The 56,346-nt window shown below is 69.7% G+C and carries 45 protein-coding genes and 1 tRNA gene (2 of these 46 running past the window's edge); 15 read left to right on the forward strand and 31 right to left on the reverse strand.

Annotated elements, in window-relative coordinates:
- Positions 1-2,057: the 5' portion of a cyanophycin synthetase gene (gene cphA, locus Q9R47_RS11360; protein ID WP_311233304.1), read on the reverse strand. 529 nt of this gene lie to the left of the window's left edge; the window shows 2,057 of its 2,586 coding nt (coding positions 1-2,057); it begins with the start codon at positions 2,055-2,057; the stop codon falls past the left edge of the window.
- A 66-nt stretch (positions 2,058-2,123) separates the two neighbouring features.
- Entirely contained in the window at positions 2,124-4,352 is a 2,229-nt protein-coding gene (cphA, locus tag Q9R47_RS11365) for a cyanophycin synthetase (RefSeq protein ID WP_311233305.1), read from the reverse strand.
- Positions 4,353-4,612: 260 nt separating this feature from the next.
- Here cphA (Q9R47_RS11365) and Q9R47_RS11370 point away from each other — a divergent pair, with 260 nt between their 5' ends.
- The 3 genes from Q9R47_RS11370 to Q9R47_RS11380 all read left to right on the forward strand — a co-directional run bounded on the left by Q9R47_RS11370 (position 4,613) and on the right by Q9R47_RS11380 (position 8,141).
- The gene (locus Q9R47_RS11370; protein ID WP_311233306.1) at positions 4,613-6,940 is read left to right on the forward strand and encodes an ABC transporter ATP-binding protein; all 2,328 of its coding nucleotides are present in this window, start codon (positions 4,613-4,615) and stop codon (positions 6,938-6,940) included.
- Between the two features lie 76 nt (positions 6,941-7,016).
- Positions 7,017-7,511, forward strand: coding sequence for a DUF1854 domain-containing protein (locus tag Q9R47_RS11375; RefSeq protein ID WP_311233307.1), 495 nt, complete (start codon positions 7,017-7,019; stop codon positions 7,509-7,511).
- 192 nt (positions 7,512-7,703) lie between these two features.
- Positions 7,704-8,141 carry a hypothetical protein gene (locus Q9R47_RS11380; RefSeq protein WP_311233308.1) on the forward strand — a complete coding sequence of 146 codons (438 nt, stop codon included), beginning with the start codon at positions 7,704-7,706 and terminating at the stop codon, positions 8,139-8,141.
- A 24-nt stretch (positions 8,142-8,165) separates the two neighbouring features.
- On the opposite strand, the gene Q9R47_RS11385 is transcribed toward Q9R47_RS11380, so the two are convergent.
- The 5 genes from Q9R47_RS11385 to Q9R47_RS11405 all read right to left on the reverse strand — a co-directional run bounded on the left by Q9R47_RS11385 (position 8,166) and on the right by Q9R47_RS11405 (position 13,318).
- Positions 8,166-8,621: an EF-hand domain-containing protein gene (locus Q9R47_RS11385; RefSeq protein ID WP_311233309.1), complete on the reverse strand. Its 456-nt coding sequence runs from the start codon at positions 8,619-8,621 to the stop codon at positions 8,166-8,168.
- Complete coding sequence (locus tag Q9R47_RS11390) at positions 8,621-9,565, reverse strand: 5'-nucleotidase (RefSeq protein ID WP_311233310.1); 945 nt, start codon at positions 9,563-9,565, stop codon at positions 8,621-8,623. The genes Q9R47_RS11385 and Q9R47_RS11390 overlap by 1 nt, the downstream gene beginning before the upstream one ends.
- Before the next feature lie 171 nt (positions 9,566-9,736).
- Entirely contained in the window at positions 9,737-10,909 is a 1,173-nt protein-coding gene (locus Q9R47_RS11395; protein ID WP_311233311.1) for an alpha/beta fold hydrolase, read from the reverse strand.
- Positions 10,910-11,020: 111 nt separating this feature from the next.
- Entirely contained in the window at positions 11,021-12,256 is a 1,236-nt protein-coding gene (gspF, locus tag Q9R47_RS11400; RefSeq protein ID WP_311233312.1) for a type II secretion system inner membrane protein GspF, read from the reverse strand.
- Between the two features lie 87 nt (positions 12,257-12,343).
- Positions 12,344-13,318, reverse strand: coding sequence for an LLM class flavin-dependent oxidoreductase (locus tag Q9R47_RS11405; RefSeq protein WP_404977133.1), 975 nt, complete (start codon positions 13,316-13,318; stop codon positions 12,344-12,346).
- Positions 13,319-13,629: 311 nt separating this feature from the next.
- Between Q9R47_RS11405 and Q9R47_RS11410 the strand changes: the two genes are divergently transcribed.
- Complete coding sequence (locus Q9R47_RS11410) at positions 13,630-14,199, forward strand: CZB domain-containing protein (protein ID WP_311233314.1); 570 nt, start codon at positions 13,630-13,632, stop codon at positions 14,197-14,199.
- 13 nt (positions 14,200-14,212) lie between these two features.
- Here the strand turns inward: Q9R47_RS11410 and Q9R47_RS11415 are convergent, their stop codons facing one another.
- The 3 genes from Q9R47_RS11415 to Q9R47_RS11425 all read right to left on the reverse strand — a co-directional run bounded on the left by Q9R47_RS11415 (position 14,213) and on the right by Q9R47_RS11425 (position 17,210).
- A complete protein-coding gene (locus tag Q9R47_RS11415) occupies positions 14,213-14,659 on the reverse strand; it encodes a DUF4174 domain-containing protein (RefSeq protein WP_311233315.1) in 447 nt (148 codons plus the stop codon).
- 274 nt (positions 14,660-14,933) lie between these two features.
- Complete coding sequence (locus Q9R47_RS11420; RefSeq protein WP_311233316.1) at positions 14,934-15,788, reverse strand: DNA adenine methylase; 855 nt, start codon at positions 15,786-15,788, stop codon at positions 14,934-14,936.
- 33 nt (positions 15,789-15,821) lie between these two features.
- Positions 15,822-17,210 carry a hypothetical protein gene (locus Q9R47_RS11425; protein WP_311233317.1) on the reverse strand — a complete coding sequence of 463 codons (1,389 nt, stop codon included), beginning with the start codon at positions 17,208-17,210 and terminating at the stop codon, positions 15,822-15,824.
- Positions 17,211-17,791: 581 nt separating this feature from the next.
- Between Q9R47_RS11425 and Q9R47_RS11430 the strand changes: the two genes are divergently transcribed.
- The 4 genes from Q9R47_RS11430 to Q9R47_RS11445 all read left to right on the forward strand — a co-directional run bounded on the left by Q9R47_RS11430 (position 17,792) and on the right by Q9R47_RS11445 (position 23,062).
- Entirely contained in the window at positions 17,792-19,339 is a 1,548-nt protein-coding gene (locus tag Q9R47_RS11430; RefSeq protein ID WP_311233318.1) for a DegQ family serine endoprotease, read from the forward strand.
- 194 nt (positions 19,340-19,533) lie between these two features.
- Positions 19,534-20,193, forward strand: coding sequence for a response regulator transcription factor (locus tag Q9R47_RS11435; RefSeq protein ID WP_311233319.1), 660 nt, complete (start codon positions 19,534-19,536; stop codon positions 20,191-20,193).
- Positions 20,194-20,258: 65 nt separating this feature from the next.
- Positions 20,259-21,656, forward strand: coding sequence for an ATP-binding protein (locus Q9R47_RS11440; RefSeq protein WP_311233429.1), 1,398 nt, complete (start codon positions 20,259-20,261; stop codon positions 21,654-21,656).
- Complete coding sequence (locus Q9R47_RS11445) at positions 21,653-23,062, forward strand: phospholipase D-like domain-containing protein (protein ID WP_311233320.1); 1,410 nt, start codon at positions 21,653-21,655, stop codon at positions 23,060-23,062. Before Q9R47_RS11440 ends, Q9R47_RS11445 begins: the two co-directional genes overlap by 4 nt.
- 10 nt (positions 23,063-23,072) lie before the next feature.
- On the opposite strand, the gene Q9R47_RS11450 is transcribed toward Q9R47_RS11445, so the two are convergent.
- Entirely contained in the window at positions 23,073-24,398 is a 1,326-nt protein-coding gene (locus tag Q9R47_RS11450; RefSeq protein ID WP_311233321.1) for a putative Na+/H+ antiporter, read from the reverse strand.
- Positions 24,399-24,599: 201 nt separating this feature from the next.
- Positions 24,600-25,634: an alpha/beta hydrolase gene (locus tag Q9R47_RS11455; RefSeq protein WP_311233322.1), complete on the reverse strand. Its 1,035-nt coding sequence runs from the start codon at positions 25,632-25,634 to the stop codon at positions 24,600-24,602.
- Between the two features lie 273 nt (positions 25,635-25,907).
- On the opposite strand from Q9R47_RS11455, the gene Q9R47_RS11460 reads away from it, so the two are divergent.
- Positions 25,908-26,168, forward strand: coding sequence for a hypothetical protein (locus Q9R47_RS11460; protein WP_404977134.1), 261 nt, complete (start codon positions 25,908-25,910; stop codon positions 26,166-26,168).
- Between the two features lie 100 nt (positions 26,169-26,268).
- On the opposite strand, the gene Q9R47_RS11465 is transcribed toward Q9R47_RS11460, so the two are convergent.
- Positions 26,269-26,343: transfer RNA gene (locus Q9R47_RS11465), tRNA-Arg, on the reverse strand.
- Positions 26,344-26,457: 114 nt separating this feature from the next.
- On the opposite strand from Q9R47_RS11465, the gene Q9R47_RS11470 reads away from it, so the two are divergent.
- Both Q9R47_RS11470 and Q9R47_RS11475 read left to right on the forward strand, forming a co-directional pair.
- Positions 26,458-26,748, forward strand: a complete 291-nt coding sequence (locus tag Q9R47_RS11470; protein ID WP_311233324.1) for a hypothetical protein — start codon at positions 26,458-26,460, stop codon at positions 26,746-26,748.
- A gap of 131 nt (positions 26,749-26,879) precedes the next feature.
- Positions 26,880-27,452: a guanylate cyclase gene (locus Q9R47_RS11475; protein WP_311233325.1), complete on the forward strand. Its 573-nt coding sequence runs from the start codon at positions 26,880-26,882 to the stop codon at positions 27,450-27,452.
- Between the two features lie 65 nt (positions 27,453-27,517).
- On the opposite strand, the gene Q9R47_RS11480 is transcribed toward Q9R47_RS11475, so the two are convergent.
- The 5 genes from Q9R47_RS11480 to Q9R47_RS11500 are packed head-to-tail and all read right to left on the reverse strand — an operon-like array spanning position 27,518 to position 36,666.
- On the reverse strand, positions 27,518-32,005 hold the full coding sequence (locus tag Q9R47_RS11480) for a translocation/assembly module TamB domain-containing protein (RefSeq protein ID WP_311233326.1): 4,488 nt from the start codon (positions 32,003-32,005) through the stop codon (positions 27,518-27,520).
- Between the two features lie 30 nt (positions 32,006-32,035).
- Positions 32,036-33,925: a BamA/TamA family outer membrane protein gene (locus Q9R47_RS11485; RefSeq protein ID WP_311233327.1), complete on the reverse strand. Its 1,890-nt coding sequence runs from the start codon at positions 33,923-33,925 to the stop codon at positions 32,036-32,038.
- A gap of 5 nt (positions 33,926-33,930) precedes the next feature.
- Positions 33,931-35,118 (reverse strand): VWA domain-containing protein, encoded by a 1,188-nt coding sequence (locus Q9R47_RS11490; protein ID WP_311233328.1) that lies wholly within the window; start codon positions 35,116-35,118, stop codon positions 33,931-33,933.
- 44 nt (positions 35,119-35,162) lie between these two features.
- On the reverse strand, positions 35,163-35,795 hold the full coding sequence (locus Q9R47_RS11495; RefSeq protein ID WP_311233329.1) for a GNAT family protein: 633 nt from the start codon (positions 35,793-35,795) through the stop codon (positions 35,163-35,165).
- A gap of 16 nt (positions 35,796-35,811) precedes the next feature.
- Positions 35,812-36,666 (reverse strand): MoxR family ATPase, encoded by an 855-nt coding sequence (locus Q9R47_RS11500; RefSeq protein ID WP_311233330.1) that lies wholly within the window; start codon positions 36,664-36,666, stop codon positions 35,812-35,814.
- 115 nt (positions 36,667-36,781) lie between these two features.
- Between Q9R47_RS11500 and Q9R47_RS11505 the strand changes: the two genes are divergently transcribed.
- Positions 36,782-37,453, forward strand: a complete 672-nt coding sequence (locus tag Q9R47_RS11505) for a c-type cytochrome (RefSeq protein WP_311233331.1) — start codon at positions 36,782-36,784, stop codon at positions 37,451-37,453.
- A 114-nt stretch (positions 37,454-37,567) separates the two neighbouring features.
- Here Q9R47_RS11505 and Q9R47_RS11510 read toward each other — a convergent pair whose 3' ends face one another.
- The 13 genes from Q9R47_RS11510 to Q9R47_RS11570 form a co-directional block, all read right to left on the reverse strand.
- Positions 37,568-40,126: a hypothetical protein gene (locus Q9R47_RS11510; protein WP_311233332.1), complete on the reverse strand. Its 2,559-nt coding sequence runs from the start codon at positions 40,124-40,126 to the stop codon at positions 37,568-37,570.
- Positions 40,127-40,130: 4 nt separating this feature from the next.
- On the reverse strand, positions 40,131-42,008 hold the full coding sequence (locus Q9R47_RS11515) for a hypothetical protein (RefSeq protein WP_311233333.1): 1,878 nt from the start codon (positions 42,006-42,008) through the stop codon (positions 40,131-40,133).
- Between the two features lie 49 nt (positions 42,009-42,057).
- The gene (locus tag Q9R47_RS11520) at positions 42,058-43,080 is read right to left on the reverse strand and encodes a polyprenyl synthetase family protein (protein ID WP_311233334.1); all 1,023 of its coding nucleotides are present in this window, start codon (positions 43,078-43,080) and stop codon (positions 42,058-42,060) included.
- Positions 43,077-44,453, reverse strand: coding sequence for a hypothetical protein (locus tag Q9R47_RS11525; RefSeq protein ID WP_311233335.1), 1,377 nt, complete (start codon positions 44,451-44,453; stop codon positions 43,077-43,079). Before Q9R47_RS11525 ends, Q9R47_RS11520 begins: the two co-directional genes overlap by 4 nt.
- 36 nt (positions 44,454-44,489) lie before the next feature.
- On the reverse strand, positions 44,490-44,888 hold the full coding sequence (locus Q9R47_RS11530; protein WP_311233336.1) for a hypothetical protein: 399 nt from the start codon (positions 44,886-44,888) through the stop codon (positions 44,490-44,492).
- Positions 44,889-44,900: 12 nt separating this feature from the next.
- Positions 44,901-45,827, reverse strand: coding sequence for a hypothetical protein (locus tag Q9R47_RS11535; RefSeq protein ID WP_311233337.1), 927 nt, complete (start codon positions 45,825-45,827; stop codon positions 44,901-44,903).
- The gene (locus Q9R47_RS11540) at positions 45,820-46,467 is read right to left on the reverse strand and encodes a C39 family peptidase (RefSeq protein WP_311233338.1); all 648 of its coding nucleotides are present in this window, start codon (positions 46,465-46,467) and stop codon (positions 45,820-45,822) included. Before Q9R47_RS11540 ends, Q9R47_RS11535 begins: the two co-directional genes overlap by 8 nt.
- Positions 46,449-47,087, reverse strand: a complete 639-nt coding sequence (locus Q9R47_RS11545; protein WP_311233339.1) for a hypothetical protein — start codon at positions 47,085-47,087, stop codon at positions 46,449-46,451. The genes Q9R47_RS11540 and Q9R47_RS11545 overlap by 19 nt, the downstream gene beginning before the upstream one ends.
- A 480-nt stretch (positions 47,088-47,567) precedes the next feature.
- Positions 47,568-50,093, reverse strand: coding sequence for an EAL domain-containing protein (locus Q9R47_RS11550; RefSeq protein WP_311233340.1), 2,526 nt, complete (start codon positions 50,091-50,093; stop codon positions 47,568-47,570).
- A 126-nt stretch (positions 50,094-50,219) separates the two neighbouring features.
- A complete protein-coding gene (locus tag Q9R47_RS11555; protein WP_311233430.1) occupies positions 50,220-50,654 on the reverse strand; it encodes a DUF1841 family protein in 435 nt (144 codons plus the stop codon).
- 74 nt (positions 50,655-50,728) lie between these two features.
- Positions 50,729-52,456: a hypothetical protein gene (locus Q9R47_RS11560; RefSeq protein ID WP_311233341.1), complete on the reverse strand. Its 1,728-nt coding sequence runs from the start codon at positions 52,454-52,456 to the stop codon at positions 50,729-50,731.
- A gap of 10 nt (positions 52,457-52,466) precedes the next feature.
- Positions 52,467-52,958, reverse strand: a complete 492-nt coding sequence (locus tag Q9R47_RS11565) for a type III secretion system chaperone (RefSeq protein WP_311233342.1) — start codon at positions 52,956-52,958, stop codon at positions 52,467-52,469.
- A 146-nt stretch (positions 52,959-53,104) separates the two neighbouring features.
- Entirely contained in the window at positions 53,105-53,929 is an 825-nt protein-coding gene (locus tag Q9R47_RS11570) for an IclR family transcriptional regulator (protein WP_311233343.1), read from the reverse strand.
- Positions 53,930-54,053: 124 nt separating this feature from the next.
- Here Q9R47_RS11570 and Q9R47_RS11575 point away from each other — a divergent pair, with 124 nt between their 5' ends.
- The 3 genes in view from Q9R47_RS11575 to pcaF are tightly spaced (at most 32 nt apart) and all read left to right on the forward strand, a layout consistent with a single transcriptional unit that may run on beyond the window.
- Positions 54,054-54,755 (forward strand): 3-oxoacid CoA-transferase subunit A, encoded by a 702-nt coding sequence (locus Q9R47_RS11575; protein WP_311233344.1) that lies wholly within the window; start codon positions 54,054-54,056, stop codon positions 54,753-54,755.
- A 29-nt stretch (positions 54,756-54,784) separates the two neighbouring features.
- Positions 54,785-55,435 (forward strand): 3-oxoacid CoA-transferase subunit B, encoded by a 651-nt coding sequence (locus tag Q9R47_RS11580; protein ID WP_311233345.1) that lies wholly within the window; start codon positions 54,785-54,787, stop codon positions 55,433-55,435.
- A 32-nt stretch (positions 55,436-55,467) separates the two neighbouring features.
- On the forward strand, positions 55,468-56,346 hold the 5' portion of the coding sequence (gene pcaF / locus Q9R47_RS11585) for a 3-oxoadipyl-CoA thiolase (protein WP_311233346.1). 333 nt of this gene lie beyond the right edge of the window; the window shows 879 of its 1,212 coding nt (coding positions 1-879); it begins with the start codon at positions 55,468-55,470; its stop codon lies beyond the right edge, outside the window.

Here is a 56,346-nt window from a genome sequence, read left to right on the forward strand (position 1 = left end):
CAGGCGGCCGCCACGGCGGCCATCACGTTCTCGACCTGGAAGCCGATCCTGCCGCCCTGCGTGATCGGCACGTCGCGCAGGTGCACCATCTCGCGCCAGGAGCCTTCGGCCGCGACGATGGAGTCGCCGTCCACGTACACCGAGCGGTGGCCCTGCGCACGGTGCGTGGCCATCACGGGGTGGTGGCGGTCGCCCGCGAAGTAGATCACCTTGCCGGGGCTCGCGGCGGCCATGGCCGCGACGATCGGGTCGGCGGCGTTCAGCACCGCATAGCCCTCGGGCGACACGTTCTGCACGATCACGCGCTTGAGCACGGCGAGCTCTTCCACCGTGTTGATGTAGTTCATGCCCAGATGGTCGCCCGCGCCGATGTTGGTCACCACGGCCACCGAGCAGCGGTCGAAGCCCAGGCCTTCGCGCAGGATGCCGCCGCGCGCGGTCTCGAACACGGCCGCGTCCACTTCGGGGTGCAGCAGCACGTTGCGCGCGCTGCGCGGGCCGGAGCAGTCGCCGCTGTCGATCTGGCGGCCGTTCACGTACACGCCGTCGGTATTCGTCATGCCCACGCGCAGGCCCTGGGCGGAGAACAGGTGCGCGATGAGGCGCGCGGTGGTCGTCTTGCCGTTGGTGCCGGTGACGGCGACGGTGGGAATGCGCCCGTCCTGGCCGTGCGCGAAGAGCTTGTCGACCATCGCCTGGCCAACGTTGCGCGGCTTGCCGTAGCTCGGCGAGAGGTGCATGCGCAGGCCGGGGGCGGCGTTCACCTCGACGAAGCCGCCGCCCTGCTCTTCCAGCGGGCGCAGCACGGTCTCGGCCACCATGTCCACGCCGCAGATGTGCAGGCCGACCATCTGGGCCGCGGCCACGGCGCGCGCGGCCACGTCGGGGTGCACGTCGTCGGTCACGTCGGTGGCGGTGCCGCCGGTGGAGAGGTTGGCGTTGTTGCGCAGGATCACGCGCTGGCCCTTGGCCGGCACGGAGTCGGGCGTGAGGCCCTGGGCGGCGAGCCGCGCCACGGCGATGTCGTCCAGCCGGATCTTGGTGAGCGAGGTGGCATGGCCCTCGCCGCGGCGCGGGTCGAGGTTCACCAGATAGACCAGTTCGCGCACGGTGCGCTCGCCGTCGCCCAGCACCTGGGGCGGCTCGCGCCGCGCGGCGGCCACGAGCTGGTCGCCCACCACCAGCAGCCGGAAGTCGTGCCCCGGCAGGAAGCGCTCGACCATCACCGTGCCGTATTCAGCGGCGGTGCGGAAGGCTTCCTCCAGCTGGGCGCGCTCGGTGATGTTCACCGTCACGCCCTTGCCCTGGTTGCCGTCCTGGGGCTTCACCACCACGGGCAGGCCCACCTTGAGCGCGACCTCCCAGGCCTCGTCGATGGTCTCCACCGGCTGGCCCAGCGGCACCGGCACGCCGGCCGCGTGCAGCAGGCGCTTGGTCAGGTCCTTGTCCTGCGCGATGGATTCGGCCACGGCGCTGGTCGAATCGACCTCGGCGGCCTGGATGCGCCGCTGCTTCGATCCCCAGCCGAACTGCACCAGGCTGCCGCGCGTGAGGCGGCGGTACGGAATGCCGCGCGCCACGGCGGCATCGACGATCGAGGCCGTGCTCGGGCCCAGGCGCTCGTCCTCGTCGAGCTCGCGCAGCCGGGCGATGGCCGCATCGGCGTCGAACGGGCCGTGGCTCACGGCGGCCTCGATCAGCGCCTGCGCATCGGCGAACGCCTGGCGGCCCACGGCCTCTTCGGTGTATTCCACCACCACCTGGTAGACGCCCGGGTCGGACGTGGCCGAGGTGCGGCTGAAGCTCACCGGGCAGCCGGCCTGCGCCTGCAGCGCGAGCGCCGCGGACTGCAGCACGTGGGCCAGCGAGATGTCGCTGTCGCCGCCCTCGGGGTGCAGCACCCCCACGGCCGGGAACAGGGCCCGCAGGCGGGCTTCGAAGCCGGCGATCTGGCCCATCGCGCGCTCGTGCTCGCCGCAGGCCACGACGGCCTCGATGGATGTGTGGCGGCTCCAGAGATTGGGGCCGCGCAGGGCCCGGATGCGGGATACGTCCATGGGGAAAATGCTCTCTTGGGTGCTCTGGTTCGGGAGGTGGGGCGGGTGCGGCGGGCCTCGGCGCGCTCAGGCGCCGGCGGCCGCCGGGGTGGCGGGCGCGGCGCAGGGCGGCTCGGGCTCGAAGGTCTTGATGCCGGCGCCGATGAGGTCAGGCGCGATGTCCAGCGCCCAGGCCGTGGCCACGATCGCCAGCAGCGTGTCGGCATCCGCCTGCACCGCGTTGCGGCCGAAGGTCAGGTCGGCCAGCGGGGCCAGCACGTGCTCGGCCGTGCCCGTGGCCAGCACCACGCGGCCGTTCTTCACGAAGACCGCGCGGCCGGCGTCCTCGGCGCGGTGCTCCGCGATGGCCGGCAGGCTGCCGTCCTGCGCATAGAGCACCACCGCGCCGTCGCAGAGCGGCGCCAGTTCCAGCACCTGCGGCTCGGCGGCGTTCAGCACGGCCGCGCCGCCCGGCAGCACCACGTCCACCTGGGTGCGCAGCACCTTGTACATCTGCTCCTGTTCGTGCACGTCGAACTCGGCCAGGGCCTCGCGGCCATTCATGTCCGTCACCACGCCGACCTGGCAGCGGTCGTAGGCGAGGCCGTGGCGCAGGATGGTGCGCGCGTCGTTCTCGATCACCGCGGCCTGCACCATCTGGTTCATCAGCAGGCGGTGCGCGGCCTCCCAGTGGGCGCTGTCGCCCGTCTCGACGCAGCGGCGGTCGAGGTACAGGCCCTCGCGGCAGGCGATGCCCGTGTGGCGTCCGCCCAGGTGCATGAGCCAGGCCACCACGCGCGCGATGGTGGCGGTGCCGCGAGTGCCCGCCACGCCGACGATCGGCACGCGGCCGATGGTGCCCTCGGGCACGTCGTCGGCCGCGGGGAAGAGGTGCTCGGCGATCGCCTGGCCCACGGGGCGCGGCGCGCCCACGGCGGGCTTCAGGTGCATCAGCAGGCCGGGGCCGGCGTTCACCTCGACGATGGCGCCGCCCTGTTCCTGCAGCGGGCGCGAGATGTCCTGCGCCACCATGTCGATGCCGGCGATGTCCAGTCCCACCACGCGGGCGGCCAGCTGGGCGATGTAGGCGACCTCGGGGTGCACGTCGTCCGTGCAGTCCACGGCCACGTTGCCGTTGCGCTGCACCACGATCTGGCGGCCGGCGGCGGGCACCGAGTCGGCGTCCAGTTCCTGGCGCTTGAGTTCGAGCTGCACCTTCGCGTCGGTCGCCACGTCGATGATCTCGAGCGGGTATTCCTCTTCGTAGCCGCGGCGCGGGTCGGAGTTGAGCTGGCTGTCGATCAGCTCGCGCACGGTGGAGCGGCCGTTGCCGGTGATGCCCACCACCTCGCCGCGCGCCGCCGCCACCACCTTGCCGCCCACCACCAGCAGGCGGTGTTCGTCGCCGGGAATGAAGCGTTCCACGATCACGTCGCTGCCCTCGGGGTAGGCCACGTGGTAGGCGGCCTCGATGTCCTCGCGGCGGCGCAGGTCCAGCGTCACGCCGCGGCCGTGGTTGCCGTCCGAGGGCTTCACCACCACGGGCAGGCCGATGTCCTGGGCGGCTTCCCAGGCCTCTTCGGGGCTGTTCACGATCTGGCCTTCCGGCACCGGCACGCCGCAGGACTGCAGCAGGCTCTTGGTGAGGTCCTTGTCGCTCGCGATGCCTTCGGCGATGGCGCTGGTGAACTCGCTCTCGGCCGTCCAGATGCGGCGCTGCGAGGCGCCGTAGCCCAGCTGCACGAGGTTGCCGTCGTTCAAGCGGATGTGGGGAATGCCGCGGTCGGTCGCGGCGGTGACGATGCAGGCGGTGCTGGGGCCGAGGTACTGGTCGTCCACCTCGGTGCGCACGCGCGACACCGCGGCCGCCACGTCGAAGGGCTCGTCGTTGATCGCCGCCATGATGAGGCGGTGGCCCTGCTCCAGCGCCACGCGCGCCACGCGTTCGTCGCGGGCGCGGAACACCATGCGGTAGACGCCGCGCTGGCTGGTGCTGCGCGTCTGGCCGAAGCCCGTGGGCATGCCCGAGAGGTTGAGCAGCTCGATCACGATGTGCTCGAGCACGTGGCCGCACCAGGTGCCGCCCTCCAGCCGCTGCAGGAAGCCCCCGCGCTCGCCCACCCCGCAGTGGTGCTCGATGAGCGCCGGCAGCCAGCGCGTGAGGCGCTCGTTGAAGCCGGGCAGGGCGTTGGACGGATGGTCCTCCAGCGCGCCGAGGTCCAGCCAGACCTCGAGCACCGGGCGGTACGTCCAGATGTTGGGGCCGCGCAGGTAGTTGATGCGCAGCAGTCGGATGTCGGGGAATGTCGTCGCCATGGGGTCGCAGCGTAAAGGAAACGGAGGCCGGCCGGAACGTCCGGGGGACGTCGGTCGCCGAGGGAAGGGGTATCCGGGCCATTGTGCGCCAGCCCGGGCGCGCCGTCGGCTCAACCCATGGCGGCAGCCGGGAGTGTCAGCGCCGGCCGGGCCGGCCGCGTTAGGAAGGAATGCCGTCCGGCGGCCCGGCGCTTCGGGGACAATGTCCGCCGGACAACCGGCAGGTCCCCCAGCCACCCGGGACGGAACCACGCAACACAATGAACAATGACCATCCTGTGGACGCCTTCGGTGTCTTGACGGGCCCCGCGGGGGCCGAACTGCAAGCGGAACTCGCTTCCGGTGAAAACGTAACAGCTGCGCTCGGGGTTGACCTGAGCGCCACCATGCGTTTCGCGCCGGGCCTGCTGGCGCTCACCGACCGGCGGCTGATCGCCCGCGATCCCGAAGGCGCGCTGCGGCAGTGGCCGCTGGAGCCCGGCCTGTCGGTGCGGCTGCTGGACCACGGCGGCGTCGGCACGCTGGAGCTCCACGACACCCGCCAGCGCCTGGCCGTGTGGCGCTTCACCCTGGGCGCCCATGCGCAGGCGCTGCGGCTGGTGCAGAAGTTCGAGCAGCAGATCGCCTGGCTCGGGCGGCCGCCCGCGCCGCCCGGGGCGGCGGAGGCACCGGAGGCGGAGGAGCCGCGCTGCGAGACCTGCCAGGCCGTGCTGCCCCCCGACAGCGAGGAATGCCCCGCCTGCGCCCGCGCGCCCGTCCAGCCCCCGTCCACCTGGGTGCTGCTGCGCCTGTGGCGCTTCGCGCGGCCCTACCGCAAGCAACTGGCCGGGGGCTTCGCGCTCACGCTGGCTTCCACCGCCGCGACGCTGGTGCCGCCCTACCTGACCATCCCGCTGATGGACGACATCCTCATCCCCTACCAGAACGGGCAGGAGATCCCCGTGCATCTGGTGGCGCTCTACCTGGGCGGGCTGCTGCTGTCGGCGCTGCTGGCCTGGGGGCTGGGCTGGGCCCGCACCTACATCCTGGCGCTCGTCTCCGAACGCATCGGCGCCGACCTGCGCACCACGACGTATGAGCACCTGCTCAAGCTCTCGCTCGACTACTTCGGGGGCAAGCGCACGGGCGACCTGATGGCGCGCATCGGCTCGGAAACGGATCGCATCAACGTTTTCCTTTCGCTGCACGCGCTCGACTTCATCACCGACGTGCTGATGATCCTGATGACGGCGGGCATCCTGTTCTCCATCAATCCCTGGCTGGCCCTGGTCACGCTGGTGCCGCTGCCGTTCATCGCCTGGCTGATCCACAACGTGCGCGACCGGCTGCGCACCGGCTTCGAGAAGATCGACCGCGTCTGGTCCGAAGTCACCAACGTGCTGGCCGACACCATCCCCGGCATCCGCGTGGTCAAGGCCTTTGCCCAGGAAAAGCGCGAGGCCCAGCGCTTCCGCGACGCGAACCAGCACAACCTGGAGGTGAACGACCGGCTCAACCGCACCTGGTCGCTGTTCACGCCCACGGTGTCGCTCATGACCGAGATCGGGCTTCTGGTGGTCTGGGGCTTCGGCATCTGGCTGGTGGCGCACAACCAGATCACGGTGGGCGTGCTGGCGGCCTTCATCGCCTACATCGGCCGCTTCTACACCCGGCTCGACTCGATGAGCCGCATCGTTTCCGTCACGCAGAAAGCCGCGGCGGGCGCCAAGCGCATCTTCGACATCCTCGACCACGTGAGCAACGTGCCGGACCCGGTGCTGCCGGTGAAGATGGACCACGTGCGCGGCGCCATCGCCATGCGCAACCTGGGCTTCCGCTACGGCAGCCGCTCCGTCATCAAGGGGCTGAACCTGGACATCCGCCCCGGCGAGATGATCGGGCTCGTGGGCCACAGCGGCTCGGGCAAGAGCACGCTGGTGAACCTCATCAGCCGCTTCTACGACGCGACCGAGGGCTCCATCCAGGTGGACGGCGTGGACGTGCGCCGCCTGAGCGTGGCCGACTACCGCCGCCACATCGGCCTGGTGCTGCAGGAGCCCTTCCTGTTCTTCGGCACCATTGCCGAGAACATCGCCTACGGCAAGCCCGACGCCTCGCGCGAGGAGATCGTCGCGGCCGCGCGCGCGGCCCATGCGCACGAATTCATCCTGCGCCTGCCGCACGGCTACGACTCGCTGGTGGGCGAGCGCGGCCAGGGCCTCTCGGGCGGGGAGCGCCAGCGCATCAGCATCGCGCGGGCGCTGCTGATCGACCCGCGCATCCTGATCCTCGACGAGGCGACCTCGGCCGTCGATACGGAAACCGAGAAGGAGATCCAGAAGGCGCTCGACAACCTCGTGCAGGGCCGCACCACCATCGCCATCGCCCACCGGCTCTCCACGCTGCGCAAGGCCGACCGCCTGGTGGTGATGGACCGCGGCGAGATCGTCGAGGTCGGCCCGCACGACGAACTCATGGAGAAGCAGGGCGCCTACTGGCGCCTCTACGAAGCCCAGGCCCGCCGCGCCGAGGAAGACGCCCAGGCGTCCGGCCTCGTGGTGGTGGACAGCTCGCTGCTGCATCCCTCCCATCCGGCGGGGGCGTCATGACCACGAGCCTGATCCGGCCCGCCGCCTTCCCGTCTTCCGCCCCCTTCGCTGCCGGCGCCGCGCGCGCCTCCGACCGATGACCTCCACCTCTGCCGCCCCCGCTTTCCCCACCTTCGGCCTGCAGCGCGACGCCCACGGACGGCTGGTGCTCACGCTGGCCGACGGCACGGTGCACGAGGCCGTCACCCCGGTGCGGGCCTTCCCGATCGCGGCGCCCGGCGAGGGGCTCTCCCTCGTGGGCCAGCACGGCCACGAACTGCTCTGGATCGACCGGCTGGACCGCATCGAGCCCGCCCTGCGCGCACTGATCGAAGACGAGCTGGCCACGCGGGAGTTCGTGCCCACCATCACGCGCATCGAAGCGGTGTCGAGCTTCACCACGCCCAGCACCTGGACGCTGGAGACCGACCGGGGGCCCGCGAAGCTGGTGCTCAAGGGCGAGGAGGACATCCGCCGCCTGGGCAGCCGCAGCGCGCTGCTGATCGCGTCGGCCGACGGCGTGCAGTTCCGCGTACCCGACGTGGCCGCGCTCGACCGGGCCTCCCGCCGGTTGCTGGAGCGGTTCCTCTGAGGGACCAGGCCCCGGCACGGGTCGAAGGCAGCCTGCCAGGGGGCGGCGGGGCTAGATACGGCAGGGGAAAACCCTTAAATTCGCCGAAAGGCGAAAAAAGGCCTTAATTCCCCCTTTTTTTTGCCGTTATGGATGTACGAGACGGGAGTAACTCCGCCCGCTCGTTCCTCGCCAACCCTACGGAAGCCTGCCATGCAAATGCCACCTGTCGACCGATCGCCGAACTGGCGTCCTCAGGGCGCCGATTTGTATTCCACCGGCGCCTCCGGCGCGGTGCCGGTCAGGCCCGTCAGCGGGGTGATGCCGGTGGAATCCGCCGACCGCCTGGGCGAGGGCGTCACGCTCCGCGAGCCGGACAAGCCGTCCGACAAGGACCTGTCCAACCGCGACTGGACCGAGGTCGAGAAGAAGGCCAAGGAAGAGGCCGAGAAGGCCAAGGAGCCGCCGCCCGAGCCCATCTACAAGCAGTTGCTGGAGTTCATCCAGTCGATGTGGCGCGCCAGCGGCTCGGCCGTGGAGATGGCGCAGGAGCTCAACAAGAACAACCCGCAGGACCAGATGGCCCGCGACCAGAAGAACCAGCCGCTCACCTATTCGGATCCGAAGATCAAGCGCACGGGCGGGGCCTGATCCCACGGCCGAGTACACCCCGGATCACCGGCGTACCGGTGCGGATGCGGAAGCCTCCGCCGCGGCCGCCGCAGCCCTGGTACGGTCGCGCTCCGCGCGGTACTTGACGGCGTAGGCGCGCACTTCGTCGAGCGTCACATAGCCGTCGTGGTTGGTGTCGGCGTCGTCGAAGGCGGCTGCCACCTTCGGCACGATGGCCACTTCCTTGCGGCTCAGCTTGCCGTCGCCGTTGAAATCCAGCATGTGGAATTCGCGGATCGCCTTGAGTTCGCCCTTGCTGAGCGGCTGGCTGGCCGCCGGCTCCGCCGGGGCCGCAGCGGCCGGCGGTGCCTTGGCGGCGGCTTTCGGCGACGCCTCCGTGGCGGAAGCGGGAGAAGACAGGGCCGCCCACGCGGCGGCGGTGGCGGCCAGGCCGAGCACCAGGGCGGACAGGTGCCGGTGCAGGGCGGCGGCGGGATGCGGTCGGGTACGGATGCGCATCAGGGTGGGATGGCGGCGGCGGCCGGAGGTTCCTCGCCCTGCAGCAGATTCGCGATGCCCGCGCTCACGTGGCCGGCGGGCACATGCCGCGCGGCCGAAGCCACATGGCTGCGCTGGTCGTCGAAGAAGAAGTCCGGCTCGAATTCGCGCAGGAACGGGCCCTTCTCCAGCCCGCCGAGGAACATCGCCTCGTCCACCGTGATGCCCCAGTCCAGCAGCGTGCGCACGGCACGTTCGTGCGCCGGGGCGCTGCGCGCCGTGACCAGCGCGGTGCGGATGCGCATCGTCTCGGACGCATCGGCCTGCTGCTGCAGCCGGTGCAGCGCGGCGAGCAGCGGCTTGAACGGGCCGCCGGCCAGCGGCAGGGCCGCCTTGGTCACCTCGTGCTCGTGGAAGGCCGGCAGGCCGCCCTGCTGGTAGATGCGTTCGGCCTCGTCGGAGAACAGCACCGCGTCGCCGTCGAACGCGATGCGCACCTCGTGCGGATAGCGGTCGCCCGCGGGCGTGGAATCGGTCATCACCCGCGCCGCGGGGAAGCCCATGTTCAGCGCCTGCTGCACGTCCTTCTCGTTGGCCGAGAGGAACAGGTGCGCGCCCAGCGGCCGCAGGTAGGCGAACGGGTCGCGCCCGCGCGTGAACACGCCGCGCTCGACGTGCATGCCCGCCGCGTGCGCCGAGGCGAACACCCGCATCCCGCTGGCCGGGTCGTTGCGCGACAGCACGACCACCTCCACGCGCTGCGCCTGCGCGGTGTTGAAGCCGAGCAGCTTGCGCACCAGCGGGAAGGCGATGCCGGCGCGCGCCGGCTGCTGCACCAGCTCCAGCTGGCGGCGCATGTAGGCGGCCTCGTCGCCGGATTCGAACAGGCGGTTCTCTTCCTCGAAGTCGAAGAGGGCGCGGGAGGAGATCGCGACGACGAGCTTGTCGTCCAGGGTGGCGGGCATCGGGCGTCAGGAAGGAAGCTGCGGCGCCCGCCATGGTACGCGCTGTACGCGCGGATGAGAGCAGCTCACGGAACCCAGCGAAGCGGTTCTGGCGAGGCGCCGCATCGCAGGCAGTACGGAGTAGTACGACAAGATGCGGCAACGACGCCAGAAGGGTTCTGTGAGCTGCTCTTACTGGCCGCAGGTGGACGGCACGGCCTTGCCCGCCAGCAGGTTGCGCACGAAGGGCAGCGAGTCCTGCAGCGAGGCGTTCACCGTGCCGCTGTGGTCCATGTCGGGGTAGACGTGCGCGTCGATGCGCGAGCCGGCCTGGCAGGCGTCGCGCACCAGGGCCTGCTGCATGGCGGTGGGCACGTCCACGTCCTTGCCTCCGATGCCCATGAACACCGGCTGGTCGAGCTTGAGCGTGGCATAGGCGGTGACCGGGGCGACGAGCTCGAACAGGCGCTTCTGGCCGCCCGGCTGGTAGGTGTTGCGCTCGGTGCGGCCCTCGCTCACCAGCCGCGAGAACAGCGGCGTCACGCAGGTGTCCGCCGAGGCTTCGAGGGCCGGCAAGGCGGCGGGCAGGAACACCGTGGAAGGATCGAACCCCGGCTGCACCAGCCTCGCCGTCACCACCGTGTACATCGCATAGGCGACCTGCGGCGCGATGCGGTCCGAATAGCCCTGGTCCGGGGACGCGCTGCTCACCAGGTACGGCGTGCCCGTGGCCACCGTGCCCAGCACCTTCACGTCCGGCGCATAGCTGGAGGCGAGGCCGGCCGTGCCGAAGGCCGCGCCGCCGCCCTGCGACTGGCCCACCAGCACCACCTGGTTGGCGACGCCCGGCAGCGTGAGCGCCGCGCGCACCGCGTCCAGCGTGCTGTAGGCCTGGGCGCGGGTGTGCAGGTACGGGTGCGGGCCGGGCGTGCCCAGCCCCTGGTAGTCGGTCGCGACCACCACGAAGCCTTCGCGCAGCCAGGCGCCGAGATACGCCGTGTCGCGTGCCGAGCGCGGATTGGCCGAGGGCGCGCACGCATCGCCGACCCCCGTGGTGCCATGGGCCCAGGCCACCACCGGCCATCCACCGGCAGGCCGCGGCGTCTTGGGGAAGAACACCGCGCCGGACACCTGCACCGTGCCCTTGCCGGTGACGCCGTCGGTGGATTGGTAGAGGATGCGGAACTGCTCGCCGGCATCCGGGAGGGTGGCCGCGCCGTCCAGCGCCGACTGGCTCACCAGCCGGCCCGGTACATCGGTGCCGAGGCCGCCGGAGCCGCCGCAGCCCGCCAGGGCCATCGCGGCCGCCAGGGCCAGGGGTACCGCGGCGCGGTGGAGGAACGAGGAACCGGTGATCAGGGGCATGGCCACTCCAGACAGGTAGAAGAAGCCTCCCATCCTGTCGAAGCGCCGTCTTTTGCGGTGTAAGTTCGGCGACAGGTGGCGCGGCCGGGCCACGGCTCCGGTGCCGCCGGCCTACTTCACGAACTGGTTGAGCTGGATGATGGGCATCAGCACGGCCAGCACGATGAGCATCACGATTCCGCCCATGGCCACGATGAGCAGGGGCTCCAGGATGGTGGCCAGCTGCATCGCGCGGCGCTGCACTTCGGCCGAGAGCTGCGTGGCCGCGCGCTGCAGCATCAGCGGCAGTTGCCCCGTCTGCTCGCCCAGGCGCGCGAACATCGACACCAGGCCAGGGAAGCGTTTTTTCTGCGCCAGCGCGGAGGCGAGCGGCGCGCCCTCGCGCACCAGTACCAGGGCATCCAGCGCATCGGCGCGCATCGCGCGGTTGTCCAGCGTTTCGGCGGCGGCCTGCAGCGCCTTCAGGATCGGCACGCCCGCGCCCGCGAGGATCGACAGCGTGCCCGTGAAGCGCGCCGCGTTGTAGCCGCGGGAGAGCCGGCCCACCACGGGCAGCCCCAGCCAGGCGGCATCGAAACGCTCGCGCAACTGCGGCCGCGCCAGCGCCGAACGGCCGGCCACGACCGCCATCACCAGCACCCCGAGCCCCGCCCAGCCGTAGTCGCGCACCGCGTCGGACAGCGCCAGCATCGCCACCGTGAGGAACGGCAGCGCGCGCTTGCTGCCCGCGAACACAGCGGCCACCTGCGGCACCACGTAGCCCACCAGGAAGAGCACGATCACGATGGCGATCACCGTCACGATCGCCGGGTAGAGCGAGGCGCCGATCAGCTTGGCGCGCAGCGCCTGGCGCTCTTCCAGGTCATCGGCCAGCCGCTCCAGCACCAGGCCCAGGTGGCCGCTGGATTCGCCCGCGCCGATCACCGCGCAGTAGATGGACGAGAACTCGCGCGGATGCGCCGACAGCGCGCGCGCGAACGTCGAGCCCGCATTCACCTCGGCCCGCAGCGTCGCGACCAGGTGGCGCTGGCGATCGTCGTCCGATTCGTCCGCGAGTGCGGTGAGCGCCCGCTCCAGCGGCAGCCCCGAGGAGACCAGCCCCGAGAGCTGGCGCGTCCACACCGCGAGCGCGGTCGTGCCGAACACGGGCCGCGTGAACAGCCGCTGCCCCGTTGGCACGCCGCCGCCGGCCGCCGCGCCCTGGCCGGCGCCGAGCGCCTCCACCGCCAGCGGCACCAGCGCCTGTGCGCGCAGCAGGCTGCGGGCGGCCTTGGCGTTGTCGGCTTCGAGGGTGCCTTTGCGGGTCTGCCCCTGGGCGTCCAGGGCTTCGAAAGAAAACGCGGGCATGCGGGAATCGTCGGAGGAGGGGCGGTCGATCGGAGGGGGCGCACCCCGCCAGGGCCGCGCCGGCCACGATGGTAGCCGCTGCCGGTGTCAGACCGTCGCGTGCGCCTGCGCGGTGATCTCCAGCGAACGCAGCCGCAGCGCCGGATCGAACACATCGCTCACCAGCATGAATTCGTCGGCGCGCGTGGCCTCGGCGAGTGCGCGCAGGCCGTCCCGCACCGTCTCCGGCCCGCCCACCACGCCCGCAGCCAGGAAGTCGCCGATCGCCGCGCGCTCCTGCGGCGACAGCAGGGCCCCGTAGCCTTCCACCGGCGGCTGCAGCAGGCCGCGCCGCCCGGTCAGGATGCCCAGCACCCGCTGGTAGGTGCTGCTCGCGAGGTATTCGGCCTCGGCATCGGATTCGGCCGCGATCACCGGCACGCCGATCGCCACGTAGGGCCGCGCAAGCGCTGCCGACGGCCGGAACAGCCGGCGGTACAGGTCGATCGCCTGGTGCAGCAGCCGCGGCGCGAAATGCGAGGCGAAGGCGTACGGCAGCCCCCGCTCGGCCGCGAGCTGCGCGGAGAACAGGCTGGAGCCCAGCAGCCAGATGGGCACCTGCGTGCCGGCACCCGGCACGGCCGTGATGCGCTGGCCCGGCTGGGCGGGGCCCAGCAGCCGCTGCAGCTCGGACACGTCGCGCGGGAAGTCTTCTTCGGTCTCGACGCGGTCGCGGCGCAACGCGCGCATCGTCGGCCCGTCGGTGCCGGGTGCGCGGCCCAGGCCCAGGTCGATGCGGCCCGGGTACAGCTCGCCCAGCGTGCCGAAGGCCTCGGCCACCACCAGCGGCGCATGGTTGGGCAGCATGATGCCGCCCGAGCCCACGCGGATCGTCCGCGTGCCCCCCGCGATGTGCCCCACCAGCACGGCCGTGGCCGAACTCGCGATGCCCGGCATGTTGTGGTGCTCGGCCACCCAGTAGCGCTGGAAGCCCAGCGACTCCACATGCTGCGCCGTGCGCAGCGCCAGCGCCAGCGCATCCGCCACGCTGCCGCCCTCGCGCACCGCCACCAGGTCCAGCATCGACAGCGCCGGCCGTCCGCCGGAACCGGCCGTGCCCGGCGAAGGGGCCACCGGCACGGAAGAGGAGGGTGGCGGGGGAGCGGTGATCGTCGTGGAGGTCATGCGATCCATTGTGCGGCGACGCCAAAACCGCTGTGGCCATGCGGTCAAGCACCCTTACGACCAGCGCATGTTCGATTGATTTATCAAATTTTGAGAATCAATGATGGCATTTAGAATATCGCCAACGCGACAGTACGGTGTCTTTCTTCCAGTGCGCGCCGTCGAGTCGTCGTGCTGCCCTTCTTTCCGTTCCAACCCTGTCTGCCACCATGGGATTCTTCAGCCGGCTGTTCCAGCCCCGGACCGACGGGCGTCCCGTGCAGGACGACTGGACTTCGCTCCCCCACGACAGCCGGGCCAGCGAGCTGGTCCTGTTGAGCGACGAGGCCGCCAGGCTCCTGGCCGAGGTCGACATCGACGCCGCCATCGCCGGCCAGGCACGCTGGCTGCCGTGGCTGGAGCAGGTGCTGCTGCACGGCGCCCGCGACGAGCGCCTGCGCCCCGACGCCATCCGCGACGAGACCCGCTCCGAACTCGGCCAGTGGCTCCACGGCACCGGCCGCATCGCCCTCGGGCACCTGCCCGCCTTCGACATGATGGCGCGCCGCCACCGCTACTTCCACCAGCAGGCGGCCGACGTCGTGCGGTACGCCGAGGCCGGCGACGAACGCCTGGCGCAGCAGGCCTTCAAGAGCTGCCGGCACGCCTCGCGGCAGGTCGTCATGCTGCTGCAGGAACTCAAGCGGGGCCTCGCGCGGGGCGTTAAGGTGGGAGGGCCGGTATCCAGCACCGGCACGGACACGGGCCCGGACGCCGTGCCTGGACTGCGCAGGGGCTGACCACCCTGCCGCCCTACCGCTGCTGCTGCTGCTGCCGCCGCATCGGCATGCGGTCGATCTCGTCGAACACCGCCTGCAGATCGACGCCGGCGCCTTCTTCCCGCATCTTGACGCCCCCATCCTTGCCAACAAGGATGAACGTGGCCGGCCCCCGGGCGTCCAGCTGCAGCGCCCGCAGCATCGCCGCGGTGCGCCCGGGCCCGAGCGGCTCCCCATTGCGGCGGCCCTGGCCCGCCACGACGGTGAAGAGCGCCATGTCGCGCTCCCGGAATGCCTCGCGCGCCGCGGTTTCCTTCAGGGCCGCGCGCACCTTGGCGAGCAGGGGATCGCTGTCCTGCGGCACCACGACGACGATGGGGCGGGTCTCCCAGCGCTCGGCGTCGAGGGGGTTGGTGGTGTCGGCGCCGACGCCGGTGGCACCGGCGGGGAGGGCGAGGCAGAGGGCGGCGAGGGTGGACACAGTGCGCAAGAAATGGTGGGTTCGGCGTTGGAAGGTCAACAGGCAAGTGAGCTCATGTTATCTCGAAAAGGAGCAGCTTGCTGTTCTATTTCAACTAGACCAACCAAGCTTAAATGTATGCGGATTCTAAGAATTTTCGATGCCTGTAATTATTTATTTGAGTCAATGTTCAATAGATAGACCCTAAACATACTGGCTGGAGATTTTTTGGCTGCTCTAGTAAAAAGCTGTGCAGTATAAAATGTTGTTTTTCATATCGGGTTAATTGATGTGGTTAAATAATGCAGTAATTAAGGTGTGATGGGACTTCTACGCTGTTACTGGCGACCAAAAGTTCAATTCCTGTGCGTTTTGTTTGCACTGAATAGTTGAGGCTGCTAGCATATTTTCTGTACTTTTTATAAAGATTTCTTATTTCTGGCGTATCGTCGTAAGTCACTATCCAGGGCCTTTTGACGTTGAATACTGCTTTGGCTAAGTCAACGTGATCCTGGTGTTGATAGAAGTTCGTGTAAAGTTCTGGACCTTTTTTATAGTAGGGGGGGTCTAAGTTTACTAGTGTGTGCTGACTTGTGGTGGGAATGATATTTTCAACAAAAGCGACAGCATCCAAGCAGTGGAGATCTATTACTTCGTTGTGTAATGCGATGCGCTTGATTTTTCGTATCAAGTCCTTTCTGTTAAAGCGGCAATCTATTTTAAAGTTGCCGTCTTGATTTAGGCCGCCTATTACTCCTCCCCGCAAAATACCTGATCTATTCGTTCGATTGAGAAATAGAGTGGAAAAGCCTTTTGCCAAAACGTCCTTGCGGTCTGCGTTGATAAATATGGCGCGCTGTTTTTGCCATTCCTCTACATTGACTGGATGATCCTGGATTAGTTGGCATAATTCTTCTGTGTGGTGGAGTACGCTGTACCAAAAAGAATATATTGCCGTGTCAATGTCGTTGAGGTAGATTTTTGATACATAGCCATTTAAAAGCAGAGTCATGGCGATGCCTGCGCCTCCGGCGAAAGGCTCTGCATATTCTCCGGAAAAAAGGTTGTTTCTTCCGAGTATCTCAATTATCGTTGGTGTTAACTGACTTTTACCGCCAGGATAACGTAGTGGCGTGTCTGTAATTGGCATGGATCAGTTTCGCTAAATTCCTTGTTTCTGGTTCTACACACGATCAAGCATGTGTTGAACAATGTGCTCAATGTTATCCCAGTATCTAAAAACATAGCTCGGAGTAGGCGTGGCCCCGCCATGGATATAATATCCCAATGTGTCTGGGGCGTACTCGCTATCCTTACCATTTGCAGCGATGACGCGTAATATTTTCAATTGCCTATCCTTCAATCCTTCGCTGGCTAATTCTTTGGATAGTTGTTTAAGTTTTTCGTCTAGTTTTATCTCTGGGGTAACGCCTTTAGAAATCAAATAAAGGCTGGTTGACTTTTCAAGTATAGATCGCAATAGTGATGTGGCCGCAAATGTAAATTGTACTGCATCAATCTCTTTTAATTCGCGATAAAGACGTTTTAGAATTTTGTCGCTGGTTTTTGATTTAAATTTTGATGAAATTACTTTTCTTCGGCGATCAGGGTGAACTGATTCATGTGTAGTTTTGCTATCAGAGTGAAATTTTTCTTCTTGTTGGTTTTGGTGACCATTTTTGTCATTTTCTTCGCCGTCTTTTTCTGAATTATTGCTATCTGTTCCTCTGCTTGGCGAATTAGTGCCTGGCATATGGGACTCATGCACGTGTGAGATCGCCGCTAATCCTTGTTGGCCTAGCTTGCTTGCATAAGTGCGTCTATCTGTAGCAGAAGTTCTAGAGTTAACTCCTGACTTCGGGTCTAAAGAGTCATTGAGAAACCGCGTTAATGCGCGTTCAAATTCATGATCTGGGACGTTGATCAAAATGCTGTTTCTGTCTGCCAAGCCAATGGCATGACGTACGACAGGTGTAGACAAGAAACGCGTAAGTGTGGTGAGGCTTAGGCTTGAAATATCCCCGGGTTTGAGGAGTTTTCTGTCTTTCGCGTATTCAACCAAGAGTAAGGCTTGTACGTTGGGATCTCGGCCGTTAGTTCTTAGGTTAAACCGTGCTATTTGGTCAGTTGTCCAGCCTTTTGTGCCTACTCCGTCTTGTTCGCCTCTGTGACGCAGTGCAAACCAGCGTGTTGCGGATTCCCTAGAATCGAAAATGACCGCTTGGACCCTCGATACACTTTTCTCCATATTCCGTGCGAGTCCCGAGAAATAGCGCCTGTCAGCCTCTGTCCCGGCCTTTTCGGGGTCAAGTAGTAATTTGAGTGAGCAGATTCTTCGGTTGCCTTCAACTACTATGTAGCTGCTCCTACTTTTTTCATGCTTTATCAGGGCAATAGGCTCCAAGGGGCTGAGACTGCCTGCCTCTGAAATATCTTTGGCCAAATTTCGAACGTATTCTTTATTGATGAGATGTCTTATTATTGAGGGCTGGTCTGGCAGGCTTTCATGGCGAGGATTTTCTGGATCCAAGTGGATTCTGTTGATTGAAACTGTTTTTATTTCTAATGACATTTTCCCTCCGGTAATATTGAATATGTCTGTTATGTAAATTGGGCGACTGCAATTAATTTAATAACTAATATTCATCGGCGTTAGTAAAATTTTCCTCTATTTTATCTATCACATCAGTCAGACGTGCGATTAATAGTGTGCCCGAGCCTACTCTAACACCTTGCTAGAGCCAAGACTCTTACGTGCAATGACTGGGGCACGGCTCAACGTGGATGCCCATCTATTCCCACGATTGTCTGATGAAACTGAACATCACCTCGTCATCTTATGACTGCGCCGATCGGCTTGAGGACTGGTATCTGCTCATGGCGGCTGACGTCCATCTTCGTTGCTATGTGCTTGACTCTCTAGTCTCGTGATACTTGGTCAGGTGCCAGCCGCCTCTCCAACGCGATGGAGCACAGCTTTCGGATGTTCAAAGTTACAAGGTTGCGCTGGCGTGTCTCCCCGGGCCGTCATCCATCCTCTTCGGACATGGGCATCCCTCTCCAGTAAGGTTCACCTAAGGCTCCTCTAAGCCCCCTCTAAGTCTCGTTCCACACACTCCGGTCCATGCCACAACCCTCCCTGAAAGGCTTGCCATGAACCAGATCCTCTCCACTCCCCGCCGCCTCACCCTCGCCCTCGTCGTGGCGGGCGCCATGGGGGCGACGGGCGCGGGGCTCGTCACCAATCTGCATACGAGCCACGCGGCGCTGCCGCCCGCGGCCCCGGTGGCTGCGGCCCCTGCAGGCTATGCCGGCGTGACGGCGCCGGACTTCGCGCAGATCACGGCGCAGAACGGCCCGGCGGTGGTGAACATCAGCGTCACCGGCACGACCAAGACCTCGTACAACGGCGGCGGCAACGACGATGACGACGACGAGACGCCGTCCGCGCAGCGCCAGCCGCACGGTCCGCAGGGCATGGACGCGAACGATCCGTTCTTCGAGTTCTTCCGCCGCTTCGGCATGCCGGGCATGCCCGGTGCGGGCGGCGGCCGCATGCCGCAGCGCGAGGTACCGATGCGCGGCGAGGGCTCGGGCTTCATCGTGAGCCCGGACGGCATCATCCTGACGAATGCCCACGTGGTGAAGGACGCCAGCACGGTGACCGTGAAGCTGACGGACCGGCGCGAGTTCCGCGCCAAGGTGCTGGGCTCCGACCCCAAGACGGACATCGCCGTGCTGAAGATCGACGCGAAGGACCTGCCCGTTGTGCACCTGGGCGATACGAAGAAACTCGCGGTGGGCGAATGGGTGCTGGCCATCGGCTCGCCGTTCGGCTTCGAGAACAGCGTGACGGCGGGCGTGGTGAGCGCCAAGGGCCGTGCGCTGCCGGACGACAGCTTCGTGCCCTTCATCCAGACCGACGTGGCGGTGAACCCCGGCAACTCCGGCGGCCCGCTGTTCAATTCGCGCGGCGAGGTGGTGGGGATCAATTCGCAGATCTACAGCCGCTCGGGCGGCTACCAGGGCGTGTCGTTCGCGATCCCGATCGAGGTGGCGGAGCGGGTGAAGGAGCAGATCCTGTCCACGGGCAAGGCCAGCCATGCGCGGCTGGGCGTGTCGGTGCAGGAAGTGAACCAGGCGTTCGCCGATTCGTTCCAGCTCGACAAGCCCGAGGGCGCGCTGGTGGCGGGCGTGGAGCCCGGCGGCCCCGCCGACAAGGCCGGGCTGAAGTCGGGCGACGTGATCCTGCGCATCAACGGCCAGCCGATCGTGGCCTCGGGCGATCTGCCGGCCTTCGTCGGCCAGTCCGCGCCCGGCACCACGGCGCGCATGGAAGTGTGGCGCCACGGCAAGCAGGAAGAACTGACCGCGACGCTGGGCGATGCGAACGACAAGCCGGCCAAGGTGGCGAGCGCCGACAAGGCGGTGGGCAAGGGCCAGCTCGGCCTGTCGCTGCGGCCGCTGCAGCCGGAGGAACGCCGCGAGGCCGGCGTGAGCGGCGGCCTGCTGGTGGAGGAGGCGCGCGGTCCGGCCGCCGTGGCGGGGGTGGCCCCGGGCGACGTGCTGCTGTCGATCAACGGCACGCCGGCGCAGAGCATCGAGCAGGTGCGCGCCGCGATGGCGAAGGCGGGAAAATCGGTGGCGCTGCTCATCGAGCGGGACGGCAACAAGATCTTCGTGCCGGTGCCGCTGGGCTGACGCGGCCTTCGCCCGATCCGGCCTGCCGGGGCCGGACGGCCGCCCATGCCCCTGCGCTCCGGCCGGTTCCTACGCGGGGAGGGCGGTGCTGCCGCTATCCTTGGAGCATGCTGCCGAGCCCGCCGGCCCCCTGGAGCGGCACCTCGACCGAACCGCATCGCCCCCCACTTCCCACACGTTCCGGAGACCGAACCATGCGACTGCTGCTGGTGGAAGACGACACGATGATCGGCGAGTCCGTGTACGACCTGTTGCGCGCCGAGCACCATGCGGTGGACTGGGTGCGCGACGGAGACATGGCGGACACGGCGCTGCGCACGCAGACCTACGACGTGGTGCTGCTGGACCTGGGCCTGCCGCGGCGCGACGGCCTGGAAGTGCTGCGCGACCTGCGCGCGCGCAAGGACCGCACGCCGGTGCTGGTGGCCACGGCGCGCGACGCGGTCGCCGAGCGCGTGCAGGGCCTCGATGCCGGCGCCGACGACTACGTGCTCAAGCCCTACGAGCTGGACGAGCTGCTGGCGCGCATCCGGGCGCTGGCGCGGCGCGCGGCCGGCCGGGCCGAGCCGGTCTACGAGCACAAGGGCGTGAGCATCGATCCGGCCACGCGCGAGGTGGCGGTGAACGGCGAGCCGGTGGTGCTGTCCGCGCGCGAATGGGCGGTGCTGGAGCCGCTCATCGCGCGCCCGGGCCGCGTGCTCTCGCGCGCGCAACTCGAAGAAAAGCTCTACAGCTGGAAGGACGAGATCAGCAGCAATGCGGTCGAGGTCTACATCCACGGCCTGCGCAAGAAGCTCGGCGCGGAACTGGTGCTGAACGTGCGCGGCGTGGGCTACATGGTGCCCAAGGCATGAGCCGGCCGGCCGCCGGTGAAACCGACGGAGGGGGCCCGGCGCGCGGTCGCCCGCAGGGCCGCTGGATGGACCGCCTGGCCGCGCGGGCGCCGCATTCGCTGCGCGCGCGGCTGCTGTGCTTTCTGCTCGTGGCGATCGTCTGCGCGGCGCTGCTGCAGTTCGCGCTGGCCTACCGCTCGGCACTGGCCGAGGCGGACCAGATTTTCGACTACCACATGCAGCAGACGGCGATGGCGCTGCGGCCGGGCGTGCCGTCGATGCCCGAGCGGGCGCAGGAGGAACCGGCGCAGGAGGACGAGAGCACCGAATTCGTGGTGCAGATCTGGTCGGCCGACGGGTTGCGGGTGTTCGAGTCGTCCGTGGGCGCGGCGCTGCCGCAGCGCGCGGTGCTGGGTTTCTCGAACGTGCATGCGCGGGGCACGGTGTACCGGGTGTTCTCCGTGCAGACGCGCACGCAGGTGATCCAGGTCGCGCAGGACATGGCGGCGCGGCGCGCGATGGCGCGCGACCTGGCGCTGCGCACGGCCGGGCCCATCGCGCTGCTCGCGCCGCTGCTGGCGCTGGCCGTGTGGTGGGCGGTGAGCGGCTCGCTCGCGCCCGTGGAACGCGTGCGCCGGCAACTGTCGAAACGCCAGGCCGACGACCTGTCGCCCGTGAACGCGGGTGCGCTGCCCGACGAGGTGCGGCCGATGGTGGACGAGCTGAACCTGCTGTTCGAGCGCGTGCGGCAGGCCTTCGAGGCGCAGCAGCATTTCGTGGCGGATGCGGCGCACGAGCTGCGCTCGCCGCTCGCGGCGCTCAAGCTGCAACTGCAGGGCCTGCAGCGCGCCGGTACCGAAGAGGCGCGCGCGGTGGCGGCCGGGCGGCTTGCGGCCGGCATCGACCGCGCCACGCGCCTCGTGGAGCAATTGCTGGCGCTGGCGCGGCAGGAGGCCAGCGCCGCCGCGGGCGCGCCGCCGGAGCGCGTGGCCCTGGCCGATCTGGCCCGGCAGGCGGTGGCCGATGCGGTCGCCGCCGCGCAGCAGAAGGACATCGACCTGGGCCTCGCCACCGCGGACGCCGCGCCGGTGCGGGGCTATGCGGAGGCGCTGCGCATCCTGCTGCGCAACCTCGTGGACAACGCCGTCAAGTACACACCGCCCGGCGGCGTGGTGGACGTGCACGTGCGCGCGGTGGACGGCGGCGCGGAACTGGTGGTGGAGGACAGCGGCCCCGGCATCGCCGAGGACGACCGCGAGCGCGTGCTCGGGCGCTTCTACCGCGCGCCCGCGCCCGAAGGCGCGGCGCCCGTGGCCGGCAGCGGACTGGGCCTGGCGATCGTGCAATCGATCGCTCGGCTGCACGGTGCGTCGTTGGTGCTGGACGCATCGCCGCGGCTGGGCGGGCTGCGGATCGCGCTGCGGTTCGGTGCGCCGCCGGAAGCGGCCGAGGGCGCGGGCCGGGACGGTGGAGGCGGCGCTTGACGCGGTTCGCGCTGCTGTCGGGCCTGGGCCATGCGGCCTTCGTGGCCGTGGGCCTGCTGATCTATGTGATGGCGACGCGCATCGGCCGGCAGCGCCGGCATCCCTCGGCGGCGATGGGCTGGGTGCTGGCGATCGTGGCGTTCCCGTACGCGGCGGTGCCGCTCTTCCTGATGTTCGGTTCGCGCAAGTTCATGCGACCGCAGCGCCGCGCGGCGGGCATGCTCGCGGCCGGACCGGCCCTGCCGCCACCGCCCGCCGACGTGCCGGGCCCCGCCTGGGCCACGCGGTTGCTGGCGGGCATGGAACTGGCACCGCCCGTGCGCAACGCGCGCACCGTGTTCCACGCCCAGGGAGCGCAGGCGTTCGATGGCCTGCTGGCCACGGTGGCTTCGGCGCGCCACAGCCTGGACGTGTGCACCTTCGTGTTCGGCGATGACGAGGTGGGCCGGCGCGTGGCCGAGGCCCTGCGGGCCGCCGCGCGCCGCGGCGTGGCCGTGCGGCTGCTGCTGGACGCCGTCGGCAGCCTGGGCATGCCCGCCCACCTGCGGCGCGCGCTGAGAGAAGGCGGCGTGCAGGTGCGCCGCTTCATGCCGCTGCTGCACAACCCGCTGCGCGGCCACACCAACCTGCGCAACCACCGCAAGCTGGTGGTGGCCGATGGCGAGCGGCTGTGGAGCGGCGGCCGCAACCTGGCCTGCGAATACTTCCTCGACCGCCCGGGCCTGCCCGCGTGGATCGACCTGAGCTACGAGATCGAAGGCCCGATCGCGCTGCAGGCCGCGGCGCAGTTCGCCGCCGACTGGCAGGCCGCGAGTGGCCGCATCGCCCGCGCCGTGCTGCCGCGCCCGCTGCAGCCCGGTCCGGCGGCAGGCGTTCCCGCGCAGTGGGTACCGAGCGGCCCCGACCATGCGGACGACACCGTGCACGCATTGCTGGTGGCGGCGGCCTACCACGCCGAGGCGCGCATCGTGGCGGTGACGCCGTATTTCGTGCCGGACGATGCGCTGCTCGACGCCTGGTGCCTGGCCTGCCGGCGCGGCGTGCAGGTACGGCTGCTGGTGCCCGAGCGCTCCAACCACCGTCTCGCCGATTGGGCGCGCGCCCGTGCGTTGCGCGAGCTCGCCCAGGCAGGGGCCGAGGTCTGGCTGGCACCGGGCATGGTGCATGCGAAGGCGGTGGTGATCGACGACGTGCTGGCGCTGTCGGGGTCGCTCAACCTCGATGCGCGCAGCCTGTTCCTCAACTACGAAGTGATGACGGCCTTCTACGGCCCGGAGGAAGTGCGGTGGCTCGCCGGCTGGTGCGGTGCGCAGATCGCGATCGCGCGGCGCTTCGAGGCGCGCCCTCCCTCGTGGCCGCGCGACATCGCCGAGGGCGTGGTGCGGGCCGTGGGGTTTCAGTTGTAGGGCAACCCGGCTAGAGCGCCAGGAACGCGGCCGCCGCCACCGCCGTGGGCACGCCCGCCCCGAGCAGCAGGCCGAGTGCCCCTACGCTGCCGCCCGCGAAGCCCGGCTTGAGCAGCGCCACGCCGGCAGGGTTCGGTGCATTGGCGATCACCGTGAGCCCGCCGCCGGCCACGGCCCCGGCCACCAGCATGTACTGGGCCTGGGGCGCGATGCCGTCGATGAGCGAGCCCAGGTAGGTGAGCGCGGCGTTGTCCGTCAAGGCCGTGAGGCCCAGCGCCCCGAAGAACAGCGCGAGCGGCTCCAGCGCGGACACGATCGGCTGCAGCCACCAGCGCTGCATGCCACCCAGCACCACCAGCCCGGCGAGGAAGAACGCCACCAGCAGCGCTTCTTTCAGGATCAGCCGGCTCTGGTGCCGGGCATAGGCCTGCGTGAAACCGAGGAACAGCAGGAACAGGCCCAGGAAGATCACGGGATGGTGGGCCGACAGCACCACGCCGGCCAGCAGCGCGATATGCACGGCGGCGACGATGGCCGGAACGGGGCCGACGTGGGGTGCGTGCGGCGCGTGGTGGGGATGACCGTGGCCGTGGCTATGGCTGTCGGACTGGTCAGGCTCTGCGGGGGCGGTCGGGGCGTGGATCTGCGCGAGGTGCGGCCGCAGCATCCAGGCCGCGAGCGTGGCGTTGCACAGCACCGCCAGCGCGGCCTTCCACCCGAAGTGCGTGAACATGAACGCGCTGTCCCACTGCCAAGTGGCGGCCACCATCAGCACCGGCGGTGCGGCATAGGCGGTGAGCGTGCCGCCGATCGACACGTTCACGAGCAGCACGCCCAGGGCGAAATATTTCGCGCGCTCGGGGATCGCCCGGCGGAATGCCACGGGGGCCAGCAAAAGCGCCGCAAGCGTCATCGCCGCCGGCTCGGTGATGAGCGAGCCCAGCAGCGGCACCACCGACAGTCCCAGCCACGCCAGGGCGACGGGCTGCGCCACGGGCAATCGCCGCGCGATGGCTCCGATCGTGCGGTCCACCGCATCCAGGATCGGGCGCGATGCGGCCACCACCATCACGACGAAGACGAACAGCGGCTCGGTGTAGTTGCGCGATTCCGCGTAGGCGAGCGCAGCGCCGCCGCCCTGCAGCAGCGCGAGCGCCGCGATGAGCACGATGGCCCAGAAACCGAAGACCACTTCCACCTCGCCGAGCAGGTGGAAGAGGCCGGAATGGCGCGGGAACCGGCGCGAGAGCCGGTCGAATTGCGAGGCGGAGAAGGTGTGCAGCAGCGCGATCGCGAAGAGCGAGGCGGCAACGTATTGGGCGACAGGAGTGTCCATGGGCGTCAAGAGGTCGTTAAAAGGCCGCGTGGCGGCCCGACCAGCGCGACGACCTGCCATCCCGTCCGTCAACGCGCATGCGCCGGCCCAGACAGGGGCACCCATTGAAAGCCGATTTTACCTGCCCGCTGCGGGCTCTCGGAGCCGCACCGCCGCGGCGTTCCACTCAGCGATGCGGGCAGGGTGGCGGGGAGTTTTCCGTCAGGCGCGCAGGGCCGTGCGCAGGCGCTCGCCCGCGTAGGCCTGGGCCTGGCGCGCCTTCTCCAGCACCGCGGCGGCGCCGAAGAACTCGTGCGCCACGCCTTCGTAGTCGCGGCGCTCCACCGGCACGCCGGCATCGCGCAGCGCGTCTTCCAGTTTCGCGCCGTCGCTGCGCAGCGGATCGATGCGCGCATTGATGATGGTCACGGGCGGCAGGCCGGCCAGCGGCGCATCGACGAGCGACAGGCGCGGATCGGCCAGATCGTCTTCCGAGCGCACCAGATGGTCCACGAACCATTTCACCATGGCGCGGTTCAGCGGCTTGGCGATGGCGTTTTCCAGGTACGACTCGGTATTCAGGCTGGTCTGCGCGACCGGGTACACGCTCAGCACGTGCCGCGGCGGGGGCAGGCCCGCGTCGCGCGCGGCGACGGCCGTGGCCACGGCGAGGTTGCCGCCGGCGCTCTCGCCCGCCAGCGCGAGCCGCTCCGGATCGCCGCCCAGCGTGGATGCATTCGCGGCGACCCAGCGGTAGGCGGCGAGTGCGTCGTCCCATGCGGCGGGGAAGCGGTGTTCCGGTGCCTGCCGGTAATCGACCGAGACGACGATCGCATTCGCCTCCCGCGCCAGGCCGCGCGCGCCGCTGTCGTAGACCTCCTTGTTGGCGATCACCCAGCCGCCGCCGTGGAAGTACAGCACCACGGGCAGCGGGCCGGCAGTACCTTCGGGCGTGTAGACCGTGGCCGGCAGCGGGCCGGTCGCGCCGTCGACGGTGGTCTGCGTGGCGTGCACGCCCGGCACCAGTTGCGCCGGGTCGGTGGGGCGGCCCTGTTCGCGCAGCAGATGGTTCACCGCGTCGGCCACGGTGGGCTGGCGTCGGGCCTCGGCCACCTCGAGCTTCTCGATGGCCTTGGGGCCCAGTGCCTCGTGCGCGCGGGCCAGTGCCAGCTGGTCGTCGTCGGCGCGCACGGCGGCAACGGCGTTCGAGAGCGCGTTGATGATCGGGTTCGGCTTGCCTTGGTCGTCGTCGCTCATGGTGTTCCTTGGGAAAGAAGAGGGGGGATTGGTGAGGGGCGGCGAGTTGATCAGCGCGTCAGCCCGGCCGTGCCACCCAATGTAGGCAACGCGACCGTGGCGGCGTGTGGGACAGGCGCCCGGTGCCGCGTGGGCAGAGCTGCGGCCGGTACGCCTTCACTGACCGGGCAGTCCGCCACTGCCAGCGGCTCGGGTTGCCGGCTGACACGGCCGAGCCGCTGGCGCGGCGATGCTGCAGGCCTGAATCCACCATTCCAGGAGATCCACATGTCCATGAACAAGACCCTCGTCGCCCTCGCCGCCGCTGCCGCCGTGCTGGCTACCCCGTTCGCCCATGCCCAGGTCGGCAAGGCCGCGTCGGAAGCCGCCGATTCCGCCGAGCACAAGATCGACCAGAAGCGCGCCGAGAACGACGCCAAGCACAGCGGCCCCGTGGGCAAGGCCGTCAACAACGTGAAGGCCGACTACCACAAGAACCGCGCGCACCATTCCAAGGAAAAGGCCAAGGAGTCGCTGAAGAAGTCGACCGATTGAGGTGGCGGAGCGCCGCCCAGCTGCGCAGTCGCGATGTCGACCGCGCATGTGAAGAAGCCCGCATTGCGCGGGCTTTTTCGTGGGTGGCAGCGGGGGCCAGTGGTCCCCTCAGCAGGAATCGAACCTGCATCTAGCGCTTAGGAGGCACTCGTTCTATCCATTGAACTATGAGGAGACGCGAGCGCGGATTGTAAGGCCCGGCGGCAAGTGTCCCCGCAGTGCGCAGGCGCCTGCCCCAGCCGTTGCGCCGGGGTTTGTGGGCTGTTCGGATATACAGTATGCTCCGCGCATGCCGTTCGATTCCCTCCTTCTCGCCCTGGCCGGCGCCATGGCCGTGTGGCTGTCGCAGGCGCGCGGGGCGCCGTGGCGGCGGTGGGCCTGCGTGCTCGGGCTGGTGAGCGTGCCGTTCTGGTTCTGGGCGGGGTGGCGCGCGGGGCAGTGGGAGATGCTTGCCGTGTCGGCACTGCATGCGCTGGCCTGGCTGCGCGGCGTGTGGGTGTACTGGCTGGCGCCACGGCCGGAGCTGGATGCGCCCGCGGGGCTGGGCACCATCCAGCTCGCGCCCGGTCCGCGCCGCTGACGTCGCGCCGCTGAAGTTGGCTGCTCTCTTCCCGTTGCTGTCTTCGGGCTCGGCCCTCTGGTTCCCGTAGGGCGCGGTGTCCGCTGGGCCGATGGTTTTTCAATCGTACCCAGCCCTACAATAGCTCGACCATGTCCACTCCCCACGAGCTGACGCCCCCGCAACTGCTGGCCATCCTGCGCGGCCGCGGGCTGGGTGCTGGCATCGCTGCGCTGAACGCGGGCGTGAGGCACCGCTACACGGGCGTCTACCGCATGGCGGGCTCCTGCCTCTACAACGTCCAGTTGCACGACAAGCTCGGCCAGGCGCGGCCCGAGGCGCTGGCGGTGGTCGAGCTGGCCGACAGCTTCTGCCAGTTCGTGCTGCGCGACGGCGAACTGATGATGCAGAACACCCTGCACGAGGAGTTCCTCGGCAACCATCGATACCGCGGCGTGCTGCTGGCCTACCACGGCGTGCCGATCGGCGACAACGCGGGCGGGCTGTGGGGCACGCTGTGCCATTTCGACTTCGAGGAGCGCGGGCTGTCCGAGGGGCAGTACGAATTGCTCAAGGCGGCAGGCCACATGCTCTACCCGTTCGTGCGCCAGCTGCGCGGCAGCGAGGGCGCGGCAGCGCAGCAGGCGCTGCCAGTGCATGCACCTGCGACTGTGACTGCGCCTGTGCCAGCGCCATCCCCGCCGCCCCCGTCCGCCGTTTCCTGACCGTCCGGCCGGCGCCGGTACCGATACCGGACCCGGAGGCGGCGCACCGGGCGCCGCCCGGCCGGTCAGTCGTAGCGCAGCGTGTAGATGAGGTCCACCGCGCTCTGCGCGCCCGTCTGCCCGCGCAGCGTGAGCCGCTGGGTCAGGTCGTAGAAGATGTAGAGCGTGCCCAGGGCGCCCGAGAGGCTGCGCTCGTAGGTCACGTACAGGTCCTTCGACAGCCGTTTGCCGAACGTGAGCGCGGCGCCCGAGGCGTCCTCCCCGCTGGCGCCGGAGTTGGCCCCGCGGAAGCCGATCTCGTCGAGGCCCAGGCGGTTGGCGAAGTTGCCCGCGCTGTTGTTGCCGCCGCCGCCCAGGAGCGCGAGCGCGGCCTGCTGCAGCAGCGCGGCTTCGGCGCCGCCCGCGGCGGTGCTGCGGCCCAGCACCACCCAGGAGAGCTTTTCGGCATCGGGCAGGTCGGGGTCGGAGTAGAGCGCCACGCGCGGTGCCTTGGCGGTGCCGGTGACCTGCACGCCCGCGCGCACGCTGATGTTCGGCCGGATGGCCAGCACGTCGAGCGCGGGGTTGTCGTAGGGGCCGTTGAAGCGCGCGAGGCCGGTCTCGATGTTGAGCGCCTGGCCCCAGGCACGGTAGCGGCCCTCCACGGTGCGCACCTCGCCGGTGATGCGCGGCGGGCCCCCGGCCACGGCGGGGCCGCGGATGTCGAGCTCGCCGGACAGGCGCGTGGTGACGCCATGGCCCTGCAGCGCGAAATCGTCGCCCAGGTTGAAGGTGATCGCGATGTCGGGCGGCCGCGCGGCCTCCACGCGGCCGGCCTTGGCGCCCTCGCGCTGCGCGGCCTCGGCCTTGGCGCGGTCGGTGGCGGCGGAGCGCACCACCACGTCGCTGCCCAGGCTCGGCGCACCGGCCTCGGCCAGGATGATGGTGGCGCGGTCGGCGGTGAGCTTGCCGCGCAGCGACAGCTGGCCCTGGCGCAGCTGGGCGCGCACGTCGCCCGAGACGCTGACCTGGCGGTCGGCGCGCACCAGCACCTGCAGAGCGCGCGCCTGCGCGGTGAAGTCCATCGTGATGCCCGAGCCGCCGGACGCGGCCTCCTGGCCCATGCCGGCCCACGACAGGCTGCCGGTGCCGCTCAGGGTGCCGCCGTCCTTCGGGGCCGATGTGCGGTTGCCGCTGAAGCCTGCGATGCGGGCGCTGCTGCCCTGGCCGCCGCTCACGCGGAATTCGGTGATGTCGATCCGGTCGCCGCGCAGCGTGGCGCGCAGGCGGCCGTTCTGCAGATCGACGCCGTCCAGCAGCGAGCGCACGGCCAGCTGGTCCGCGGCGAGCGTGCCGCTCCAGCTGGGCGCGGCGCGCGTGCCGGCGAGCGTGACATCGGCATCGAGCGTGCCCTGCACGCGCCATCCCGGCGGCGCCAGCGTGGACCACACGCCGATGTTCGGCAAGCGGGCGCGCGCCGTGCCTGCGAGGGGTGCGTCGGCCGGCAATTGCCAGCCCCCGTCCACCCGCGCCAGGCGCGTGGAGACTTCGGCCTGCACCTGGCCGGCGCGTTCGCTGTCCCACTGCAGGCGGGCGCGCACGGTGTCGCCTTCGGCCTGCAGGCGCAGTTCGGCGGTGCGCACGCCCGCGGCGATGCCGGGGCCCTGCGGCGTTTCGGTGGCGTCGGCCTTGGCGGCGGTGGCCCGGCCCATGCCCATGTCGGTACCCGTGCCCGTGCCGGCGCTGGGGCCGCTGCTGCGCACCACGGTGGTGGCCGGCGCGCTGCCGGCGAGCAGGCGCAGGTCGCCCGACGTGCGGCGCACGCTGGCGGAGGCGCGCAGGGTGTCGCCCGCATCCACGTCCCAGTCGCCGTCGAAGACGAGATCGCCCTGCAGGCCCAGGCGGTCGAGCGCATCGCTGCCCTCGGCCAGCGCGCGGGCCCAGGCCATCGGCAGGCCCTGCAGCTGGCCGCGCGTGCGCAGCTGCACGGCGCCGGCCTCGGTGCGCGCGAAGCGGGCGGGCTCCCAGCGCAGGGTGGCTTCGCCGGGCGCGGGCGCGGAGATGCGCGCCTGGCCGGCCGATGTTTCCACCAGCAGGGTGGGCGCGGTGCGGGCGGTGATGGTGAGCGGTTGCGCGAACTGCACGGTCCAGGGGCCGGGGCGCTGGCCGTCGCGGGCCTGGGCGCGCAGTTCGTCGATCTGGGCGCGCCACTGGCCGGCGCCGGCCGCGCCGCCGGAGCCGCGCAGGCGCAAGTCCAGGCGGCGCTCGTCCATGCGCGCTTCGCCGTCGAGCGACAGCGTAGCGCGCGGCACGGAGCCCGCCACCTCGGCGCGCACGGCCGTGAGCCGCACGGTGGAGGGGCCCGCGCCCGTGCCCGGCCGCGGCGGCAGCGCGACTTCCCAGCGCGGTGCGGCAAGGCGGGCCTGCAGCTCGAACGGGCCGGCGGCCGTGGCGGGGGCGCCCTGGGGTTTGGCGATGAGACCGGCCGTCTGCAACTGCCCCAGCAGGGACTGCCAGCCGCCGTTCCAGCGCGCATCGAGGCGCGCCTCGCCCTGCAGCGCCGCGCCGCCCAGGGCGGTGCGCAGGCCGGGGAGGGATTCGATCCATTGCTGCATGCGCTGCGCATCGGCCACGCGCACGTCGAGCGTGCCGGTACCCGCGCGCGGCGCGATGCGGCCGTCGACCTGTGCCGTTGCGCCCGGCAGGGTGGCCTGGAACTGGCCCTGGGCGGACTGCGCCGCCGTGTCGATGCGCAACTGGCGTGCACTGGCCTGCACCTGGAGTGCATCGAGCTGCAGCTGCGCGAGGGTGATCAGGGACCCCTGCCAGGTGCCTTCGGTGGCGAGCCGGTCGATGCGCAGCGGAGCGCCAGCGGCCTGTGCGGCGCGGGCCCGTGGGCGGGCGCCGCGGGCAGCCGTGCTGCCGGTGGAACGGATGTCGGCGGAGAAGCGCACCAGAGGGGCAGGCGCGGGGGCGGCGTCCGGGCCGGCGGCATTGGCGGCATCGGTGGCGGCGTTGCCGGCCGGCGCGCGCGCGGCACCGTCGCTGCGCGCGCGGGCGCGGCCGGACAGCGGCGCGGCGTCCAGCGTGCTGAGCACCGCGTCGGGCCGCACGTTGCGCAGTTCCAGGTCGCCCTCCAGCGCTTGCGTGGCGGGCGTGAAGGCGCCTTCGAGTTCGAGGGTGCCGCCGCCGACGCGCACGGTGGCGGCGGGCACCGTCCAGCGTGCGCCGTCGAAGTCCGCGCGCGCATCGACGGATTCGACCGGCAGCCGGCGTTGGTCCCACGGGCCGGGCAGGGCGTTCTCCAGTTGCGCGGACAGCGCCCAGCCGGTGGCGGGCTGGGCGGGAGCGGATGTGCCCGCAGCGGGGGCGGATGCCGGAGCCGCAGGCGGCGTGGCGGGCTGCTGTTGCTGCTGCTGCGCCACCGCGGTTACCGGGGCGGGCGAGGCCTCGATGCGCCCGCTCAGGCGCGTCGCGGGGGCCTGGGGCCAGAGCGCGGAGACGTCCAGGCCCTGTACGTCGGCCCGGGCCTGCAGCAGCGGCTGTGGCGCCCAGGGCGCGATGCGGGCCTGCACCTGTGCCTGCATGGGCTTCGCGTCGGCGGGCGCAGCGCCGGGGGCGGCGGCACTGGCACGGGGTGCGGTGCGGCGCGCGGCGGCGGAGCGGGCGGGCGCGGAGGGCGGGGCCGATGCGGCGGCCGACGCAGCGGTCGAAGGTACCGAAGCTGCCGAAGCCGCTGAAGCCGCTGAACGCGGTGCCGCGACGCCCTCCACGGCAACCGCCTGCAGGCGGCCCGTCAGGTCCAGGCGCGCGGCGGCGGTGGCGAGGTTGCCGCGCACTTCGGCGCGGGCGGTGGCTTCCAGGTCCGCGCCGCCGCCCGGGGCCGGCGTGCGCACGACGCCGTCGGCGGTGAGTTCCAGCGCCATGGGCGCCAGCGCCTGCAGCGTGGCGCTGGCCGAGTAGCGGCCCTGGGCGAGTTCGAGGTTGTCGAGCGTGGCGCTGTGCTGTTCGCCGTCGAAGCGGTAGCGGCCGGCCACGTTGCGCACGGTGACGGGGCTGGGGCCCGCCCAGGTGATCTCGTCCACGCGCAGGGGGATGTCGATGCGCAGCGGCAGCACCAGCTGTTCCAGCGGCTGGATGGGCTGGTCCGGCCCGGGCTCCGCCGCGGGGTGCGGCGTGGCGATGACGCGGGCGGCATGCACCTCGCCCAGCGTGAGTTCGCGGTGCAGCAGCGGCGGCAGGCTCCAGCCGATGCGCGCGTCCTGCACTTCCACCGTGAGGGTCGGGCTGCTCCAGCGCAGCCAGCCGATCTGCCCGCCGGCCCGCACGGAGCCGGACACGTCGCGGGTTTCGAGGGACTGGCCGGCGGGCAGGTAGCGGGCCGCCTGCGTGAGCGCCGTGGCCAGGGAGTTGCCGGTGCCGCTCCACCACCAGGCCGCGGCGAGCACTGCGATCACCAGCGCGAGCAGTGCGGCCAGCGTCCAGAGCACGGCGCGCAGGGCACGCCGCCGGCGGGGGCGGGGCTTGGGGGCCGCGGCGGCGGCGTAGGGGTTCGGTGTCTGGTGCGTGGCCATCGGGTCGCGGAAAAATCGGTCGGGTGCCGGTCAGAAGCTGAAGCCCAGGCGCAGGTGCAGCCGCAGGGCCTTGGCCTGCACGCCGTAGGCGACGTCGGCCTGCAGGGGCCCCACGGGGCTGCGCCAGCGCAGGCCGGCGCCCACGCCCACGCGGGGATCGAAGTCGCCCCAGCGGTCGGCCACGGCGCCGGCATCCACGAAGACGGCGCTCTCGAAATCGGTGCGGTTGCCGCGCAGCTCGATCGGGCGCTGCCACTCCACGCTGCCCACGGCCAGGTAGCGGCCGCCGTAGAGCGTGTCGTTCTCGGTGCGTGCGCCGATCTTGCGGTAGCCGTAGCCGCGCACGGTGGTGTCGCCGCCCGTGAGGAACAGCTGCGTGACGGGGATGTCCGCGCCCTGGCGTGCGATCACCGCGCCGCCTTCCGCGCGCAGCGAGAGCCGGCTCGTGCGCACCACACCCTCACCCATGTCCACGCGGCCCATGGGCACGAACGACTGCCAGCGCACGCGCGTGCGCACGAACGGCTCGCGCTCGGGCCGCAGCGTGGTGCCCACGCCGAGTTCGGCCGCGATCCCATAGCCGCGCGTGGGGGAGGTGTCGTTGTTGAAGTAGCGGCCCGTCCAGCCGTAGTTGGCGGTGATGGCGTTGCTGGAAGGGGGGGCCGACGGGCCGCGGCTCTTGGAGTCGTCGTACTGCAGGAAGTAGCTGCGGTCGATGTGCCCCTCGCTCTTGGTGCGGCCGCCGCGCAGGCGCACGCTGTCGGTGTCGTAGCTGCCGGTCTCCTCGCGCTGCAGCTGCGCGCCGCCGAACCAGCGCCAGCCGTCTTCGTTGGGCAGATCCGTCCATTCGGTGGACAGCAGCCGGGTCTTCTGGTCGATGGTGACCTTGCTCACCGCGCGCCAGCCGATGCCGGGCAGGCGGTTGTGGATGTGGTCGAGGCTCAGGCGCGCGCCGGTGTCGGTGGAGATGCCCACGCCGAACACCACCTTCTGCAGCGGCGCCTCGCGCACCTGCGCCGTGACGGGCGCGGCCTGCGGATCGGTGCCGTCGGTGTCGAGCGTGAGGAATACCGCGTCGTAGTAGCCGCTGCTGGCGAGGCGGGCCTGGGCGTCGAGCAGCGCGGTCTCGGAATATTCGGAGCCCGTCGGCAGGCGCGCGATGCGGCGCGCGCCGTCGGGGTCGTAGCGGTGGGCGCCCTGCACGCGCAGCGCGCCGAAGCGGTAGGGCGGCCCGGGCGCGTAGGTGACGCCGAGCTTGGCCTCGCTGCGGTCGGCGTCGATCTCGGCGCGGCTCGTGTCGATGCGCGCGGTGGGATAGCGGAGCGTCTGCAGCTGGCGCAGGCCGGAGGCCTTGGCGCCGTCCCAGGCGTCCTGCGTGAAGGGCTCGCCGGGCGACAGCGACCAGGAGCGCTGGATGCGTTCCTTGCGGCGCGCGAACTCCGGGGAATCGGCCTCCGGGCCGGTGAAGGCGATGTCGGCGCTCGCGACGCGTGTCTGCGGGCCGGGCTCGACGTCCACGGTGATGGCGCGCGGCGCGGGCCCGCCGGGCGTCTCTTTCAGCGCGATGGTGAGCGTGGGGCTGAAATAGCCCATGGTGCCGAGCAGTTCGCGGGCATTGGCGTCGGCCGCGCCGAGCAGGCGCGAGAGTTCGCTCGCCTGCAGGCCAGGCAGCCTGCGGAAGCGCTGCAGCTCCATGTGCCGCGTGAGCAGGTCGCGCACGGCATCGGGGCCCTGCACTTCGAGCGTGAAGGCCTCGGCCCCTTCGCCGGCAACGCCGGCGTCGGATGCGAGGGTGGAGGTGTTGTCGTCGCTGTCCGCCTTGTCGCGGGCGCCGGGCAGCAGGCTGCAGCCCTGGAGCGCCACGAGACTCAGAAGCAGCAACGCCGGCCAACGGGCCGGCGCTGTGGTCAGGCTGGGCATGCGGCTTATTTTGACAGCAGCCGCATGGTCTCCTCGAGCCCTTTGAGGGACAGCGGGTACATCCGACCCCCCATCAACTGTAGGATGAGGTCGATACTTTGCCGGTACTGCCAAACGCCCTGGGGTTCGGGGTTGATCCAGGCGTGTTTCGGGAAGGCGTGGGTGAGCCGCTTCAGCCACTCCGCGCCGGGCTCCTCGTTGTGGTATTCGACGCTGCCGCCGGGCTGCACGATCTCGTAGGGGCTCATGGTCGCATCGCCCACGAAGATCAGCTTGTAGTCGCGGTTGTACTTGCGGATGATGTCCCAGGTGGGGAACTTCTCCGCGAAGCGGCGCCGGTTGTTCTTCCACATGTAGTCGTAGACGCAGTTGTGGAAGTAGTAGAACTCCAGGTGCTTGAACTCGCTCTTGACGGCGGAGAACAGCTCCTCGACCCGCTGGATGTGTTCGTCCATGGTGCCGCCCACGTCCATGAGCAGCAGCACCTTCACGTTGTTGTGGCGCTCGGGCACCATCTTGATGTCCAGCCAGCCGGCGTTGGCGGCGGTGCTGCGGATCGTGCCGTCCAGGTCCAGCTCGAGTTCGTTGCCTTCGCGCGCGAAGCGCCGCAGCCGGCGCAGGGCGACCTTGATGTTGCGGGTGCCCAGCTCCTGGGTGTCGTCGTAGTCGCGGTAGGCGCGCTGCTCCCACACCTTCACGGCGCTCTTGTTCTTGCCGGCCCCGCCGATGCGCACGCCCTGCGGGTTGTAGCCGCCGTGGCCGTAGGGGCTGGTGCCGCCGGTGCCGATCCACTTGCTGCCGCCCTCGTGGCGCTCCTTCTGCTCCTCCAGGCGCTTCTTCAGCGTCTCCATGAGCTCGTCCCAGCCCATCTTCTCGATGGCGGCCTTCTGCTCGGGCGTGAGCTCGCGCTCCAGGATCTGGCGCAGCCAGTCGGCGGGCACTTCCTTGCGGAAGTCGGTGACCATCTCCACGCCCTTGAAGTAGGCGCCGAAGGCACGGTCGAACTTGTCGAAGTGCTTCTCGTCCTTGACGAGCACGGTGCGCGCGAGGTGGTAGAAGTCGTCGAGGCTCCAGCCGTCCTCGGATTTCGGACCGACGACGCCCGCCTCCAGCGCCTCCAGCAGGGCGAGGTATTCCTTCACCGACACCGGCAGCTGGCCGGCGCGCAGCGCGTAGAAGAAGTCGATCAGCATGCCGGTGCGTCCTTCGTTGCTTTCGTGCGTGCGTGCGTGCCGCGTCAGGCCGCCGCGGCGCCCGCGCCCGTGCCCGCCGCCGTCGCCGGGTGGCGCTCCAGCAGGTAGCGCAGATGGGCCTTCGTCTCGGGCCATTCGCCGGCGCGCAGGCTGTACATCACCGTGTCGCGGATGGTGCCGTCGCGGCGCAGCGCGTGGCCGCGGAGCACGCCGTCCTTCTTCGCGCCCAGGCGCTCGATGGCGCGCTGCGAGGCGAAGTTGAAGTTGTCGGTGCGCCAGCCCACGACGTGGCAGCCCAGCGTGTCGAACGCATGGCCCATCATGAGCAGCTTGGCGGTGGTGTTCACGTGGGTGCGCTGCACGCGACGCGCGTACCACGTCCAGCCGATCTCCACGCGCTTCACGGCGGGCAGGATGTCGTGGTAGCTGGTGGTGCCCAGCACCTCGCCGCTGGCCGCGTCCACCACCGCGAAGGCGAAGCGGTGGCCCTGGGCGCGGCCCTCCAGCGCGGCTTCGATGTAGGCGCGGGTGTTCGCGGGCTCGGGCACGGAGGTGACGCGCAGCGTCCAGAGCTGGCCGTCGGCCGCCGCGGCGGCCAGACCCGCTTCGTGGGTGAGCGCGAGCGGCTCCAGGCGGATGCCGCGATCCTGCAGGATGACGGGTTCGACGAAGGCCATGGCGCCAGCCTCCGGTTCAGCGGTTGCGCTGGTTCATGAACACCAGCTTCTCGAACAGGCTCACGTCCTGTTCGTTCTTCAGCAGCGCGCCCACGAGCGGCGGGATGGAGACCTTGTCGTCCGCGCTCTGCAGGGCGGAGAGCGGGATGTCCTCCGCCACCAGCAGCTTGAGCCAGTCGATCAGCTCGCTGGTGGAAGGCTTCTTCTTGAGGCCGGGCAGGTTGCGCACGTCGTAGAAGGTCTTCATCGCCGCCGTGAGCAGTTCGCTCTTGAGCGTGGGGAAGTGCACGGCCACGATCTGGCGCATGGTGTCCGCATCGGGGAAGCGGATGTAGTGGAAGAAGCAGCGGCGCAGGAAGGCGTCGGGCAGCTCCTTCTCGTTGTTCGAGGTGATGAACACCAGCGGGCGGTGCTTCGCGCGGATCAGCTCGCGCGTCTCGTAGCAGTAGAACTCCATGCGGTCGAGCTCGCGCAGCAGGTCGTTCGGGAATTCGATGTCGGCCTTGTCGATCTCGTCGATCAGCAGTGCCACCGGCCGGTCGGCCGTGAAGGCCTGCCAGAGCACGCCCTGCACGATGTAGTTGCGGATGTCCTTGACGCGCTCGCTGCTGCCTTCGTCGCCGAGCTGGCTGTCGCGCAGCCGGCTCACCGCGTCGTACTCGTAGAGGCCCTGCTGCGCCTTGGTGGTGGACTTGACGTGCCACTGCAGCAGCGGCAGCCCGAGGGTGCGGGCCACCTCTTCGGCCAGCAGCGTCTTGCCGGTGCCCGGCTCGCCCTTGACCAGCAGGGGGCGCTGCAGGGTGATGGCCGCGTTGACGGCCAGCTTCAGATCCGGCGTGGCGACATAACTTTCGGAGCCTTGGAATTTCATGGGCGTTGCGCGTGGGCGGTGAGGGTAATCGTTGATAAATGGCCGGAACGGGCGCTGTCTATAATCATCTTGGCCCCCCGAGCACCGACAAACTCCATTGGATTGTGCGCGCAAAATGAACAAGAAGCTGTCCACGATATTCGCCGCCGCTGTCGCTTGCGTGACCTTCGGCGCCCACGCCCAGGAGGCCAAGGGAGACGCGAAGGCCGGGGCGGGCAAGATCGCCATGTGCATCGGCTGCCACGGCATTCCCGGCTACCAGGCGAGCTTTCCCGAGGTGTACAAGGTGCCGATGATCTCGGGCCAGAACGCGGGCTACATCGCCTCGGCCCTGCAGGCCTACAGGAAGGGCGACCGCCGGCATCCCACCATGCGCGGCATCGCCGATTCGCTCACCGACCAGGACATCGCCGACGTCTCCGCCTACTACGCGGGCCAGGTGCCCCAGGGCGGCGCACCCGCCAAGGCCTCGCGCGAGCCGAGCGCCCAGGTGGCGCAGCTGCTGCAGAAGGGCGCCTGCGTGTCTTGCCACGGCGAGAGCTTCTCCAAGCCGATCGATCCGTCGTACCCGAAGATCGCCGGCCAGCATCCCGACTACCTCTTCGCCGCGCTCAAGGCCTACAAGGCGGGCGGCGGCGCGAACGGCAACGCCCCCGTGGGGCGTTCCAACGCCATCATGGCGGGCATCGCCAAGCAGTTCTCCAACGCCGAGCTGAAGGCTCTGGCGGGCTATCTGGGTTCACTGGACGGTGAATTGCAGGTGGTGCCGCAATCCCGGTTCCGTTGAGTTTTCCGGGCCGCCGGGGATATTGCAGGGTATTTACGCATTCCCCTGGGTGAGAGAATCTGATCGATTAATTCGGGCGGGCGGGCGGCCGCGCATGCACCGCCCGCCGCCGCTTCACGGGAGGGCGTTGGACGCCTTCGAAACCGGGCAGCCGAAGAGATCGCCGACCCACTTCACCACCTTCTCGAGCTCGTAGCCCAGCGCCACCATGGCCTGCTGCACCTGGGCGGCCAGCGCGCCGAGGCTCTGGAGCGCGGAGGCCAGCACCTGTCCCAACTGCTGGAACTGCTCCTGCAGGATCTTGCCGATCAGCTCCAGCCCGTTGACGAAGTTGCGCCATTGCGCCTTGGCCCAGCGCAGGAAGTCCTGCAGGCCCGACAGCACCGCCTGCATGAGCGCGGAGGCTTCGCGCTGTACCGCGATGAGCAGTTGGCCGGCCACGTCCTTGAGCCGGGTGATCACGCTGGCCACGTCCACGTTCAGCAGGGTGTAGGGGCTGTCCTGGCTCCCCAGATGCAGTTCGAGGCCCAGCAGGCTGAAATCGAAGTATCCCGTCACCACCAGCGATTGCAGCGATGCGGAAAAGCCCAGGCCCGCAGCGATGCTGAAATCGGGCAGGCGCACCTGGGGCACCAGCGTGACGCCCCAGAGGGTGATGCCGCTCCACTGGAGGTCTTTCCAGCCGAAGTTGAAACCGAAGGCGGCGGCCAGCTGGGTCTTGTCCGGATCGAGCAGGAAGGTGATGCTGTGGCCGCTCCAGACGCCGCATCCGCCCGCGGGTTGGCCGTTCTGCACGGCGTAGTCCAGCTGGAAGCGGTTGTCGGTGGTGGCGAGGGCGTACAGGTGGTCTTCCACCAGATCGAGGAACCGCAGGTAGAGCGAGGAGTAGAAGCGCACCGGGTCGCCGCCGTTCACCCCCGGCACGACGATGCCCTCGGGCGTGGCCGCGATCGCGATCTGCGGCCCCTGCGCGCTGGGCTGGCGTGTGTCGGGGTCCCAGCCCGAGATCCGGAAGACGGAGCCCCAGACGATGGCCTGCTGCACGAGGATGAGGCCGGTGAAGCCGGCCTTGGCGCTGGCAGACTGGGCGAGCGTGGCCGTGATGCGCACGTCCGGCTGGCCCAGCAGGGCGAAGTCCGCCTGCAGTCCGAAACCGGCGGGGAAGGGGCCGTGGTCGCCGATCTTCTGCAGCGAGGAGCCCTCCACGAACCAGAACACGAACTGGCGCAGGCGGACGATCTCGTCCAGGAACCGCACCACCTCGGCGATCTCGGGCTCGCCCTGCCGTTCGAGTGCCGCAGGCGAGATGTCGAGCGCGAAGGCGGCGTTGAAGACGCTCGACAGCTGCATCGGCGCCTGGTCGGCCTGCGTCCAGAGCGCGATGCCGCTGGGCACTTCGAAATCGACCACTTCCACTTCGAAGCCGACGTCGAACTCGTACTGCGGCGCATCGGGGTTCTGCAGCTTGAGCGCGCCGCCGGCACTGATCGTCACCCCAGCGGCCGCGGCGCCCAGGGTCGCGGCGCCCTGCAGTTCGGAGATGGTGACGGTGCGCAGTCCGAAGGGCTGTTTCCAGTTCGTCAGCGCGAACGTGAGGGCGAAGGTGCCCTCCGAGGGCGTGACGCTGCCCGTGAGCGCCAGGTCGATCGCGGTGGAGGCGTCCGGATGGAAGGACCCCGCCGCCGTGGCGCTGATGCGGCTGTTGCCCTGGCCCGGGTCGTCCCATTCGAGGGTGAATCCGCCGAAGGCGAAGACGCCGTTGTCCATCGCGCTGAAACGGTTGGCGAGCACGGCCTTGAGCGACTTGTCTCCGCTGCCCCTGGCATAGGTGGCGAAGAGGTCCAGTTCGGAGACGTCGCCCATGAAGGTCGCGACGGCCTGGAGCGCGCCGGTCAGCTGCAGCGAGCCGAAGAGCGCGAATCCGGGGGCGATGTCGAAGTCCGCGGCGACGGCGGGCACGTCCTGCGGGCTGAGCAGCCCGAGCGACGACAGGCTGCCGGACGACCCGGGCAGGGTGGAGACCACCACGCCGCTGTGCCGGAGCTGGAGCGAGGACAGCGGTTGCCAGAGCGATCCCGGGGACCACTGTTCCACCACCGCGCCGACCATCACGCCCGCGCCCTCGGCGGCGCGCTGCACGCTGATCGCGGCATTCAGGAAGGGCTGGCCCGCATACACCAGTCCGCCCTGCCCGGTGAAGGCGATGGCCGGGCCGGGCGCGTAGCGCAGCGCGAGCGTGCCGCGCGCGAAGGCGGTCTGGTTGGCCGGGTTCCAGTCCAGGAGCGCGGGCCAGACCGTGTTCAGCGGCCACTGCAGCGTGTCGCCCATGGTGGCGTCCAGCGCCATTTCCACGCCTGCATCGGTGCGGGTGAACGCGAGCACCACCTGCGCATCGGCGTACTGGGTGCTGGTGAGCGTGAGCGTGGCACCGTCCGCCGTGGCCTGCAGGTCCAGGTCGGCGCCATCGATGCGGGCCTGCACCTCGAGCTGCCGGGTGGAGGGGTTGACCGCCAGGGAGGCGGCCGGACCGAGCTGCAGCGTGATGCCCTGCAGGTAATACCCCAGCGCGGTCTGGATGGGGCCGGGAAACTGGTCGTGCGCCAGTTGCAGCACCTTGGTGGTGCTGGTGGACTGCAGTGCGCCCTGCAGGGTGGCATAGATGCTGTCGGCCATGGTGTCACTGCCCCAGGTTGTCGAGTGCCGCGCGCGCGAACTTCGTCGCCGCATCGCTGATCTGCTGCAGGTTGCCGGCGATGTAGTCGTTGAGCGCCGACACGATGGCCTGGATCAGCTGTGCCTGCCCCAGGAAGGCGTTGATGAAGGCCGTGTACTGCGCTTCCGCGGGCGAGAGCGTGAGGGTCACGGCGACGTCCCCGTCGCCCGCGGCCAGCGCGATGCGGCTGTATGTGAGCTGCAGCTCCTGCGGCGTGTCGCCCGAGGCCGAGAGCGTCGTCTGGATGCCGAGCTGGCCGCTCTGGTTGCGCAGGCCGAGGGCCAGCGTGCCCGACAGCGGAATCGGTGCGTTCTGCCCGACCTGCACGTTCAGCGTGAACGGCGTGCTGGCCGTGGCGGGCGGGGAGGGGACGGTGCGTGGCGTTCCCTTGACGCTCACGGTCGGGCCCGGGTCGAGCTTGCCGAGCAGCAGCGTGGCACTGGCCTGCTGGTTGTTGCCGAAGACGATGTTGTCCGGCGGGGCGACCAGGTTCGAGAGTCCCTGGATGGCGAGGCTCTGCAGCACGATGGCGGACAGCGAGAGGCTGACGCCCATGAGCTGCGTGGTGAAGGGGCCGTCGATGCGCAGGTCCACGGCGGTGTAGGGCTCCAGCACCGGCGACGCGGAGCCCAGCACCAGGGTGGGCAGGTACACATAGCTGCCGCGGTCGTTGAGCGCGCCGCGGGCACGGTTGAACAGGTACTTGTCCACCGCGTTGGCGTCGGTGTCCACCGTGCTGCTGGCCACCTGCGTGCTGCCGAAGATGTCGTCGAAGGCGCTCTTGAACTGCTGGTTCAGCAGGCCCTGCACCTGGCCGATGTTGCCCTTGTCCATCAGGGCGCCGTTGACCTGGGCCGTCAGCATCTGCGCGGCCTGCGGGGTGGACAGGATCTGCACGAAGAACCGGCTCCAGATCGCGTAGAAGCGGTTCATGATGTCCGGCGGTGTCGGGAAGGGCATCGGGACCATGCTCTGGTACTGCAGGTTCTTCAGGGTGAAATCGGGCTGGTCGCCCTGTTCCGCCACGAGCCGGATGCTGCCCAGATCGACCTGCAGCGCCTTGCCGTCGCCGGTCACGGTGACCTGCGTGTCCGAGACGATCTTGCCATTGGCCAGCGTGAGCAGCGCGATGCCGGAGGCGCTGCAGTCGAAGCCGTCGGGGTGTCCGGGCGAAGGCGCGAGCCCCAGCGTCGGCGGCGGCGCGACGATGTTTCCCTGGGGATCCACGAAACACAGGCACTGCGTGAGCGTGAAATTCAGGCCGTCGAACGGCGTCGGAGGCTGGGTGCCCGGGTCCAACCCCTGCTCGGGTCCGGTGAGGGCGAGCGGCTGGCTCCAGGCATCGCCGGAGGCCGGGTAGGCGTTGAGGTCCAGCGTGATCTGCGCGGCATAGCCGGCGTTGCTGGTGCTGACCGTGGGCGGCTGGCCGCTGACCTTGATGTTCGCCAGGCCGTCGATCTCGATGCGGCTCACGCTCAGATCCGGTCCGCGGCCCGGCAGGGCCACCACGTTCAGCCGCCGGGAGCGGATGTAGGCGTTGGCGGCGTTGGCGTCGTCGATCATCTTCTGCGTGATCTGCGGGCCCGGCGCCGAGGTGCCGATGAACTTGAGCAGCGGCGGGAGCATCCCGAACCAGGAGCTGGCGAGGTTGTTCGACATGTCCACCGCGCCGCCGATGTCATGCATGTCCCAATCGGTTCCGCGGACCGGCAGGTAGGGCGTTCCGTCCGACTGCTTCATGCCCGAGAGCGCGACCGGCAGGAAAAGGCTGTTGCCCGGCGAATGGTCGTTCGCCTTCTGCATCAGGGTGTTGTAGACGAAATGGAATAGCTGCAGGCCCATGGTGTTGGCTCCCTCTGGTGTGTGGAACGCGTCGTCCGCCGCCGGGGCGTCAGTACGCGCGGTTGACGACGTGCATGGTGATGTCGTGCAGCGCACGCAGGTGCGGCCCCGGCGGCAGGTGTTCGAGGAACTGCACGGCCTGCAGCGCGGTATTGCGGGCCTGTGCATAGGCCAGAGCGAAGGCATCGGAGCGCCGGATCTCGTCGACCCAGGCGTTGATGCGCTCCTCGTCGGCCGACTCCTGCCCGCGCAAGTAGCGCACCATGGGATGGTCATCGCCGAACAGCTTCATCGCATGGATGATGGGCAGCGTGATGCGCCGCTGGTGCAGGTCGATGCCCTTGCGCTTCCCGGCCTCTTCGTCCGAATGGGACAGATCGAAGATGTCGTCCATCATCTGGAAGGCCCGGCCCATGGCACGGCCGAAGCTGCCGAGGCGGCGCAGGTCGGAGGTGTGGGCGCGCATGAGCGCGGCCCCCGATTCGCAGGCCAGCCCGAACAGCACGGCGGTCTTGCGGTCCACGGTGGTCAGGTACCGCGCCATCAGCGGATCGGGATGCCAGGAGGGCTGGGTGGTCATCTCGTCGATCTCGCCGCGGCAGATGTCGAACGCCGAGTCGAGCACCCACTTCACGAGCTGCATGTCCGTCATGTCCTCGATCGTGTCCACGAAGCAGCGCACGGCCTGCAGGAACTGCATGTCGCCGATCAGGATGGCCATCTCGGTGCCGCGCGCCGCGTTCACGCTGCTGTGGCTGCGCCGCAGGCTGGCGTGGTCCACGATGTCGTCGTGGATCAGGCTGGCCACGTGCAGCATCTCCAGCGAGGCGGAGGCGCGCAGGACCTTGTGCGGCAGTTCGCCCTGGGGCTGGAACAGGCGCGCCGTGATCAGCAGCATCAGCGGGCGCAGCTTCTTGCCGCCCTGGTAGAGCGCCATCTCCACGTCCGTGAGGTAGCCCTGCTGCGGCTTCAGCGCTTCGTGCAGTTCGCGCTCGAAACCCTGCATGTCCCCCGCCATCAGGTCCTGCAGGATGGCCTGGACCGGGTCGGCCCGGGTGGCGGCGATCTTCACGGCTGCGCGTCCAGCAGGGCCTGCGCGAGCGGGCCCACGAGAGCGCGCTCCAGGGCGTCGGCGACGCGGTCGTGCAGCAGGCTCTTGATGAAGCGCGCCTCGGCGAGGGCGTCGCGCGCCGCGCCTGCCAGTTCCTGTCCCAGGGCCGCGTCCCAGCCGCGGTCGTCGAAGTGCAGGTCGAAGCCGTCCAGTTCCACCCGTCCGTCGATCCATGCCACGGCGCCGTCGCGCTCGCCGAACTGCAGATAGACGTCGCAGGCCAGCTTCGCCTGCAGGCCGGCCGTCGCCAGGGCCACGGGGCGCAGTGCCGCCAGGCGGGCGGCGTGTTCCGCGATGTCCGCCTGCATCTTGCGGACGAAGGCGCGTTCGTCCTCGTCCAGCACCATGGTCCAGGCATTGCCCTCGCCATCGCGGCCGCCGATGGGGCTGCCGTTCAGGAAGCTGTGAACGTCGGCCACGGTGTGGGGCGTGGCGGGTGTGCCGTTCTGCACGATGCCGTAGACGTCGGACTTGGTCTGCGGTTCGATGTTCTCGATCTTGCCGTCCACGGGGTTGGTGTTGGCGACGACCGAGCTGCCGAAGGTCAGCGTGGCCGCGGCGGCCTGGTTGTACGGATTGGTGTCGTCGGTCTTGTTCTGCGGGTTGCCGAACTCGGCCAGCGCCGTCAGCGCGGTGAGCAGCGCCAGCTTCTGCGTCTGCGCATTGCCGTTGTAGGTGGTGTTGCCGTAGAGCTTTCCGGCCTGGTTGACGGGGGTGCCGTCCTGGTTGAGCGCGGTGTTCGTGTCCGCGGCCATGTCGGAGATCGCCTGCGTTCCCCAGCCGACCTGGAAGGCGTAGGTGAGGTCGTCGGTGAAGACGTCGTTGAAGGCCGCGCGGTGATTGGAGTAGGTGCTCAGCAGGGTGGCGCCGTTACCCCCGGGCACGTTCTGCAGGTTCGCGCGCTGCTCGTTCGCGGTCTGGATCCAGGCCGGGTGCGCATTGGCATCGGCGCTGCCGCCGCGGCGGCGGGCGCCGGTGGGCAGCCCGGTGCCTGCGCCGTCGAGATCCGCCTCCCAGATCTGCGTGCCCTGCAGGGCATAGCGGCCTTCGAGTGCGATGCCCTGCAGCCGCACCGCCACCACGCAGCGGTCCTGCGCATCGGTGCCGAACTCGGCCGCGACCGGCGTGCCGCCGTCGAAGGACAGCCGCATGTCCGACAGTTCGATGCCCAGCGAGCCGCGCTCGAAGCCGGCCTGCGCGGGCATGTCGAGCGATCGTGCGAGGGGCAGCGGAGGAATGTTGCTGACGTCGGTGTGCAGGGGCCGGGCGGTGCCCAGGGCCGTGCCGCCCCGGGTCGTCCAGCCGGCCAGGAAATCTTGGATTGCAGCGCTCATGGATTTTCTCCTCGTTCGGTGGGCAGGTGCCGTGGGTCAGGCGATGTCGACGCTGGCCGTGACGAGCACGTGGTCCGCGTCCACGGTGGAAATGTTCAGGCCCGATGGGACGAGCTTGATCTGGACGCCTTCGAGCTGCAGCGGGATGTCCGGCACGGTGAAGGACGCGTTCTCGTTGAGCTCCTTCTGCGCGGCGCTCTGGATCGTGGACTGCAGGAAGGGCGTGACGATCCCGATGACGCTGGTCGCCACGTGCTGCAGCACGCCGGCATTGAATTTCTCCCACCCGCTGCCGTTCGGCGCGTAGGTGATCTTGAAGGCCGGCAGTGGCTGCAGCTGCAGCTGGATCTGCTTGGAGCCGGAGACGACGGGCTTCACGGTGACCGTCAGGGCTTTGGGATCGGTGCCGAAGTCGGCTTTGGCGAAATCAACCATGGGGGTCTCCTGTCAGGGCAGCAAGTTCGATGCGGCTTCGAGCGCGCAGGCGGCGGGCACCAGCCACCAGGAGACGCCGACCTCGGCGGTGGCGGCGAAGGTGGCGGTGATGTTCACGTTCGGCAGGGTGGAGGCGAGCGCCACCGAAGGGTTGGTGATGCCGCCCTTCAGCGAGTAGCTGCCGCTCCAGTTGCTGTTGCTTTCGTTGATCTTCTTGTCGCTCATCTGCTGGATGAGCGCGCTGCTGTACTTCTGCAGCAGCGCCGACAGCAGGCGCCTGCCGATCAGCACGCCCAGGGGGTTCTGGGGCCACTGCACGCCGCCGATGTCGGGCGTGCCGTTCGCGACGAGATTGCAGGCCAGCACCAGGTGGCTGCCGGTGACGGTGACGACCGGAGGCGTGAAGTCCTGGCCCTCGACGGAAATGCTGGCAGGGATCTGGTAGCCCTGGAGCAGGCCCTGGACTTTCTGGAAGACGATGCCGCAGATCACCTGCAGCATGAAGTCCGACATCGCGGTCGGATTGATCGGGAGCACCGCCACGCTGCCGAGCTGGACGTGGCGGTCTGCCGTGATCGTGACCTGGGCGAAGACGGTGAAGGCGAAGCTCACCTTGGACACCGTTCCGTCCTGTAGGTGGAAGCCGGCCGTCACCGAGGCCAGTTGCACCTGGAACATCTGGTCCGTGGGCTGCGGCGGCTTGGTGCCTCCACTGGGAACGAACGTGTGCTTGTCGTCCCACTGGTTGGGGGTGGGCGGCGCCAGCACGAACTGCGGGGCGGCGTCGATGCTCCAGTCCACCGAGACGAGGCCCATCTGGCCGATGTTCTCGTTGCCCTGGAAGAATTTCTGCCGTGCCAGCGTGTTCGCGTACAGCTGGGTCATCCCTTTGTTCAGGGTGCCGGCGTCCAGCACCAGCGCTGCGTCGTAGCTACTCATGGTCCAACTCTCCTTTGCATGGGGTATGGGCAGGGCGCGGGGCGTGCGTCCAGTAGGTCTCCATCCACTCGCCGCCGTGCCGGTAGCGCAGGGGAAACGCGTCGAAATCGAGGGTGGCGCGGCCGCATTGCGGATCGGCGACCGAGATGGTGCGGCGCGCGCGGCAGTACCCGTCCACGAGCACGTAGTGCTGCGATCCCGCGTGCCAGCGGATGGCCGCGGCCACGGGACGGCCTTCGTCGATTTCGCGCATCAGGCGCCGGAAGGGCGGGCGCCCGCTGCTCCAGCCGGCGAGGCAGTTCACGTAGCGCAGCGTCCGCTCCATGGCCGCCTGCTGGTCGTAGCGCTCCAGTTCCAGCAGGTCGGGCGGGGGCAGGCCCTGGGCGGGGGACGCCGCATCGGCCGCGAGAATGCGCCAGGCCAGCTTCTCCTGCTGCCAGGAGGTGTCGCCGTAGTGGGCCGCGATGGCGCAGGTCACGGCGGCCCAGCACCAGTTGGCGCGCAGCTGCGGCTCCAGCACCAGGTCCAGGTCGCGCGATCCGGCGCCTTCGGCAGGCCAGGGCCCCGGAGGCATGGGGCCGACGCGGCGCGTGGTGCGCGCCAGCGGCTCGATCCGCAGCTTCATGCAAGCGGCATGCATTGGGGCAGCAGCTTGTTCAGCTGTTCGCTCACGATGTCGTTGATCTGGGAGGAGATCAGGGCGCGGATGGCGCCCTTGGCCGCGTCGAGGATCAGGTTCTCCACCGGCTGGAGCAGATAGTTGAGGGGGCCCAGGTCGTTGATCCAGATCGCGGCGTTGCCGTAGTTGAAGTCGGCATCCATGGACGAGACCGCATCCAGGCACAGCTTGCCGCCGGCCGTGCTGGCATGGAACTGCGCGTTCCCGGCGATGGTCGCCCCGTCGATGCGCAGGTTGCCGGAGATGCTTGGATCGACGAACAGGATGCTCACGCTGCCGCGGGCCTGCGCGGCGAGCGAACTGCCCAGCGCGGCATGGAAGCTGAGGGTGCCCGACAGATTGCTGCCCGAGCCGCTGACGTTGCCCACCACCATGTCCTGCAGCCGCAGCGAGGCCAGGCCGGTCAGGTTTTCCACCGCGTACGAGGCGGTGCCGACGCCGATGCTGGCGGAGCCCGATGCGACGTTGCGGTAGGGGTCGTAGCCCGCGCCCGAGATCGCGCCCGGGATTTCGCCGTTGAGCTGTGTGACGAGGCCCTGCAGGACTTCGTTGAGGATCTGGGTGATCGGATCGTTGCTCATGGGGATGCCTCTGGATGGAAAGGTGGTCGGACGTGCGGGGCTGCGGGCGTGCCGGTGCCTGCTGCAGGCATCGGCAGGAAGGGGCCGGAGCAGGCTGGGCAGCCCGGCGGCGGTTTTCGATGCGGGTGGGGCGCGCAGCGGCGTGCCGGTCAGGCGGGCCGGCTCGCGGGCTGCCGCCTCGTCCGTGCGCCGGGCGGCGGGGATGCGGCGGGGCAGGGGGTACCGGAAGAGCCCGGTGCGGGGAGACAGGTGGCAGGTGTCGGCACGGAGGTCTCGCTTGTCTGGTGGTGGACAGGCAGGCGCGGCCCGTCCGGTTGTGTTCTCACGCAGCGGGCCTGGCCCGCCTCCCTCCCTCGTCTGTGGTCGCGAGGTGTGGCCATTCTCCCGGCGCGGCGGGGCCGCGGTTTGAAGGGCGCCTTAATCGTTCTGAATCCACCTGAATCCAGAGCGTGCTTACCGCCGGTGGCCGCGGTGCCGGGATCAGGAGGCCGGTGGAGCGAGGCGCAGCTGTTCCAGCGGCGCCGGCCGCCCGAAGTGGTAGCCCTGCGCATGGCCGCAGCCCATGGCGCGCAGGCGCTCGGCCTCCTCGGCGGTCTCCACGCCTTCGGCCACCACCGTCACCGCGAAGCCCTTGGCCATGTTCAGCACGGCGGTCACGATGGCCTCGTCCTGGGGAGAGTGCAGCAGGTTGCGCACGAAGCGCTGGTCCACCTTGAGGCAGTCGAACGGCAGCCGCCCCAGGTAGGCGAGCGACGAATAGCCCGTGCCGAAATCGTCGATGGCGATCTTTACGCCGAGCGCGCGGATCGCGGCGAGGCGCGCGCCGGTCACGCCGTCGTCCTCCAGCAGCACCGATTCGGTGAGTTCCAGCGTCAGCTGGCGCGGCGGCAGGCCGCTCTCTTCGAGGATCTGCCGCAGGGTGTCCTGGAAGTCGGACTGGATGAGCTGGCGCGCGGAGACGTTGACGTGGATGTCGAAGTCCGCGGGCAGCTCGGGCAACCGCTGCGCGATCGCGTGCGTGGCCGCGCGTAACACCCATTCGCCGATGCCGAGGATCAGGTCGGACGCTTCGGCCACCGGGATGAACACGCCCGGCGGCACCATGCCGCGCGCGGGGCTGTTCCAGCGCAGCAGGGCCTCGGCGCCGGTGACGCGGCCCGAGGCGAGCTCCACCACGGGCTGGTAGTACACCAGGAACTGGTCGCGCTCGAGCGCCTGCCGCAGCTCGGTGGCCAGGCGCGCGCGCTCCATCGAGCGTTCCATCATCTCGTCGGCGAACGGCACGCACTGGCTGCGGCCCAGGCGCTTGGCCTCGCCCAGCGCGATGCTCGCGTTGCGCAGCCATTCGGTCAGCTGCCCGCCCGGCAGCGTGCCCGCCACGACCCCGACCGATGCGGTCAGCAGCACTTCGTCGTCGCCCACCGAGAACGGCGCTCCGAAGGTGTTCAGCATGGCGCGGCCCGCGGCATCGGGGGCCAGCACGTCGGCATCCAGCCGCAGCAGCGCGAATTCGTCGCCGCCCAGGCGCGCGATGAGCGCCGAGCCCGGCTGGGTGGCCTGCAGGCGTTCCGCGATCGCCCGCAGCAGCCGGTCGCCGGTGTCCAGGCCCATGCTGTCGTTCACCGCGCGGAAGGCGTCGAGGCCGGCCAGCACGAGCACGGCCCGCCGCGGTTGCGGCCCGTCGGCCTTCTCCAGCAGGCCGCGCCGCGTGAGCAGGCCCGTGAGGGGGTCGAACAGCAGCTGCCCGCGCAATTGGTGGAACGAATGCCGCAGCCGGCCGGCCATGTCGTTGAAGGCCTGTACCAGCGCCGCGGTTTCGCGCAGCGGGCTGGTCGCGCGCAGTTCGGTGTCCCAGTCGCCGCCCGACATGCGCTGCGCCGCCCGGGAGGTGAGCAGGATGGGGGCGGCGATCCGCTGCACGGCCCAGAGGCCCAGCAGCAGTCCGAACGCCGCGATGGCGGCCGTGGCGACCAGGGCGCGCCGCGCGGCCGCGCGGGTATCGCCCAGCAGGTCGGATTCGGGCAGGGCGACCACGATGCGCCATCGGACCCCGGGCACCCCGGTGAAGGGCGTCACGCGCGCGAAATAGCGCTCGCCCGCCAGCCGGTAGGAATACGCGGCGGCCTCTCCGGCGAGCGTTCCGGACGGCAGCCCTTCCGCCGCCGCGCGGACTTCGGCGCTGGGGCTCTGCGTGGCGAGCCGCCGCGCGTACTGGCCGCTTCCGGGCGCGGGGGGCAGGGTGACGCTGCCCGGGTCGGACTGGGCGATCAGGCGGCCCTCGGCATCCAGCACGAAGATCTGGCCATGGCCGCGCAGCGGCTCCTCGCGCAGGAACCGGTGCAGCGTGTCCAGGCGCACTTCGGCCTGCACCGCGCCCACGATGTCCCCCGAGGACACCACCGGCGAGGAGGCCGCGATGATCACGTCCGCGCGTTCGCCCGCGGTGGTGTAGACCTCCGACCATTGCGGCTGCCCCGAGGCCACCACGGGGGCGTACCAGGGCCGTACGCGGGGATCGTATCCGGCGACCGAGGCGATGATGCGGTCGCTGTCCATGCCGATGCCGTGCACCTGGAGACGCCCCTGCGTGCTGCCGTCCTGCAGCACCAGGCGCAGGTGGCCGTCCGCTTCGCGCCGGATGCCGGTGTAGTCGCCGTCGCGGCTGCCGAAGCCCAGCATGCTGATCTGCAGCTGGTCGGCGTAGAGTGCATCGAGCACGGCGCGCAGGTATTCGTGGACGGGGCGCAGGTCGCCGGAGCGGTAGAGGCCGTGGCGGCCGATCGCGTCGGCGGCGCTGCGCTGGATGCTGAAGGGCGTGGCGAGGAAGTTCACGAGCCGCTCGCCGGCCGTGTGCGTCACGGCGTCCAGCAGGCGGACGCTTTCCTGGTCGATGAGCGCGTCGATCTGGCGGTGCTGCGTGACCGCCTGCAGGGCGACGGTGCCCACGAACAGGGCGGCGAACGGCACGGCGATGGCCGTGCGCAGCGACAGCTGGAACCGCCGCACGTCAGCACCGTCCCTCGGGACCACGGTTCCGGCGTGCCAGAGGTCGTCGGTTCATGGAGGTGCTGCCGTGGTCGCTGTGAAGAGATGCTATTTTTATTATAGCAACCCCCGGCCTGGCGGGTGCGGTCAGTCCCGCGTGGCGCGGCGCTGCACGCAGGCCACGTAGGCCGCTCCGTCGGGTGGGCGGCCCGAGCGCTGGCTCTCCCAGAGCATGGTTCCCAGGCACTCCATGGCAGCGTGGTGCGCGTCCTGGAGCGAGCCCAGGCGCGCGGCCAGCAGCTCCACCGCCTGGCGGATGCCGCGCGGCTGGTCGATGCTGCACTGCTCGCTGATCGACAGGTGCATGGACAGGTGCAGGAAGGGATTGGTGTGCCCGGGCGTCTCGTCGTAGTTGCGGGCCAGGGCGGCATCCACGTCGGAGAGTTCGGCGTGGTATTCGGGGTGTTCGGCGATCCAGAGGCTGGCCAGCGTCTCGATGGCCTCCATCGGCTGGCCGGCCTGCGCCTTGGCGTGGACCGCGCAGAAGAAGCGGCGCACGTCCGCTTGCGTGGGATTGAACATGATGCCGCGCAGCGTAGCACGGCGGCCCGTGCCGGCGCGCTGCGCGGTCATGCGCCCTGTGGGGCGCCGGGGATTCACCGCCCGGGGCGAGCGGCCGGCGTGTCCTGCGGGGGTTCCGGGTCCGGGGCCGGTGCCTGGAGCGGTGCTGGTGCCTGCGTGGCCGCCATCTCCAGCTCCGCCGGCCATGGCTGCGGCGGCGGGGGCGGCGCAGCCATGGCCGAGGGGGACGGCTCTGCGACACCCAGCGTTTTGTAGAAGCTGGCGAGATGGGCCTTGGCGACGATCCAGCCGTTCAGGCTGGCCCAGGACAACGCATTGCCGGCCGCGGCGCGCTGGTAGGGGTTGCCGTTGTCGGCCATCACCTTGCGCAGCGTGACGAGCGGCCCCAGCGGCAGCGTGAGGCCGAAGTTGAGCAGCGACCGCGCCGTGATGCCCGCCAGCATGGTCCGGCGGTCGACGGAGAGGTTCACGACGGTGGCTGCCTCCGCGCCCGGGAGAAAGGACTTGACCAGCGTGCTGCTCAGGTCGGACACGGTGTCCGCCGTGGCGCTGACCATGCGCTGCACGAGCGCGCTGGCCATCATGGACATCGGGCGTGCCAGGTCGGGGGCGATGCCGCGTTCCCTGAGGGCCTGCTCGATCACGGGGCCGATCCGCGCATTCACCGCGACGTTCAGCATCGTGCCGCCGATGGCCGTCCACATGTCGTTGAAGCCCGCCATGACCCGCGGACCTTCGCGCTGCAGCACCGTCGATCCCGGCAGCGCGATGGTCGCGCCCAGGCGGGGCATCGTCTTCATGGTTTCGCCGACGGCTTCCTTCAGCACGGCGCTGGAAGCGCCGCCGACGACGCTGGAGAGCGCGGCGATGGACTCCCGGGATGCGTTCCCGCCGCGCGCGCCGACGAGTGCCGCCACGGAGGCCGTCTGCAGCAGCCAGGCGCCCGCATGGGCCGCGAAGTAGGTGGTGGCGCGCTGGCCGAAGGTGCCGCCCAGCGCCGCGGCCGTCTCGCGCCACGAGGGGGGGGCCGCCTGCGGTGCCTGCGGAACCGCCGACTCGACGTCTGCGGGCGGGTCGACGTACATGGCCTCCGTGACGTTCGTCACGACGTTGCCCGGTGCCGCGAGGAGGGTCGATGCCATGCTGATCTGATCGGGCCTCAGGGTGAAGCGCATGCTGCCCTCCGTGGCGGTGGAGTAGGTGCTCGAATCGCGCTGCAGCCGGAATGCGCGTGGCAGGTGGCCCGAGCGGTCGCCCAGATAGCCGGAAATGTCTTCCCCGGCCGGGGGCGGTACCGGAGGTCGCGCCTGCCGGCGCAGCGGCAGGTCCGGATCGCCGAAGCTGGAATCCACGCGCCGGCTGCTGAGGATGGACGCCGTATCGCTTTCGCCGGCGTCGCTGCCCGTGTCCGCCAGGGCGTCGTAGAAGACGTCTTCGCCGGCCTGGGACGGCGGCTCCAGGGAGGCCCCCTCGTTCCTGGACGCCGTTGCCTGATGGGCCGCCTCCTGCAGCCGCTGCGCCGCCTCGGCCTGGCGCTGCAACCGCTCGTGCAGGGACATGCGGCTCAGGCCCAGCCGGTGCTGCAGCGAATACTGCCGGCGGGTGGTCAGGGAACGCGCGGCCGCGGACTCTTCCCGGGCCGCGCCGCCCTCGCGCGCCTGCAGCCCGGGAGGGGCCTGCAGGGCCGGCGCGGAGGGGGTGCGGGGCAGCGGTGCGTCTGCGCCACGCTCCCCTTCCGCGGTGGCGAACGTCTGGACGGACGAGAGGCTGGAATTGCGGCTGACCGAGGGAGGCGAGGCCATGGCTTGCTCCTCAGCGGGTGACGGTGGTGGTGGCCGGGGCCGGCGCCGGGGCGGCTGGCGCGGAAGTCGCCGGCGCGGTGCCGCCCGGCGCCCGCGTGAAGCCCTGCGTGGCCTTCCAGACCGCGGCCGACTCGGCCATCCGGTCCAGCACGCCGTAGAGCATGTCGGCGCTCAGTTCCGCCACCGGCAGCGGCATGTCCATCACGAGGCCGGGGCCGTCCAGCTGCATGCCCGCGACGGGGCCGAGGCTTCCGGCCGACAGGGCATTGCTGCGCAGGAGCAGTTCGCACACCTGCAGCCGCGCGTCCTGCGGGACCGTGCCGAGTTCGCTGCGCAGCACGATCATGCCGGTGGCACCGTCGCCGGGGGCCTGTTGCAGGTAGAACGTCTGGCCGTTCACGTCGAACGGCAGGCCTGAAAGCCATTGCTCCGGAGTGGCCTGAACGCCCAGGGCGTGCGCCACGGTGCGGAGCACGGAGCGGATATCTGCATTGCGGTCCATTTCGTCTGCCTTTTCCTTCGTTTTCAACGGGAAGAAATCGCGGGTCCCGCCCTCGGGAGGCGGTTTCACGCAATTTCCGCCCAGGCCCTCGCGGGCGACGCGCGGAAAACGAACCGGGGGGTGAAAAGGCGAAGCCGGATGACGCCTCAGCCGCGGCGCGTACCCAGCAGGCGCGAGATGGTCTCGGCGGTGCGCAGCAGCGCGGGCAGCAGTTCGCGCTGCATCACCTTCGCGCTGGTGCGATTGGCCTGGCCGCTGATGTTGAGCGCGGCCACGGTGCGGCCCGCGCGGTCGCGCAGCGGCGCGGCGACGGAGATCAGGCCTTCCTCGAGTTCCTGGTCGATCAGGCACCAGCCCTGCGTCCGCGCGGCCCGGATGCGCGCGAGCAGGTCCGCGTCGTCCAGCGCGGTGCGCGGCGTGAAGCGGCGGCGCGGCAGGTCGCGCAGCAGGGCCGCGAGCCGTTCCTCGGGCAGGTCGGCGAGCAGCATGCGGCCCATCGACGTCCAGAACGCCGGCAGGCGCGAGCCCACGCCGAGGTTGGTGCTCATGATCTTGTGGGTGTGCACGCGCAGCACGTAGACGATGTCGTGGCCGTCGAGCACGGCGGCGGAGCACGACTCGCGCACCTGGTCGGCGAGCGCCTCCATCGAGGGCTCCGCCAGGTCCCAGATGGGCATGGACGAGAGGTAGGCGAACCCCAGGTCGAGGATGCGCGGCGTGAGGCGGAACAGCCGGCCGTCGCTCTCCACGTAGCCGAGCGTCTGCAGCGTGAGCAGGATGCGGCGGGCCCCGGCGCGCGTGAGGCCGGAGGCGGCGGCCACCTCGCTCAGCGTCTGCTGCGGCGCGGCGGCGCTGAAGGACCGGATCACCGCGAGGCCACGCGCGAACGACTGCACGTAGCTGTCCCCGGGCCGCGGCAGGGCCTCCGGAGCAGGCGTTTCCGCGCAGGCGTTGGCATCAGGGTTTTCCATGAGAGGGGGATCGCTTTGCATGGCGTGTGGCGTATGATTCTTTTAGCGAACAATTGTTCTATATGCGAACAAAAGCATACCCGGTTTTCGGGGATGCGAGGCGTTCGGAACGAAGGACTTTTCCATGATCGACAAACTGACCGATTCGGTGGCCGAGGCTCTGGCGGACGTGCGGGATGGTGCCACGGTGCTGATCGGAGGCTTCGGCACCGCGGGCATCCCGGGCGAGCTGATCGACGGCCTGATCGCCCAGGGCGCGCGCGACCTCACGGTGGTCAATAACAACGCGGGCAACGGCGACACGGGCCTGGCCGCGCTGCTCAAGACGGGCCGCGTGCGCAAGATCATCTGCAGCTTCCCGCGCCAGGTCGACAGCCACGTCTTCGACGGCCTCTACCGCAGCGGCCAGCTGGAGCTGGAACTGGTGCCCCAGGGCAACCTGGCCGAGCGCCTGCGCGCGGCCGGCGCCGGCATCGGCGCGTTCTTCTGCCCCACGGCCTACGGCACCGAACTGGCCAAGGGCAAGGAAACGCGCGAGATCGACGGCAGGCAGTACGTGCTGGAGTACCCGATCCACGGCGACGTGGCGCTCATCAAGGCCGAGCGGGGCGACCGCTGGGGCAACCTGACCTACCGCATGTCGGCGCGCAACTTCGGCCCCGTCATGGCGACGGCCGCGCGCTGCACCGTGGCCACGGTGCACGAGGTGGTGGAACTCGGCGCGCTGGACCCGGAAGCCATCGTCACGCCCGGCATCTACGTGAGCCGCGTGGTGAAGATCGACCGCGTGGCCACCCAGGCCGGCGGCTTCAAGAAATCGGCCTGACGCGCACCGCGCGCCGTGGAGAAGACAGCATGAGCAGCTACCAGAAACGAAGCAAGGACGAACTCGCCCGCCGCGTGGCGCAGGACATCCACGACGGCGCCGTCGTGAACCTGGGCATCGGCCAGCCGACGCTCGTGGCCAACCACATCCCCGAGGGCCGCGAGGTCATCCTGCAGAGCGAGAACGGCATCCTGGGCATGGGCCCGGCGCCGGCCGCCGGCGAGGAGGACTACGACCTGATCAACGCGGGCAAGCAGCCCGTCACCCTGCTGCCGGGCGGCGCGTACTTCCACCATGCCGACAGCTTCGGGATGATGCGTGGCGGCCACCTGGACATCTGCGTGCTGGGCGCCTTCCAGGTGTCGGCCACGGGCGACCTGGCCAACTGGAGCACCGGCGAGCCCGGCGCCATCCCCGCCGTGGGCGGCGCGATGGACCTCGCCATCGGCGCCAAGCAGACCTGGGTGATGATGGACCTGCTCACCAAGCAGGGCCAGCCGAAGATCGTCGCGCAGTGCACCTACCCGCTCACCGGCATCGGCTGCGTGAAGCGCATCTACACCGACCTGGCCACGCTGGCCTGCACGCCCGGGGGCCTGGTGTTCGTCGATGCCGTGCCGGGCCTGGACCGCGCCGCGCTCGAAGCGCTGATCGGGCTGCCCATCCGGGCGGCCGCCTGACCGACACCGACATTCCACAGGAGACGAAACCCATGACTGCATCCCCCCAAGCCTTCATCTGCGACGCGATCCGCACGCCCTTCGGCCGCTACGGCGGCGCGCTCTCCAGCGTGCGCACCGACGACCTGGGCGCGATCCCGCTGAAGGCCCTCATGGAGCGCAACCCCGGCGTGGACTGGGCCGCGGTGACCGACGTGCTCTACGGCTGCGCCAACCAGGCCGGCGAGGACAACCGCAACGTGGCCCGCATGAGCGCGCTGCTGGCCGGCCTGCCGCAGGAGCTGCCCGGCGCCACCATCAACCGCCTGTGCGGCTCGGGCCTGGATGCCGTGGGCACGGCCGCGCGCGCCATCAAGGCGGGCGAGGCGGGCCTGATGATCGCGGGCGGCGTGGAGAGCATGAGCCGCGCGCCCTTCGTCATGCCGAAGGCCGAGAGCGCCTTCAGCCGCGCCAACGCGGTGTACGACACCACCATCGGCTGGCGCTTCGTGAACAAGCTCATGAAGGCGCGCTACGGCGTCGACTCGATGCCCGAGACGGCCGAGAACGTGGCCGATGACTACAAGATCGAGCGCGAGGCGCAGGACCGCATGGCCCTGGCCAGCCAGCTCAAGGCCGTGGCCGCGCAGCAGGCCGGACACCTGGCGCGCGAGATCGTGCCCGTGACCATCCCGCAGAAGAAGGGCGATGCCATCGTGGTGTCGAAGGACGAGCACCCGCGCGAGACCAGCCTGGAAGCGCTCGCCAGGCTCAAGGGCGTGGTGCGCGAAGGCGGCACCGTGACGGCCGGCAACGCCAGCGGCGTGAACGACGGCGCCTGCGCGCTGCTGCTGGCCGGCGAAGCCGATGCCGCGAAGTACGGCCTGACGCCGAAGGCCCGCGTGGTCGGCATGGCCACGGCCGGCGTGGCG

The organism is Acidovorax sp. PRC11 (assembly GCF_031844105.1).
Lineage (GTDB): Bacteria > Pseudomonadota > Gammaproteobacteria > Burkholderiales > Burkholderiaceae_C > Paracidovorax.

What these genes read in the sequence shown, in the direction of transcription:
- cphA (WP_311233305.1), bottom strand. Translation starts at nt 4,352, where the DNA reads ATGGCGACGACATTCCCCGACATCCGACTGCTGCGCATCAACTACCTG.
- Q9R47_RS11370 (WP_311233306.1), top strand. Translation starts at nt 4,613, where the DNA reads ATGAACAATGACCATCCTGTGGACGCCTTCGGTGTCTTGACGGGCCCC.
- Q9R47_RS11375 (WP_311233307.1), top strand. Translation starts at nt 7,017, where the DNA reads ATGACCTCCACCTCTGCCGCCCCCGCTTTCCCCACCTTCGGCCTGCAG.
- Q9R47_RS11380 (WP_311233308.1), top strand. Translation starts at nt 7,704, where the DNA reads ATGCAAATGCCACCTGTCGACCGATCGCCGAACTGGCGTCCTCAGGGC.
- Q9R47_RS11385 (WP_311233309.1), bottom strand. Translation starts at nt 8,621, where the DNA reads ATGCGCATCCGTACCCGACCGCATCCCGCCGCCGCCCTGCACCGGCAC.
- Q9R47_RS11390 (WP_311233310.1), bottom strand. Translation starts at nt 9,565, where the DNA reads ATGCCCGCCACCCTGGACGACAAGCTCGTCGTCGCGATCTCCTCCCGC.
- Q9R47_RS11395 (WP_311233311.1), bottom strand. Translation starts at nt 10,909, where the DNA reads ATGCCCCTGATCACCGGTTCCTCGTTCCTCCACCGCGCCGCGGTACCC.
- gspF (WP_311233312.1), bottom strand. Translation starts at nt 12,256, where the DNA reads ATGCCCGCGTTTTCTTTCGAAGCCCTGGACGCCCAGGGGCAGACCCGC.
- Q9R47_RS11405 (WP_404977133.1), bottom strand. Translation starts at nt 13,318, where the DNA reads ATGCTGGACCTGGTGGCGGTGCGCGAGGGCGGCAGCGTGGCGGATGCG.
- Q9R47_RS11410 (WP_311233314.1), top strand. Translation starts at nt 13,630, where the DNA reads ATGGGATTCTTCAGCCGGCTGTTCCAGCCCCGGACCGACGGGCGTCCC.
- Q9R47_RS11420 (WP_311233316.1), bottom strand. Translation starts at nt 15,788, where the DNA reads ATGCCAATTACAGACACGCCACTACGTTATCCTGGCGGTAAAAGTCAG.
- Q9R47_RS11425 (WP_311233317.1), bottom strand. Translation starts at nt 17,210, where the DNA reads ATGTCATTAGAAATAAAAACAGTTTCAATCAACAGAATCCACTTGGAT.
- Q9R47_RS11430 (WP_311233318.1), top strand. Translation starts at nt 17,792, where the DNA reads ATGAACCAGATCCTCTCCACTCCCCGCCGCCTCACCCTCGCCCTCGTC.
- Q9R47_RS11435 (WP_311233319.1), top strand. Translation starts at nt 19,534, where the DNA reads ATGCGACTGCTGCTGGTGGAAGACGACACGATGATCGGCGAGTCCGTG.
- Q9R47_RS11440 (WP_311233429.1), top strand. Translation starts at nt 20,259, where the DNA reads ATGGACCGCCTGGCCGCGCGGGCGCCGCATTCGCTGCGCGCGCGGCTG.
- Q9R47_RS11450 (WP_311233321.1), bottom strand. Translation starts at nt 24,398, where the DNA reads ATGGACACTCCTGTCGCCCAATACGTTGCCGCCTCGCTCTTCGCGATC.
- Q9R47_RS11455 (WP_311233322.1), bottom strand. Translation starts at nt 25,634, where the DNA reads ATGAGCGACGACGACCAAGGCAAGCCGAACCCGATCATCAACGCGCTC.
- Q9R47_RS11460 (WP_404977134.1), top strand. Translation starts at nt 25,908, where the DNA reads ATGAACAAGACCCTCGTCGCCCTCGCCGCCGCTGCCGCCGTGCTGGCT.
- Q9R47_RS11470 (WP_311233324.1), top strand. Translation starts at nt 26,458, where the DNA reads ATGCCGTTCGATTCCCTCCTTCTCGCCCTGGCCGGCGCCATGGCCGTG.
- Q9R47_RS11475 (WP_311233325.1), top strand. Translation starts at nt 26,880, where the DNA reads ATGTCCACTCCCCACGAGCTGACGCCCCCGCAACTGCTGGCCATCCTG.
- Q9R47_RS11480 (WP_311233326.1), bottom strand. Translation starts at nt 32,005, where the DNA reads ATGGCCACGCACCAGACACCGAACCCCTACGCCGCCGCCGCGGCCCCC.
- Q9R47_RS11485 (WP_311233327.1), bottom strand. Translation starts at nt 33,925, where the DNA reads ATGCCCAGCCTGACCACAGCGCCGGCCCGTTGGCCGGCGTTGCTGCTT.
- Q9R47_RS11490 (WP_311233328.1), bottom strand. Translation starts at nt 35,118, where the DNA reads ATGCTGATCGACTTCTTCTACGCGCTGCGCGCCGGCCAGCTGCCGGTG.
- Q9R47_RS11495 (WP_311233329.1), bottom strand. Translation starts at nt 35,795, where the DNA reads ATGGCCTTCGTCGAACCCGTCATCCTGCAGGATCGCGGCATCCGCCTG.
- Q9R47_RS11500 (WP_311233330.1), bottom strand. Translation starts at nt 36,666, where the DNA reads ATGAAATTCCAAGGCTCCGAAAGTTATGTCGCCACGCCGGATCTGAAG.
- Q9R47_RS11505 (WP_311233331.1), top strand. Translation starts at nt 36,782, where the DNA reads ATGAACAAGAAGCTGTCCACGATATTCGCCGCCGCTGTCGCTTGCGTG.
- Q9R47_RS11510 (WP_311233332.1), bottom strand. Translation starts at nt 40,126, where the DNA reads ATGGCCGACAGCATCTATGCCACCCTGCAGGGCGCACTGCAGTCCACC.
- Q9R47_RS11515 (WP_311233333.1), bottom strand. Translation starts at nt 42,008, where the DNA reads ATGGGCCTGCAGCTATTCCATTTCGTCTACAACACCCTGATGCAGAAG.
- Q9R47_RS11525 (WP_311233335.1), bottom strand. Translation starts at nt 44,453, where the DNA reads ATGAGCGCTGCAATCCAAGATTTCCTGGCCGGCTGGACGACCCGGGGC.
- Q9R47_RS11530 (WP_311233336.1), bottom strand. Translation starts at nt 44,888, where the DNA reads ATGGTTGATTTCGCCAAAGCCGACTTCGGCACCGATCCCAAAGCCCTG.
- Q9R47_RS11535 (WP_311233337.1), bottom strand. Translation starts at nt 45,827, where the DNA reads ATGAGTAGCTACGACGCAGCGCTGGTGCTGGACGCCGGCACCCTGAAC.
- Q9R47_RS11540 (WP_311233338.1), bottom strand. Translation starts at nt 46,467, where the DNA reads ATGCATGCCGCTTGCATGAAGCTGCGGATCGAGCCGCTGGCGCGCACC.
- Q9R47_RS11545 (WP_311233339.1), bottom strand. Translation starts at nt 47,087, where the DNA reads ATGAGCAACGATCCGATCACCCAGATCCTCAACGAAGTCCTGCAGGGC.
- Q9R47_RS11555 (WP_311233430.1), bottom strand. Translation starts at nt 50,654, where the DNA reads ATGTTCAATCCCACGCAAGCGGACGTGCGCCGCTTCTTCTGCGCGGTC.
- Q9R47_RS11560 (WP_311233341.1), bottom strand. Translation starts at nt 52,456, where the DNA reads ATGGCCTCGCCTCCCTCGGTCAGCCGCAATTCCAGCCTCTCGTCCGTC.
- Q9R47_RS11565 (WP_311233342.1), bottom strand. Translation starts at nt 52,958, where the DNA reads ATGGACCGCAATGCAGATATCCGCTCCGTGCTCCGCACCGTGGCGCAC.
- Q9R47_RS11570 (WP_311233343.1), bottom strand. Translation starts at nt 53,929, where the DNA reads ATGGAAAACCCTGATGCCAACGCCTGCGCGGAAACGCCTGCTCCGGAG.
- Q9R47_RS11575 (WP_311233344.1), top strand. Translation starts at nt 54,054, where the DNA reads ATGATCGACAAACTGACCGATTCGGTGGCCGAGGCTCTGGCGGACGTG.
- Q9R47_RS11580 (WP_311233345.1), top strand. Translation starts at nt 54,785, where the DNA reads ATGAGCAGCTACCAGAAACGAAGCAAGGACGAACTCGCCCGCCGCGTG.